Consider the following 55997-nt stretch of genomic DNA (forward strand, 5'->3'; position numbering starts at 1 on the left):
GTCGTCGGCGATCGTGAGGCTGACCGTGTAGTTGCCCACGACGGTCGCGGAGAAATCAACCGCGGTGCCACTCGCGGTTATGCTCACGGTGGAACCCTCGGAGCTCGACGGGGTCGTGGCCGAGGTGATGCGGTAGAGACCGGCGGCGCCCGAGATGTACTCGGCCGGGTTCACCGTGAGGCGCTCGTTCACCGACGCGAGCAGCGCGAACGGCTCAACGGTGAGCCGCGGGGTCGGCGTGACCGCGATGGTGAGCACCTTCTCGGTTGCTGCACCGTGAATGTCGGAGACGCTCACGAGAATCGTGGCCGACTGCGCCGCCTGTTCGGCCGCGTTGGGGTGCTTGTAGACGAGCACGCCCGCCGGCGTCACACTGACCGAGCCGATGTCGGTGGTGTTCAGAGCGGATGCGACGAAAATGGGATCGCCGTCGGGATCGACCCAGCCGGGCAGCACCGGAACGGTCACCGTGCCGCCGGGTTGCACTTCCGGGCTCGGCCAGTCCTGCAGGCAGCCCTCGGTGCCGCACCAGACCGGCGCAGAATTCACGTCGTCACCGTGCACCGTGAGCGTGACGGTGGCTGCGGGCGAATTGAGGCCGTCGGCGCGTGAGCCGTCGGTGATGGCGTAGCTGAAGGTGGCCGAGCCGCGTGCGCCGGGCGCCACCTGCACGGCGAGTGCCTGGTTGTCGTCGGTGACGGTGACAGTGCCGAAATCGGGGTCGAGCCCGGTGATCGAGGCCGGCACGACGCTCAACACGTCATCGTTGGCGTCGTGGTCGTTGAGCAGCACCGGCAGGCTGACCAGCTGGTCGACGCGTACGCCGAAGGAATCCGGCACGGCAACGGGGGCTTTCGGCTCGACGACCTCGGAGGCTTCCTCCACGTTGTCCTGGCGCTGCGGTTCCTCGGCCGCGGCGAGGGTCCAGTCCTGGGAACTGGCGACCAGGGCGCCCTCCGGAACGGTCCACACCCATCCGCTCTGGGTGTCGTTGAGAATCATGAGTGATTCGTTGGCGCGGAACGCGGGGGCAGCATCGCCGGTGGGAGTGGCCGTGCCGTAGCTGAGGGCGGATTCACCGGCGCTCTCGCTGAACAGGGTGCCGCCGGTGCCGGAGGCGGGCAGCCAGGCCGCGTAGCGCTGCCCTTTAAAGGGAGTGGGTGCGGCGGGTGCCCCGAGCACCGCCTCGGAGTCGCCGACCAGCTCGGTGCGGGCACCGTCGGAGAGCGCGAACGAGACAAGTCCGGTCTGGTCGGCGATAAGCACGTCGTTGGCGGTCACACTCGGCCGTTGCAGCAGGGCCAGTTCGCTCAGGTTCGTCTCGACCGGTGCGTTGTGGCCGGCCAGCCACAGTTCGTCGCCGGCCGCGCCGAGCAGCGCCCAGGTGTCGCCGACAACGCTCAGCTGGCTTCCGGGCTCGGCCGGTCCGTCGGTGACGGCGTCGTCTCCCACGATTCGGTCGTCGGCAATTGAGTAGCGCAGAACGGTTTGCGCTTCACTGGAGTAGCTGTAGAGCACGCCGCCCGGTGTGATCGCGATGGCGTCGGAGCGGTACACCTGCGGGGTGTCGCCCTCGGCTACCTCTTCGTCGGCGTAGGGGTTGACCGGACGGGGAGCGGCGGACTCCCCCACCGCGCCGGCGAAAACGGCTCCCGAGCTCGTGAGGTACCCGACCCAGGAGGTCGATGAGACGATGGTTCGCGTGCCGGCCGGGGTGCTGTCGTAGTCGCCAGCGTCGTCGCCAAGATCGATTGGTGCCGCGAGGCTCACGTCGACGACTTTTTCGTTGTTCTGCGCGTAAAGCAGCACGGTCGAATCCGTCTGCACCAGCTCGCTCGGCGCCGGCACGGTCTTCACGGTGTCGAGTTCGCCGAGGTCGGTGTTGATGCGGGCATACCGGTTGCCGTCGCCACTCTGTAGCGCCCAGATCGAACTCGCGTTGACCGGGGTCTGCTTCACGTCGAAACCGTCGGCAACGATGGCTACCGTGGCCAGCAGCGCGCCGATCGCGGCGACCGCCATGATGCGAACAATGCCGCGACGTTTCGGAGAGAGGGCTGGGAGGCGACCGCGAGCGCGTTTGCCGGCCACTAGATGAGCCCGACCAGAAACAGGGTGCCGACCGTGGCGCCTCCGCCGACGACGACCGCCCCGACCAGGAGCAGCGTGAGCGCCAGCGGCGAGAGTCGTGCCCGGCCAGGGTCGGTTGCCTCGGTCAGGGTTCCCTCCCGGGTTTGTGAAGCCGGGCGCCGGGTGACCCGGCCGGGGCGCAGCGTGGGAATGACCACGTCGGAGATGACGGCTCCGCGTGCCTCCAGGTTGTTGAAGTCCACCGGGGCTCCCGCCTCGGCCCAGGCAGCGTCGGCCACCTCGAGCGCGGTGATCGGCAGTCCCAGGTCACGCTGCACCCGCTGCAGGTCGTGCGCGCATTCGAGCAGGCTCGGCTGGCGTGCGCCCGGGTCGCGACTCATCATGCGGGCGAGGATCGTCTCGAGGCCCGGGGCAACATCCGCTCGCCCGATGCTGGTGTATTTGGCGCGGCTGATGCGCTGTTTCAGCTGCGTGCGCGACCCGTTCGAGCCGGCGGGCAGTTCGAAGGGTGCACGATCGGCCAGCAGGGAGTAGAGGGTGGCGCCGAAGGACCAAACCTCGGTGGCGATGGTGCCGGTGGTGCGTTCGTCGACGACTTCGGGGGCGCTCCACGGCAGCGACATGGCGAACAGTTCGTCGCGGGCACCCCCGGCGAGCGAGGCGGCGATGCCGAAGTCGCCGAGCACCGGTCCGCCGAAGGTCGTGGTGAGAATGTTCGAGGGTTTGATGTCGCGGTGCAGCACCTTGGAGCGGTGTGCCGTCTCGAGGGCGCAGGCAATCTTGACCGCGACGCCCAGTACCGTCGCCACCGGCAGCGGTTCGGCGCGCTCGCGCGACGAGTACGAACCGGGGCAGAACTCCATCACCAGATAGGGGCGGCCGTCGGCCGAGATGCTCGCGTTGTAGACGGTGAGAATGGAGGGATGCGAGCTGAGCCGCGCCATGACATCCGCTTCGGCGTTGAAAGAGCGCAGCACGTGGTCGTCGACGATGTCTTGCAGCAGCACTTTGACGGCCACGGAACGGCGCGGCATGTTCTGTTCGAACAGAAATACGTCGGCGAATCCGCCGGTGCCGAGCGGGCGTACGTAGCTGTAGCCCGACAAAACGGGCGGAGCAGAAGGAAGCCGTCTGCCCATTGCTCCCCCGACCTGCATTGTTTCTGTGGTGCGTCTTTGTGTTCACTCGCAAAGACTCAGCTGGTCTCAGGATCAAGCTTAACTACGACACACGACCCCGATACACTCTGGGGCATATGGTACACCCCCAAAATGGGGGTATTGAGGTCGGGGACCCAGGGTGGGCCCGAGCGCGCGGGTCAGCCTGCAGCGGCGCCACGCCGAGCATTCCTGTTGCTTCGGGCTGCTCGTCGACATACCCTTAATGCATCGTTCGGCACCCCCGCCCTTCGCCACTGGAGGGCTCCCATGCGACACGTAACACGATTGGCTGTCGCCTTCGTCGGCGCAACCGCCGTGGTCGTGATCATCGGCTGGTATAGCGGCCTCACGGCACTCACCAAACTGCCCGGCTTCGCCTCCATGAAGCCGACGACCGCTCTGCTCTTACTCCTCATCGCCATAGGGCTGCTCCTGATCGAGCATCGTTGGGCGGCCGTCACGATCGGTGCCGTAGTGGCGATTCTTGGCGCGCTGACCCTCGGGGAAGCCCTGTCGGGCACGTCGATCGGTGTTGATACTCTGCTGGTCGGCATTATGCCCGGCGCTGGTTCCCTGCTTATGGCCCCCGCCACCGCACTCGTTGGGCTTCTCCTGGGCTGTGCGCTGCTGGCGAGCGTTTGGGCACGACCTGGGCTTTCGCACGGCCTGACTCTGTTGGCGCTGTGTGGAAGCCAGGTCGCCTTTCTGGGTTTCCTTTACGGTGCGTCGTCGTTGTACGCCTTCGGCAGTTTTGCGGCCATGGCCCCACAGACCTTCGTCTGCACGATCATTCTGGAACTCTTTCTGCTGCACCATCGATATGGGGACAGCCCCGTCGGCCTGCTAACGGATCGCGGCAGCGCCGGAACGCTGCTGCGCTGGGCCATTCCGTTCTTCATCATCGGGCCGCTGGTACTCGGGCTAGTGCGCCTCTGGGGCCAGCAAGCCAATCTGTACGACACCAAGTTCGGGGTGGTGCTGCTCGTCATCACCATGACGGTGCTGGGCTGCGCCGTCAGTTGGGTAGCCGCAGTGCGGCTGCGCGACCTCGATCACCTGCGAGACCACGCCGCCGCCGAACTCGCACAATCGAACGCCGGTCTCGAATCGGCGGTGACGGAACGAACCGCCGAGCTAGCTAATACCGCCCTGCAATTGAACGCGCTCGTTCGGCTCGCCCCCGTTGGCATTGTGGAGCTCGACGCGACCGGTGGCTTGCTGACGGCGAACGACCAGTGGCTAGCGCTCAGCGGCCTGCGACTCGACCAGTCCGTGGGGTCGGGCTGGGCCGCCGCCATCCACCCCGCTGACGTCGAGCGGGTGACTTCCGAATGGGCGGAGCATATCGCCGCCGGCACCGGATACCAAACTTCGGTGCGTTTTCGCACGCCCCAGGGTCAAATCAATTGGGTGCAGGTGCACACCTCGCCGGCCTATTCGGATGGGGTGGTAGTCGGGCATGTGGCGGCCGTCACGGACGTGACCGCCCTCCGCGTGGCCGAGCACGAAGCATCCGCTGCCCGAGCCCGTTTCGAAGCGGCCTTCGAGTCTTCTCCCCTCGGGACGGCCATTGTGACCCTCGACGGTTATGTCATGGAGGGCAACCGACGACTATTCGAGCTTGCCGGGCCGGCCGACAGGGTGCTCAGCCGGCCCATCGAGAACATATTCCAGCCAATAAATCCAGCGGATGAGACTGCAGCAGTCATCCCGTCGGCTGGCCGTCAGGTACATCAGCTGTCCGAGCGACAGCTGCGCGGCAGCCGCGCACATGAGATCAACGTCAACGTCAGCGTCGCTGAGATTCACGAGGGCGCGCGGGTGACCGGGCTGCTCTACCTGCTCGAAGACATCACGGCCCGACGAGTGGCCGAGGCACGGGTGGAACACCAGGCCTTCCACGATTCCCTGACTGATCTGCCCAACCGGCTGTTGCTGCTGGGCCGTCTCGACGACGCCCTGCGCGCGGCCGCGCAGAACGGTCGCGGCGTCGGGGTGCTCTTTCTCGATCTGGATGGCTTCAAGGCCGTGAACGACACCTTCGGTCACCAGGCCGGCGATGCCGTTCTCATTGAAGTCGCCGCCCGATTGGTGAGCGGTGCCCGCACCGACGACACCGTGGCCCGCATCGGTGGCGATGAATTCGTCGTGCTCTGCCCCGACATCGGCACGACCGCTGACGTCGCCATCATCGCCGAACGCCTGCAGCACTCGCTCGTGCAACCGATTGTTTTCGGCGCGGCGACGGCATCGATAGATGCCAGTATCGGCGTAGCGTTCGGAAGAGGTACCGCAGAAGCCGAATCGCTGCTGCACGAGGCGGACCAGGCCATGTACCTGGCTAAGAAGCAGGGTCGTGGTCATTTCCGAATCTTCGATGAGCGCGATAGAGACGTCACCCTGCAACGGTTTGAAACCGAGACCGCACTCCGCGAGGCCGTGGCCCGTGGTGAGATCGAAACGTGGTACCAGCCCATCGTCGACCTGCAGGAGGACGGCGCGGCAACCGTCGTCGCAACCGAGGCCCTGGCCCGCTGGCGACGGCCCAACACCGGCATCGTCATGCCCGGCGATTTCATCGCCCTAGCCGAGGAAGCCGGACTCATCGGCGACATCGGTCAGACAGTGCTCAACCAGGCCTGTCTCGCTGCAACGGCCCTCGATCAGGTGGTCGTGAGCGTTAACGTTTCAGCCAGACAGTTCGCCCGCGCGGACTTCGGCGCCATCGTGCGCCACGCCCTGCAGGTCTCGGGGCTTCCCCCCCACCGGCTCTGCCTTGAGCTGACGGAAAGCGAGGTGGTGGAGGCCATCGACTCCGCCGCGGCAACGCTGCAGGAACTCCGCGCGCTTGGTGTGCGCTGGGCTATCGATGATTTCGGTACCGGGTATTCCTCATTCACCCAATTGCGCACGTTTACCTTCGACCTTCTCAAGATAGATATGACGTTCATCCGCGGCATCGAGGAGTCCAGCCGTGATCGCGGCATGGTGGAAGGAATTCTGCGCTTGGCGGACGCGCTACACCTCGATGTCATCGCGGAGGGAATCGAGACGGCCGGTCAGCGCGACCTGCTGCGCGAGATGGGGTGCCGCTTCGGCCAGGGCTACTTCTTCTCCCGGCCAGCCCCTTCGGTGCAACCCACCCTGGTCACCCACCACTGACACCGGCAAAACCAGGGTCACGTCTCAGCCGGCGTCGTGCAGCGCGTAAAGAATGACCGACACCGTGCCCGCCGTTCCGCCGGGCACGTTCGGGTCGGCCACCCAGCTGAAGTTGGTTACTGACACGAGCCGTGCGCCCTGCTGCAGCCCACCAACAAAGGCAACCAGACCGTCACTATTACCAGCCAGTGAAACGGTCACCACGAGCGTTGCGAAGTTTGTAGCGGTCAGGCGAGCGGATGCCGCGACAGGCACTGGTTGCGCCGCATCAGCAGCATCAGCAGCAGTCGCAGCATCCGCTGTGGTGCCGGCGACCGCGCCGGGTGCGGCTGCGTCGGCCACGACCGGCGCATACGCCTCAACGTCCCCAACCGAGATCGCACTCACCTCCACAGCGTTGGCGTCGGCCAGGGTGCCGAGTTGGGCAATGAACGCCGGCAGACCTGCATCCGCCGGAACCGCTCTTTGCAGCGCGGCAAGGGAACGTTCGAGGCCCGCTATGCCATCAAGTTGGGTCTGCAAGTCGACGAGCTCTGCGCTATGCGCCTCATTTGTAGCGTCGACCGCGACGGCATCCGACAAGGCGCGCTGCGTCGCGCGCAGATTCGGGGCGATGCCGAAGATTCCGTCCATGATCACGACCAGCGCAATGAGTGCACCGGCCACGATCGACCAAAATCGAGTTCTCTCCATGCCTAGCCTCCCCACTCGGTGGGACCGTTGACGTACACACTCGCGTCGATGTGAACGGTGAGACCGACCTGATAGCTACCGGTGGCGGTGCGCGCCACGAGCCCGGGTTGCGCATCGGTGTACCCCGGCACACTTCGCACAGCAGTGAGCACCTGAGAGACCTCAGGAATGGTTGCGCTCGTCAGCGACAGCACCACCGTCGCCACCCGCTCCGGCTGCAACGGCAACGGCGACTGGCTGTAGGCAGATAGCGGCGAGGAGGCATCGATGGTGAGCGTTTCGATCGTGACCGACTCTGGCAGGATAACCCGCAGCGCGCGCAACCAGGCTGGCCAGTCAATTTCGGTCGACTCACCGAATTGCACGGCCGCTTGGGTGTCGTCGATCGAGCCGGTCACCCGGCGTAGTTCGCCGAATTTCGCCTGTTTCACCAACAGTTCCGTTGTCAACGACTGCGCGTTCGCGAGTACACGCTCGGCCTGCCCTGCCTGCCAGGCCGACGCGAAATGAGCGGCTCCCATCAACAGGGTCACCACGACACCGATGATCATTAGACGACCGCGCGCCCGACGACCCCGCCGGTTCGCCCGCACCTCGGGCGGAAGCAGCGACACCCTCGCTTCCCCACCGATAACAATCTTGACCGTCTTCGACGGTGCTGGACGGCGGGCAAAACTTTGAAGCGGCCGGCCAGCAGACGGCGACTCCCCGCTCATCACCTCGTTCCCGGTCATGCGTTGTTCCCGAGGGCGAGCCCGCAGGCAATCAGATAATCCCCGCCGGCGCGCTCGAGCTCACCGGCGATACCGGCTGACCCGATCAATATCCCTGCCGGGGTGACGGTCGGCGCGGTGACGGGCAAGCGGGTGAGATCGGTCAGCTGGTGCGCCATCTCGCCGAGCCTGGATCCACCGCCGGTTAGCACGATGCGCGCCACGGCAAGATCGGGCCGGGTATTGCTGAAGTAGGTTACGGTATTGCGCAGGCTCAGCAACAGTTCGTGGGTAACGTCACGCGCAATCGAGGCGGCCATCGGGTTTGCAGCAGCCACAGAGCCATCGACCAACGATCGTTTCAGCGTCTCGGACGCCGTATCGCCAAGGCCCAGCTGCAGTTTCACAGCTTTGCTGACGTCGTCGCCGCCGGCCGGGATTAAGCGCACGAATTGTGGCACTCGCCCGGCCGAGATGAGAACGCTCGTGGTCGCGGCCCCCACGTCGATCTGCGCGACAACGTCATCAGCTTCGCTGCCGCGGCAAATCACCCGACTCAACGCGAATGGAATGAGGTCAACGTCTACCGCGGTCAGGCCGGCGAGTTTGATGGCCTGCACGTTGGCCAGCACCGCCTCCTTCACCGCTGCGATCAAAAGCCCCTGAATTCGGGGTCCGTCATCGGTGGTCGCATCGGCGGCGAGATCGGCGATCGGATAAAAATCGAGCAGAGCATCACTGACCGGGAAGGAAAGTAGATCCTGAACCTGAAACGGTAACGACTCGCGGATGCGCCGCAGTGACATTCGAGGCACTGTCAGGTTGCGCACGATTACGCGATGGTTGCCCATACCGAGGATCACCTTCTTACTGGTGAATCCCCCCCTCGCCCACAGCCGTTTCAGTACGGCGCCGACAGCCTGTGGGTCGACCACCTCGCCGCGGCTAGCCGCGCCGGCCGGAAGCGGCTCTTCACCCAGGTGAACGATGACCGGTGAGGCGGTTGCGGCGCCGCGCACCTCGACCGCCCGCACCATGGTGCTGCCGATGTCAACCCCGACGATGCGAGTGCTAGCCATTGTCGGTGACATCCCGAATCGATACCCGGTCACCCAGCCGCGTGCCGACGCCAGTGGCTGGCGTTCCCGCCAGGCTGACACCGGGCACGGTTGCCGGTGCGAACCGAAAAATCGACGAGCCAGCCAGGCTCGACCTGCCCGAATACAGCTGGCCGTGCCAGATGGCCGACCCTTCAATCTTGACCTCGCACGGGCTGTAGATGAGTGCCGCGATGGTGCTGCCCGAGATGAACGAGCCGGCAACTCTCGACCCCGCGGCCATCGGGCAGCTAGGCACCCCATCGGCGACATCGTCGGGGGTGATGAGCCACAACTTCGCCGGGTTCACCGAGCTGAACTGGGCACTGCCCCCGAGATGAAAACTCTTCGCGATGATGGCCAGGTCGTTTTTTAGCGTGAGGATTTCCGCGCCGACGGTCGCAATGCCGCCGGGACAGCCGCGGGCATCAATAACGGTCGGAGAAGACGCGTGACTGTTCACGATGGGCTGCAGGGTGAGAAAGTTGCACGCGCCCGGCGCGGTAACCGTCGCGAATCCGGTCCAATCACTCGGCACGTAGTCAACGTCGACCCACCCGGGCACGGTCGGGGTATCGCTCGGTGCCGGGCCCACACCGGGCCCGGCCGGAACGATGGTCTTCTGCCCGAACACCCGGTCGGTGTTGCCGACGACCGACTGCGCGGTGAGGTTGCCCTTAATCTGAGCCGTCTGTTGCAGTGATGTCTGACCAGACGACCAGGCGTTTTTACCGACAATCGTGCTGCCGCGGAGGTCGATGGTGGCCGCGGTCACCGACCCGAGCACCTGCGAGGAATCCACGAGCGACAGGTTCTGGGTGAGCCAGGCATCACCGCCGACAATGGAGCTGAAGCTCGATTCGAGCGTCGGCGCCGTCACGCTTCCGTGCAGAATGGACGACTCCGAGAGCGTCACCTTCTGCTTGGCCCAGGCGCTGCCAAAGATCTGGCACGACTCCGCCAACCTGAGCACGCCCGCCGACACGACCACGTCAGCTTGCATCACCCCCGACCCCACACAGCTGGCGTTACCGTTCACTACCTGCACGACCGGCTTGGAGCCATTGAGGGCTTGGATTTGACTGGAGCCGAAGAATCCGACGGTGGAATAGGAATAGATGGCGGCTGCGCTCGCCTCGGACGTGGCCGCCGCTGGCACCGCCCGGTAGATGGCAGCCACGGTGCGAGTGGCTCTGGACAGCCCGGCGCCGGCAGCCGTTTCGGCCCGGCCGGTGGAGATAATGCGCACCTCGTTGAACGATCCGGTGGGGCATCCGCTGATAAAGGCACCAGCGGCCGAGGTGGTGTAGCTGACCGCGACCGAAAATACCGGCGAGCCCACTGGCGGTGTTAGAGCAGGGCAGACCGCGTGGCCGATGCTCGCGACGGTATAGTCGATGCCGGCCTCAGCGGCTGCCTGCGCCTGCACGGTGGCGCGGATGGTCCCGCTGACCCGCAGCGATCCGAGGGTGACACCGATCACCGTTGTGGCGACCACGGCCATGACCGCCATGATGCCGATGACGGCCAGCAAGGCGCTGCCACGCTCGCGGGCAGCGGATGCGGGGCGTTTCAGGGCGCGAAGCATGTGTTCGCCTCCGCTTCATTGCCACGGCTGGTCGAGGTTGTCGCGATTCGCACCGGCGCGCTGTCCGTACCGGAGTTCACGGCGAAGGTCAGGTGCAGGGTCGTTGATGTCGGCAGAGCGAAAACCGGGCTCGCCTGGTCGGGCTGAATGCCGGTGCCCAGCAGCGCCCAGCCGCCGCTCCCCGCCGCCAGGTCTGCCGCACTAGGAGCAACGATTCGAGCGGATGTCGGTGCCGCGCGAGTCGCGTACATGGCCCCGCCGTTGACCGGTGTGTAGTACCAGCCCTCGCACACGGTTACGATCTCAGTCGACGTACCGAGGCTGGTCAGCACGAGCAGCTGACCAGTCGACGCCGAGGTGAGCTTGAGTTCGGTGGCCGCCCGAACCCCCGCGTGCACCGATTGGGCAATGATCTGGCCGACGCTCGAGGCCTGCGAGCGCTCGCTGACCCGGCGTTGCGCGGTGAGTGAATTGACGAGCATGCCGCCAACGAGGGCGAGCACGAGTACGGAGAGTCCCGAATAAATGAGCAATTCAACCAGGGTGATGCCTCGCTCCCCGGAGCGGCGTCGGACCGGCGGAGAATGCGGCATTCTCACCCCGTCACCAGAATGAGCGTGGTGGCCTCGGCGACGACGCGACCGGCTCGCAGGTCGGTCACCGATACGTGCACGGAGACCGTAGTCGGCAGAGCCGCCGCGGCGGGGCACACGATCGGTTCGATCCGCGGCTTGAGCGGCTGGCCGTTCGGGTCGAAGACCGGCCGGCTCGTTGCGGCGAACGCGGAAAGCGTGGCGCATTCGGCGCCGATGGAGCGCATGTCTTCCATTTCTCGTACGACCAGTTGCGTCGCCGTGGCCAGGGTCGAATTGGCGATCGAAGCCTGCAACGCCTGCGTGAACAGGGGCAGCAGTCCGAGCGCCATAACGGTGAGCAGAAACATCGACACGATGATCTCGACCATTCCAAACCCGTGCTCGCTTGCCGCGGCCGGCGCGGAGTACGGATTCATTCCGTTGGCTCGTTGTTCTCGCCGGCCCGGCGAAGGAGCCCTGAGCCCTCGCATCCGCTGGGTTATTCGATCTTGGTGGCGGCTTCGGAATCGGTGGTCGTGTAGCCGTGGTTGGTGGCCGAAGCAACCGTGTCGGAGGTGCCCTTCTTCCAGAAGCCGGTGATGATGAAGCCGTCGGATCCCACCGCGGCGATGAGAATATCGACATCGGCGCTCTCGTTGTAGGCGCTGAGCCCGGTACCGTCGGTGCCGGCGGTCGTCAGCGCTTCGGCGACGGTGTCGCCACCCGACAGCTCAACGGCGAGGGCCGTTCGGGCCTGGGTGACCTGTGCGGCGACCGCGCTGTCTTTGGCGCCGTCTTGTTGACCAATGTAGAGCGGGATGGCGACGGCGGCGAGAATGCCGATAATCAGCACAACGACGAGAAGCTCAATGAGCGTGAACCCGTGCTCACGGTTCTGAAGCGACTGGCGCTTGCGCCACAATCTGTTTATGAATCGAGGCGACATGTTTAATTCCCTTGTTCCACGTTGTGCACTGCGAAAGCGCAGTGCTCCCTCGTTGAGCATAGGCTCTTTCTACCCCCTTAAGGGGGGTATTTTATATTCGTGTGGATAACGATTCGAACAACTATTTGACGACCTCGAAGATGCTGAACATGGGCAGGTACAGCGCCACGACCATCCCCCCAATGACGACCCCAATGAAAGCGATCATGAGCGGTTCGATGAGGGCAGTGAGTTGCTCGGTCATGGCACGTACCTCCTGGTCATAGAAGTCAGCGACCTTGCCCAGCATCTGTTCGAGCGCTCCGGCATCTTCACCGACGGCGATCATCTGCGTGACCATCGCCGGGAACAACGGCTCCTCGGCGAGCGGTTCGGCTATGGAGCGCCCCTCCCGCACCGATTCGTGCACCTTCACGAGGGCCTGCTGCAACACCCAGTTGCCTGAGGTCTCCCCGACGATACCGAGCGAACTCAAAATCGGAACACCGGATCCGATCATGGTGGCCAGGTTGCGGCTGAACCGGGCGATGGCGAGTTTAGCCAGCAGCGGGCCGAACACCGGCAGTTTGAGCTTGAGCGGGTCAACGACCCGACGCACCCGGTCAGTGTTCTTGTGGCGCCGCCACCAGACGGCCGCGAAGATACCCCCGACGACAAGCACCGGGCCGAGCCAGATCAGCGTGCGCGACAGCACGACGAGAACCTGGGTGGCCAGCGGCAGCTCACCGCCAAGGTCTTTGAACATCTTCTCGAAGATCGGCACGATAAAGATCAGCATTCCTATTACGGCAACGACGGCCATCAGCAGCACGATCACGGGATAGGCCAGCGCCGACTTGATCGTGTCGCGCAGTTTGCCCTCCGACTCAAAATTCTCGGCGATGCTCGTGAGGGCCTGCTCGAGAAAACCGCCGGTCTCCCCCGCCCGCACCAGATTCACCATGATCGGGGGAAAAATAGACACATGCTTCGCCATGGCGTCCGACAGGGCGACGCCGGTCTCAACCTCGGTGCGAATACGCCCGAGACTCTGCGCGAGCACTTTATTCTCCGTCTGCTCAGCCAGAATGTTCAGGGTACGCAGCAGCGAGAGCCCGGCCGAGGTCATCGTGGCGAGCTGACGGCTCATGATGGCCAGGTCTTTAAGACCGACTCTCTTTTGGAGGCCGGGAATGTGGATCTCCCGGCGGAGGCCACCGGCATCCTCGACGGGCGAAATCGAAATAGGTGACAAACCCATCCCCTTCAGCCGCGCCAGAGCTGCCTCCTCCGAGGCGGCAAGCAGGCGCCCCTTCACCACCCGGTCGGCGGCGTTCCGACAGGCGTAGGCGAAGGCGACCTGGGCAGACACTTAGGGTTCCCGCGGCGAGAATGAGTCGTCAAAGTCGATCTCGGAGCGAGCGCGCGGGTGTGCAAGCTCGGCCTCCGGCAGGCCCCGGCGCAGCAGTTGCTCCAGCGAGGCCGGGTCCTGAGCTTTGGCCTGGGCGGCTTCCCGGCTGATCACACCGCTGATCACGAGGTCGGCCAGGCTCTGATCCATCGTGTTCATGCCGAGCGCCCGCCCCGCCTGCATCGACGAGGGAATCTGGTAGGTTTTGCCCTCACGAATGAGGTTCGCGACGGCGGGGGTCGCCACGAGCACCTCGATGGCAACGGCACGCCCGCCCCCGATCTTCTTGACCAAGGCCTGGCTAACGACGCCCTGCAGGGTCGCGGCGAGCTGTGCGCGCACCTGTTCCTGCTGGTAGGGGGGAAACACGTCGATGATGCGGTCGATGGTCTGGGCGGCATTCTGCGTGTGCAGGGTGGCAAACACGAGGTGGCCAGTCTCGGCCGCAGTCAAGGCGACCGAGATGGTCTCGAGGTCGCGCAGTTCGCCGATCAGAATCACGTCGGGATCCTGCCGCAGTACGTGCTTGAGAGCGGATGCGAAACTGTGCGTGTCGTGGCCCACCTCGCGTTGGTTGACGAGCGATTTCTGATGCTTGTGCAGAAATTCGATCGGATCTTCAACCGTGACGATGTGGTCGGCCCTGGTGCGATTGACCAGATCGATGAGGGCCGCGAGGGTCGTGGACTTTCCCGATCCGGTCGGTCCGGTCACCAGCACGAGGCCGCGGGGCAGTTGGGCGAAGTGACCCACCGATTGCGGAACACCGAGCTCGGCGAGCTGCTTGATCTCGCGAGGTATCAACCTGAACGCGCCACCAACGGAGCTGCGCTGTACAAAGTAATTCACCCGAAACCGCGCCCCGCCGGCCGTGTATGCGAAGTCGAGTTCAAGTTCCCTCTCGAACTGCTCGAGCTGCACCGGGGTCAGCAGGCTGTGCAGGGCGGACGTGACCTTGTCGCGCATCCACTTGCTGGAATTGTCGAGCGGGCGTAAGTTGCCGTCCATCCGTATGCACGGTGGGGCACCCACGGTGACGTGCAGGTCTGAGGCGCCGAGGTCGAGCACCTCAAGCAGGGCGGCGATCAGGTCGGGATCAGGGCCTTCGTCGAACGGGGAACGCTGGTGGCGTCGGGTCGGCTCGACGAACTCGTCGACAGTTTCGTCCTCGGCTCTTGCCGCCGTTCGACGCCCGGCCGGTGCGTTTGCGTCGAGGGCGGGGTCGTCGAGCGGCCATGCCGTGCCGGATGATCCCGGGGGCGTCACCGGAATCTCGTAAATGGGGTGGGTCATGATACTGGTCCTTTCGACCTAAGAGACCACGCGCAGGATTTCTTCGATGGAGGTGAGGCCCAGGCGCACCTTGGCCCAGCCGTCGTCGCGCAGGGCGATCATGCCCTGCTCCCTTGCCGCGAGGGCAATGGCCGCACTCGATGCCCGAGCCACACAGAGACGTTCGATTTCTTCGGTGACCGTCATCACCTCGTGAATGGCGAGCCGTCCGCGATAGCCGGTATGGGAACAGTTCATGCAGCCGGCCGCCTTGTAGATCACGGTCGCAACCCCGCTCGATGCCAGACCTTTGGGTTCGGAGGGAAAGTTCATTTGGGCTAGTTCGCCGTCACCGCGCGCATCGGGCAGCTTGCACCGGTCGCACAGGCGTCGGGCCAGCCGTTGGGCAACCACGCAGTCAAGTGCGCTGCCGACCAGAAACGGTTCGATGCCCATTTCGGTGAGACGGGTGATCGCACTCGGCGCGTCGTTGGTGTGCAGGGTGGTGAGCACGAGGTGTCCGGTGAGCGCCGCTTCAATGGCGATCTGCGCGGTCTCGTGGTCGCGAACCTCGCCGAGCAACACCACATCGGGGTCGCTTCGCAAAATGGCGCGTAGGGCGCTCGCGAACGTGAGTCCCGCTTTCGGGTTTACCTGCACCTGGTTGATTCCCGCCATGCGGTACTCGACCGGATCCTCCACGGTGATGACATTAATCTCGGGACGCGCGACGGAGTTGAGGGTCGTGTAGAGGGTGGTTGACTTGCCCGACCCGGTCGGGCCCGTGACGAGGATCATGCCGTAAGGCTTGGAATATGCCGCGCGGTAGGCCGCGAAGTTGTGCTCAAGCAGGTTGAGGTCGAGCAGGTTCATGCTCGTCGTGGAGTTGTCGAGAATTCGCATGACGACCTTCTCGCCCCACACGGTCGGCAGGGTCGCGACGCGCAAGTCGATGGTACGACCACCGTGACTGACCGACATGCGGCCGTCCTGCGGCTTGCGCCGTTCGGCAATATCGATGTCGGCCATGATTTTGAGACGGCTGATCACACCGTTTTGTATGCTCTTGGGCGCGCTTGGCATCTCGTGCAGTACGCCGTCAATGCGGTACCGCACCCGCAGGCTTTGCTCCCCCGGCTCGATGTGAATGTCAGAGGCTTTGTCCTGGATCGCCTGGCTGACCAGCAGATTCACGAAACGTACGATCGGTGCCGTATCGACGTTCGACTCGGCAGCACCGATCGTGGCAGTACGGGTCGGAGCGTTCTCCTCTTCAAGGGTCGTCGTGAGGTTACTGAGTTCGCTGTCGGCACGGTGCACGCGGGCCAGCGCCGCGAGCAGGTCGCTGCGTTCAGCGACGACCGCTGCGACCCGCATCTTTGCGCTTTCACGAACGTCATCGAGGGCAACAACGTTGCCGGGATTAACCATGGCCAGCACGAGTTCTCCACCAGCGATGGCGATCGGCAGCACCTCGTGGCGACGGCAAAGACCCGGTGAGACGAGCGCGAGGGCGATGGGATCAATCGTGTAGTCGAACAGCTCCACAAAGGGAAGGTTGGCCTGCGCGGCCCGGGCCCTGGCGAAGTCAATTTCAGAAATTGCCCCGCTGTCTACCAGCCGGCGCACGGCGCCCTCGTCGGCCGGGTCCCCCGCCATCAGGGTGTCGAGAACCTCGATGGGAAGAAGACCGTGCAGAATGAGAATCTCGGTCAGGGTTGCCACACGAGCCTCCCCCGAACTGGTCACATTTACTCTAGACCCTGAGTATACGTCCCCGCTCCCGTTTCCGCGTTCCCGCCTCCCCGTTTCCCCCTTTTCTGCCCGGCCCCGAGAACTGGGCGGCGGGGCGCAAAGCATCCGGCGGCATCCGCGGGCCGGCCCGTACTTAAACGACGGATGGCCCCTGCCGAAGCAGGGGCCATCCGTTGAGGGCTACGAGTTACTAGTTGTACGTACCCGGAGTCAGGTCGTCCGACGAGAAGCTGTCGAAGTCAACGAAGCTCAGGTCACCCTCGGTGAACGTTGCATCTTCGGTGAAGATACGGTTCGGGTAACGCTCAGCCTTGGCCTCATCCGTTGCCTCGACGGTGACGTCGCGGTAACGGGGAAGGCCGGTGCCGGCGGGGATCAACTTACCGATAATGACGTTCTCCTTGAGGCCCATCAGCGGGTCGCTCTTGCCTTCCATGGCCGCCTGGGTCAGAACCCGGGTGGTTTCCTGGAAGGAAGCGGCCGAAAGCCAGGACTCTGTCGCGAGGGACGCCTTGGTGATACCCATGACCTCCTGGCGAGCGGATGCCGTCTTCTTGCCCTCGGTAAGCGCGGTGCGGTTGAGGTCGTTGTACTTCAACCGGTCAACGAGCTCGCCCGGAAGCAGCCCGGTGTCGCCGTGCTCAACGACGGTCACCTTACGAAGCATCTGGCGAACGATGACCTCGATGTGCTTGTCGTGAATTGGTACACCCTGCGAACGGTAGACCTCCTGTACACCGGAGACGAGGTGCTTCTGCACCGCGCGAACACCCTTGACGCGAAGAACTTCCTTCGGGTCGACGGCGCCGATGATGATCTGGGTACCGAGTTCAACGTGCTGGCCGTCCTCAACGAGCAGGGTCGAACGCTTGAGCACCGGGTAGGCGATAGCTTCGTCGCCACTGTCGGGGGTCAGGATGACCTTGCGGCCCTTGTCCGAATCCTCAATAGTGATGCGTCCGGCGGAGTCAACGATGGGAGACGCACCCTTGGGGGTACGCGCCTCGAAGAGTTCCTGAACACGCGGCAGACCCTGGGTGATGTCGTCAGCGGATGCCGACCCACCCGTGTGGAAGGTACGCATGGTCAGCTGGGTGCCGGGCTCACCGATGGACTGCGCGGCGATGATACCGACGGCCTCACCGATGTCGACGAGCTGGCCCGTGGCGAGCGACCGGCCGTAGCAGACCGCACACACACCGACGGCCGACTCGCAGGTGAGCACGGAACGCACCTTGATGGTTTCGACACCACCGGCGATGAGCTTGGCGATGAGCACGTCTCCGACGTCGGCTCCGGCGTCGGCGATGACCTCACCGGCAGCGTTGGTCGCGGCTGCGGCCAGGCTGCGAGCGTAGACCGCGTTCTCAACGTTGAAGTCGACCAGAAGGCCGCCATCTTCGTCGCGAAGGAGGGCGCCAGTGGCGTCGGTTCCGGCGATGGGCAGTTCCAGACCCTTCGTCGTTCCGCAGTCGTCTTCGCGAATGATGACATCCTGCGACACGTCCACGAGACGACGGGTGAGGTATCCCGAGTCAGCGGTACGCAGAGCCGTGTCGGCCAGACCCTTACGAGCACCGTGAGTAGCAATGAAGTACTCGGCCACTGACAGGCCTTCGCGGTAGCTCGAGATGATCGGGCGAGGGATGATCTCACCCTTCGGGTTGTTCACGAGGCCTCGCATGCCGGCGATGTTTCGCACCTGCAGCCAGTTACCACGTGCACCAGAGGTGACCATGCGGTTGATGGTGTTGTCGGCCGGGAAGTTGGACTGCATGGCTGCAGCAACATCTTCCGTGGCGCGGGTCCAGATCTGGATGAGCTCCTGGCGACGCTCAAGGTCGGTGGTCAGACCCTTGTCGAACTGTCCCTGAACCTTCGCGGCCTGCTTCTCGTAACCGGCGACGATCTCCTTCTTATTCGGAGGCGTCAGGATGTCGCTGAGAGCCACGGTCACGCCGCTTCGGGTTGCCCAGTAGAAACCGGCATCCTTGATGCGGTCGAGCGTTGCAGCAACCTCCACCTTGACGTACCGCTCCGCGAGGTCGTTGACAATGGTCGACATGGTGACCTTGTTGGCAACGTCTTCGAAGTACGGGTAGTCGGCCGGAAGCGCCTCGTTGAAAATGGCGCGACCAAGGCTCGTGGTGACGAGAACGGTTCCGACGGCCTGGCCCTTGACCAGTTCAACGCCCTCGGGCTGGGTGCCCTCGGTGAAGAACTTGTCGGTCAAGCGGATGCGAACCTTGGCATTCAGGTCGAGCGACTTCTGGTCGAACGCAAGAATGGCCTCTGACACGGTGGAGAATGCGCGGCCTTCTCCGACCACACCGTCCTTCAACGTGGTGAGGTGGTGCAGACCGATGATCATGTCCTGGGTGGGCAGGGTCACCGGACGGCCGTCAGAGGGCTTGAGGATGTTGTTCGAGGCGAGCATCAGGATGCGTGCCTCGGCCTGGGCCTCAACCGAGAGCGGAAGGTGGACGGCCATCTGGTCACCGTCGAAGTCGGCGTTGAACGCCGCGCAGACGAGGGGGTGCAGCTGGATTGCCTTACCTTCAACGAGCTGAGGTTCGAAGGCCTGGATGCCCAGACGGTGCAGGGTGGGTGCACGGTTGAGCATGACCGGGCGCTCGCGGATGATCTCCTCAAGCACGTCCCAGACCTGCGGGCGCGAGCGCTCCACCATCCGCTTGGCTGCCTTGATGTTCTGAGCGTGGCTCAGGTCAATCAGGCGCTTGATCACGAACGGCTTGAACAGCTCCAGAGCCATCTGCTTGGGCAGACCACACTGGTGCAGTTTGAGCTGCGGGCCGACGACAATGACCGAACGGCCAGAGTAGTCCACGCGCTTACCGAGCAGGTTCTGACGGAAACGACCCTGCTTACCCTTGAGCATGTCGCTCAGGGACTTGAGGGCACGGTTACCGGTACCCGTCACCGGACGACCACGACGACCGTTGTCGAACAGTGCGTCGACGGCTTCCTGCAGCATCCGCTTCTCGTTGTTCACGATGATCTCGGGGGCACCGAGGTCAAGCAGACGACGCAGGCGGTTGTTGCGGTTGATCACACGACGGTAGAGGTCGTTCAGGTCGCTGGTCGCGAAACGGCCACCGTCGAGCTGCACCATCGGGCGGAGTTCCGGCGGCAGCACGGGAACGACGTCGAGCACCATTCCGGCCGGCGAGTTGCCGGTCATGATGAACGCGTTGACCACGCGCAGGCGCTTGATGGCGCGGATCTTCTTCTGACCCTTGCCCTCGGCGATCTGCAGATGCAGGTTTTCGCTCTCGGTGACGAGGTCGAAAGCCTCGAGGCGCTTCTTGATGGCTTCGGCGCCCATGTAGGCCTCGAAGTACATGCCGAAACGGTCCTGAAGCTCGTGAAAAACGGAGTCTTCCGGCTTCAGGTCGCCGACCTTGAGGGTGCGGAAGTCTTCCCACACGCGCTCAAGGTGCGCGATCTGCTCGTCCAGGGACTTGCGAACCTGGCCCATTTCCTTTTCAGCGGCGTCCTTCGTGCGCTTCTTCTGGTCACTCTTGGCGCCCTCGGCCTCCAGCGCTGCGAGGTCGGTTTCGAGGCGCTGCAGGCGATCAGCGATGCGTGAATCACGGCTGGACTCGATGGTCTTGAGTTCGAGGCGCAGCTCGTTCTCCAGGCCAGGCATGTCCTGGTGGCGACCGTCTTCGTCCACCGTGATGACCATGTAGGCGGCGAAGTAGATGACCTTTTCGAGGTCCTTCGGGGCCATGTCCAGCAGGTAACCCAGACGCGAGGGCACACCCTTGAAGTACCAGATGTGTGTGACCGGGGCAGCCAGTTCGATGTGGCCCATGCGCTCACGGCGCACCGACGACTTCGTTACCTCTACACCGCAACGCTCGCAGACGATGCCTTTGAAGCGAACACGCTTGTACTTGCCGCACGAGCATTCCCAGTCCCGTGAGGGTCCGAAGATCTGTTCGCCGAACAGGCCGTCTTTTTCCGGCTTGAGCGTGCGGTAGTTGATGGTTTCGGGCTTCTTGACCTCACCGTGCGACCAACGACGGATGTCGTCTGCGGTAGCCAGGCCAATACGAAGCTCGTCAAATGTTGTTACGTCGAGCAATTTCTCTCCTTGGAAAGTTTTCGAAGTTTCTTTGGACCGGGCTTAGATGTCGTCGATAGACGACGACTCAAACCGGGTGGAAATGTTGATGCCGAGCTCTTCCGCAGCACGGAACACCTCGTCATCCGTGTCGCGCAGGCTGACTGCGGTGCCGTCGGCCGAGAGCACCTCGACGTTCAAGCACAGCGACTGCATTTCCTTGATCAGAACCTTGAAGCTCTCGGGAATGCCGGGTTCCTGAATGTTCTCACCCTTGACGATGGCTTCGTACACCTTGACGCGGCCGAGGATATCGTCGGATTTGATGGTCAGGAGTTCCTGCAGGGCGTAAGCGGCTCCGTATGCTTCGAGCGCCCACACCTCCATCTCACCGAAACGCTGTCCACCGAACTGCGCCTTACCACCCAGCGGCTGCTGCGTGATCATGGAGTACGGACCGGTTGAACGCGCGTGGATCTTGTCGTCAACGAGGTGGTGCAGCTTCAGGATGTACATGTAGCCAACGGACACCGGCATCGGGAACGGCTCGCCGGAGCGGCCGTCGAAGAGCTGGGTCTTTCCGGTGGAACCGATGAGGCGTTCGCCGTCGCGGGTCAAGGTCGTGGAGTCCAGAAGACCCTCGATCTCGATCTCGAGCGCACCGTCGAACACCGGGGTGGCGACCTTCGTGCCGGGGGCGGCGCTGAAGGCCTGCTCCGGAAGACGAGCAGCCCATTTCGGCTTACCCTCGACGTTCCAGCCCTGCTTCGCGATCCAGCCGAGGTGCGTTTCAAGCACCTGGCCGAAGTTCATGCGACCGGGGATACCGAGCGGGTTGAGGATGATGTCGACCGGGGTCCCATCGGCGAGGAACGGCATATCCTCGATCGGCAGGATCCGGGAGATAACACCCTTGTTGCCGTGACGGCCGGCGAGCTTGTCGCCCTCGGTGATCTTTCGCTTCTGGGCGATGAACACGACCACGCGCTGGTTGACGCCAGAGCCGAGCTCGTCGTCGCCGTCTTGCGAGTCGAACACCTTGACACCGATGATGGTGCCGCGCTCACCGTGGGGAACCTTGAGGCTCGTGTCGCGAACTTCGCGGCTCTTCTCGTTGAAGATGGCGCGCAGCAGGCGTTCCTCGGCAGAAAGCTCGGTCTCGCCCTTGGGCGTGACCTTGCCGACGAGGATGTCGCCGGGGCGAACCTCGGCTCCGATGCGAATGATGCCACGCTCGTCGAGGTCGGCGAGGAAGTCCGGCGACACATTGGGAAGGTCGCGAGTGATCTCTTCCTTACCCAACTTGGTGTCGCGGGCATCCACTTCGTACTCTTCGATGTGAATCGACGAGAGGGTGTCATCTTTCACCAGGTTCTGGCTCAGAATGATCGCGTCCTCGAAGTTGTAGCCTTCCCACGGCATGAATGCCACGAGCAGGTTCTTTCCGAGGGCAAGTTCGCCCTGGTCCGTTGCCGGGCCGTCGGCGATAACCTCGCCGGCTTCGATGCGCTCACCGGCGTTGACGATCACGCGGTGGTTGAAGCTCGTGCCCTGGTTGGAGCGGCTGAACTTGCGCAGGTAGTAGTCCTGCGTGCCGCCCTCATCGAGCTGAATGGTGACGACGTCAGCCGACACCTCGGAGACCACACCGGGCTTCAAGGCGGTGAGCACGTCACCGGCGTCGATGGCCGTGTAGACCTCCATGCCGGTTCCGACCAGCGGGCTGTCGCTGAGCAGCAGCGGCACCGCCTGACGCTGCATGTTGGCACCCATGAGTGCGCGGTTGGCATCGTCGTGCTCAAGGAACGGGATGAGGCTGGTCGCGACCGACACCATCTGGCGCGGCGAGACGTCCATGTAGCCGATGTCTTCAGCGGGAACGAGGTCGACCTCGCCACCCTTCTTACGAGCGAGCACGCGGGCCTCGGCAAAGTGCGAGTCCTTGGTGAGCGGCGCGTTGGCCTGGGCGACGATGAAGTCGTCCTCTTCGCTCGCGGTGAGGTAGTCGATGGTCTCGGTGACCTTGTTGTTGAGAACACGACGGTACGGCGTCTCGATGAAACCGAACGCATTGATCTGCGCGAACGAGGCGAGCGAGCCGATCAGGCCAATGTTCGGGCCTTCCGGGGTCTCAATGGGGCACATGCGGCCGTAGTGCGAGGGGTGAACGTCTCGCACCTCGACGCCGGCGCGGTCACGGGAGAGACCACCCGGGCCGAGCGCAGACAAACGGCGCTTGTGCGTGAGGCCAGCGAGCGGGTTGTTCTGGTCCATGAACTGCGACAGCTGGCTCGTTCCGAAGAATTCCTTGATCGCGGCAACGACGGGGCGCACGTTGATCAGGGTCTGCGGGGTGATCGCTTCGATGTCCTGCGTGGTCATGCGCTCGCGAACGACGCGCTCCATGCGGGACAGGCCGGTGCGCACCTGGTTCTGGATGAGCTCGCCAACGGCACGGATACGACGGTTACCGAAGTGGTCGATGTCGTCGATGTCGATGTTGATGTCGGTCATCTTGCCGTCGCGCAGGCCCTTGAGGGTGGTCTGGTTGTCGTGCAGGGCGACGAGGTACTTGATGGTGGCCAGGATGTCCTGGAGCGTCAGTACGGAGTCACTCAGCGGAGCCTCAAGGCCGAGCTTGCGGTTGATCTTGTAGCGACCAACCTTGGCCAGGTCGTAGCGCTTGGAGTTGAAGAAGAAGTTGTCCAGGAGTGCGCGGGCAGCCTCAGCGGCAACCTGCTCTCCGGGGCGAAGCTTGCGATAGATGTCTTTAAGGGCTTCTTCCTTGGTGAGGATGTTGTCCTTCTCAAGGGTGAGCTCAATCGAGGCGTAGCCCTTGAACTCTTCGAGAATCTGCTCGCTGGTCAGTCCGAGTGCCTTCAGGAAGACGGTGACGGACTGCTTGCGCTTGCGGTCGATGCGCACGCCAACCTGGTCGCGCTTGTCGATCTCGAATTCAAGCCAGGCACCACGGCTGGGAATGACGCGGGCGGAGTAGATGTCCTTGTCAGACGTTTTCTCCTGCTCGCGGTTGAAGTACACGCCCGGGGAGCGCACCAGCTGCGAAACGACGACACGCTCGGTGCCGTTGATCACGAAGGTGCCCTTGGGGGTCATCAACGGAAAGTCACCCATGAACACGGTCTGAGTCTTGATCTCACCGGTGAGGTGGTTCATGAACTCGGCGTTCACGTAGAGCGGTGCGGAGTAGGTCTTACCCTTTTCCTTGCACTCGTCAATGGTGTACTTCTCCGGCTCGAGCTCCGGATTGGTGAAGGACAGCTGCATCGTTTCGCCGAGGTCTTCGATGGGCGAGATCTCCTCGAAGATCTCATCGAGTCCGGTGCGATTGGGCAGGTCCTGGCGTCCGGCTTTCTGGGCCTCGGCGACGCGAGCCTTCCAGATGTCGTTGCCGACGAGCCAGTCGAAGCTCTCGGTCTGCAAAGCAAGCAGATCCGGAACGTTCAAGTGGTCGCTGATCTTTGCGAACGACAGACGCTCGTGGGAGCGGCCGTTCTTGGGTGAGTTGGTGGTTGCGTTGCGCGCAGCAGCCAAGGAAATAACCTCCGTGGACCCCGTCAGGTCTAGTTACTGTTATTGGTGATGACTCCGCAGACCCTCATAAGAGGTGTGCCTCAAGGTGGCTTGAACACGCAAAGCCGACCGCAATATGAAGGCATAGTTTGTCTGGGAGCGCAAGGATCAACTATATGCCCGAATGAATGGTATGTCCACCTAATTCTTGCGATTACGTAAAGTCTCAGGTATAACACCCTCCGTCGAAACGGATGGTGAAGCGCAGCCGCACGGGTGGCTCGTTCGAAGGGCGCACACTGGAACTATGAGTACTGGGCGTAAGGGTGAGGCGACCAACGGGCATCCGTCTGTCGTGTTGAAGTTGAGCGGGCACACGGCGGTGATCGAACCTGACCGGTTCACGCCTGGCAGCTTTCAGCTCGTCGTTGATGGCACCCCGCAGTCGCACGTGAATATCGATCACCCTGATGAGCTGTTCTTCGAGTACATCCAGCGCATCGGGCACGTGATCGACCTGCTCGGTGACCCGCACGAGCCGATCACGGCCGTGCACCTCGGTGCCGGGGCGCTCACATTACCCCGCTACGTTGAAGCGACCCGGCCCGGGTCTCGCCAGCAGGTCGTCGAGATTGAAAGCGACCTGATCGACCTCGTGCGCGAGGTTTTGCCGTGGGATAAACGTGCCCAGCTGCGGGTGCGCCACGGCGATGCCCGGGAGGTGCTCGGCAAATTGCCCGCCGGGCTGCACGGTGCGGTCGACCTCGTTGTGGTCGATATTTTTTCGGGAGCGCGTACCCCGAAGCACGTGACGAGCCGCGAATTCTTCGCTCTCACCGCCCCGCTGCTCTCGCCCCGCGGTGTGCTCGCCGTCAACGTGGCGGATGGCCCCGGGCTCGCGTTCGCGCGTGGCCAGGCCGCAACCCTCTCGGCGGTGTTCGAACACGTGATCGGTTTCGCCGAAACGCAGGTGCTCAAGGGCCGCCGCTTCGGCAACATCGTGTTCGTGGCAGCGCACACGCCGATCGACCTGAATTGGATCCCGCGGCTGCTGGCGAACGGACCGCACCCGGCCAAGGTCATCGAGGGTACCGAACTCAAAGCATTCATGGCCGGATCGCTCGTGGCGACCGACGAGACCTCGACGCAGTCGCCGCTGCCGGGCCGCACGGTCTTTCAGATCGGGCACTAGCGGAGCATCCGTTCCGAACTGCGGAGATTTTGCCCAATTCGGCTCACCCGACTCCTATCTTGGCGAACAACCGTAAATCTCCGCAGTTTTGAACGGCACCCTGGATAACTTCCCCCGAATTAGACCGCGCACCGCGCGACACTGCTCGAACGAAGGCCGGATCTGCACCGGCGGCGGTATTCTGGAGGCACCCTTCCTTCCCCCTGCGGCCCCGGCCGCCCTCGTCATTACAGGAACACACCCTGAGTTTCATCATCGGTTACGACCCCATCACCCTGCGCGAAAAAGTCGACCTGCTGGCCGCCGGCGAACGCCTTGAAGAACTCGGCAACCTGCGCAGCCTGGCCGCGCTCAACGAGAAGGTCGCCCTGCTGCGCCTGGTCGGTCGGCTCGACGAGGCCTGGGAGATCGCGAACGAGGCGCTGCGCCAGTCCCGGTTCACCGGCAACCGGGAGCAGGCCGTGGCCAGTCGCATCCGTCGTGCCCAGGTTCTGCAGTTCCAGGGCAAGCTCGACGAGGCTGCGAGCGAGCTGACCCACTGCATCCTCGACTCCGAGGTGCACGAATGGACCCGCCTCGCCGCCTACGCAAGGCAGCACCGCGGCAAGGTGTACTTCGACCAGGGCAACTTCGATGGCGCACTGGCGGACTTCACCGCGGCCGTGTTTCTGCGCGAGAAAGACGGCGCCGACGCCGACGAACTCGACAGCTCGCTGCTCGCGGTGGCCGTCGTGGAATCGCACATCGCGGCGCGCGGCTTGCCGGCCTGACCTACGCTCGCGCATAACTCCTGCAATTTCGCGCAGACCATCGAAACTGGCGCGGAATCATGCGGGACCCGATGTGTTCGACCAGAAATTGCAGGAGTTATGCCCCCATTCCAGCCGGAAAGTAGCCGGCGAACGAGTTCTCGGGCATGCTGTGTTCACCACGAAGGCGAGGTGAACGGTGACTGATCCTGTGCGGCGTCACGCGGTTTTCACCGCGTCTGCTGCGCTGCTGGTTCTCACGTTGAGCGGATGCAGCGCCGAAGCGCCGCGCGCCACACCGACGACGTTCACACCGGCCCAATCCATGCCCAGCGACAGTGCAGCTGCGGGACTGACGCCGGTGCATCCGCTCGGCGAACCGGTGGTGATCGCCTCGGGCCTTGCGGCTCCGTGGTCGATTCTGCGACTGCCGGACGGCGCCACGCTCATCAGCGAACGCGACACGACGCTGGTGCGCGAGTTGCTGCCCGACGGAAGCCTGCGGGAGACCGGCACGGTCGAGGCTGCAGAACCCAACGGGGAGGGTGGGCTGCTGGGCCTGGCCTTTCTGGCCGACGAAGCGGCTCCCGGCGGTGACGGCTGGGTCTACGCCTATTTCTCCACGGCGACCGACAACCGCATCGAGCGGATGCCGCTGGCCGGCTCCCCCGGCAGCCACACCCTCGGGGCGCCCACCGTCATTCTCAGCGGCATTCCGCGGGCTGGCAATCACAACGGCGGACGCATCGCGTTCGGCCCGGACGGACTGCTCTACGCGAGCATCGGGGACGCCGGGAACACCGCCAACGCCCAGGACCTTGACGCTCTCGGGGGCAAGATTCTGCGCCTGACCGCGACCGGTCAGGTACCAGCAGAAAACCCGTTCAACACGCTCGTGTACTCGTTCGGGCATCGGAACCCGCAGGGCCTGGCCTGGGATTCGCGCGGCCAGCTTTGGGCGAGCGAGTTCGGCCAAAACACCTGGGACGAGCTCAACCGCATCGTTCCCGGCGGCAACTACGGCTGGCCGCTCGTCGAAGGCCAGGCTGGGGACCCGGCATATCTCGACCCGGAACAGCAGTGGTCGACCGACCAGGCCAGCCCAAGCGGCATCGCCATCGTGAACGACACCATCTTCATGGCGAGTCTGCGCGGGGAACGATTGTGGAGCATCCCGATCACGGATGCCTCCTCCACCGACACCCCCACCGAGTGGTTTGTACACAGTTTCGGGCGGTTGCGCGACGTGGTGTCGGGGCCGGCTGGCACACTGTGGTTTGTGAGTAATAACACCGATGGCCGGGGCTCTCCGGCGGCCGGCGATGATCGGCTCTATCAAGTGAAGGTGGCGCCCTGATGATGCATGCCCCCGATCTGGCCCTGGTGGCCGACGGCGACGCAGGAACGGCGACTCCCTGATGGCCGACCTCGCCCAGGTGCGCCGGTGGGCTGACGCGCTCATCGTGCTCCACCTCGATCCCAGCTGGTCCTTCGGCTTCGACAACGCCAAGAAGCGGGCGGGCCTGTGCAATTTCAGCAAGAAGCACATCACCGTGTCGCGCTACCTCGCCTCGCGGTATTCCGACGACGACGTGCACCAGATTCTGCTGCACGAGCTGGCTCACGCTCTGGCCGGTCCGCGCGCCGGACACGGTCCGCGGTGGAAGAAAATGGCGCACGACCTCGGCTACGACGGCAAGCGCACCCACGACGGTGAGATCGCCAACGAGCTCGCCCCCTGGGTCGGCACCTGCCCCGCCGGGCACACGCACTTTCGATATCGCCAGCCCATCCGCCCCCTGGCCTGCGGCCTGTGCGCCCGCCGCTTCGACCAGGCGCACGCCATCACCTGGTTGCGTCGCGAGATCACCCCGGCGATCCGACGCCGGGCCGCGGCATCCGCTGGCCCCTAGCGCAGAGCGCGTTCGTACGCACCTGCGTGACTGCGCACCTGCGTGACTGCGCACAGGGCTTAGGCAGACACGCTTTGCTGAACGGTCCCGCTGGTCATGGCGAGTCGCCCATCGATCATGTGCACGACCGCGTGCATTCGCGGCAGGTGAACCAGCTCGTGGGTCACGAGAAGCGTAGGGGTGTGGAGGTCGATGGTGAGCTGGAGGATGAGCTCGATGATGCTGGCGCCGCGCTTCTGATCGAGGGCACTCGTCGGCTCGTCAACGAGCAACACGCTGGGGTTGTTCATGAGGGCGCGAGCGATATTGATTCGTTGACATTGGCCGCCCGATAGCTGATGCCGACGCTTGTGGCCGTGATCGGCCAATCCAACGGCCGCGAGCATCCGGTCGTGCGCGCGGGCCTGCGCGCCCTCCTCGATCTCGAACAGTGGATACCTCCTGAAGGACGCGCCTCCGCACGAACTCATTGCGGCCGTGCGGGCTGCTGCTGCCGGCGAGAGCGCCCTCGCTCCCGTCATCGCGAGTCGGCTGCTCAATCGCATGCGCGCACCCCAGATCAGTCTGAGCAAGCGAGAAATTCAAGTCCTCGAACTCGTCGCGATGGGCCTGCCCAATACCCAGATCTCGGCCGCACTCTTCGTGACCGAAACCACCGTGAAGTCGCACCTCGTGCACATTTTTTCCAAGCTTGACGTGTCGTCTCGTACCGCAGCGGTGTCCGCTGCGCGCCGCCTGGGCATCGTTCGCTAGCCGGCAACGGCCTCTCGCGAACGGCCTCGTTCCGCTCAGTGCGTGTCGTAGCGGGCGAGGGCGTCGGCATCCGTTGCATGGGTCATCGCACGGCGGGCGGTGTCGAGGGCGGTCACCGGGTCGGCCTCAGCCACGGCGAGCGCCAACTGGCGTTCGGCCTCGGCCAAGCGCGTGCGGGCTGCGGCCTGCACCCGACTGCGATGGGCGGCGACAAAGTCGTGGGTGACGGTGATCTGGCTGCGCGCGGTGAGCAGCGCGCCGGCCAGGGCGGTGCGGGCATTGTCAAGGCGCAGCTGGCGGTTGCGCGCCTCAGAGCGCATGCTGTCCAGCCCGTTCATCGCCGCTTCCAAAGCCGCAAGATCCGCAGCCGGGTCGCTCGTGCGTCCGGGCTCCCGCAAAGACGCCTGCACCGAAGCGGCTTCGGTGATGACCTGGTTGAGCGACGCGCTCGCGCCGGATTCCTCGTGACCATCGCGCAGGGCGCGAGCTTCGGCGAGTTCGGCGCCGGCAGCGTCCAGTGCCTGCTGCAGGTTGGCAAAGCCGCGATGCAGCTGATCTTCGCCAGTTTCGATCGCATCGAGCAGCTGCGTGGCCTGGAACAGGGCGTGCTCTGCGGCCTGCAACTGTTCGCCGACCGGCTCAGCGGATGCCGCGTCGAGGCGCGCCGCCGCAGCATCGGCACTCGCCCGGGCCGCGTCCAGAGCCGTGCGGGCCCGGCCGACGTTGCCACTGATCGGCGCGAGCGCTGCCGAAGAATAGCTCAGGCCCAGCCGGGTGAGGGTGCTCGCACCGCCCGCGACCCGGTCAACCACCCGATCGAGTCGGCGGCGCAGTTCGTCGAGCTGCTGCGGGGCGTTGCGCTCCACGCCGCGCTTGGCCGTGAAATCGCGTGCCTGGCTGGTCAGGCGGCTGGTCGCCTCGTCGGCGAGCTGCACAATTTGCTGGTTCCAGCGGGTGCGTTCGGCAGCGCTGTCTGGCACGGCATCGTCAAGTTTCTGCTGCAGTGCGAAGGCGTCGCTGAGCTGCCGCCTGGAGGTAGCGAGCGCCGCCGCAAACTCCCGCGTCGACGATTCTCCGAACTGCGCGATCGCGAAACTGAGTTCGTCGGTCGCGTCCTGCACGAGGTCGTCGGCGCGAACCAAGCTGCTCGCCGCGCTGCGCTCCAGTTCGGTGGCCGCCGCGCTCACCTGCCCGAGCCTGGCCCTGGTACGCCGCCGCGAGGCAGTCACCAGCGCCCAGACTCCGGCCACAACGAGGCCGATAACGATGACCGAGGGTACCCACCAGAGATCGCCATTCATGGGCTTGAGTCTAATAAGGGATTGCTGACCGAACGCTCTACCGGTCGTCAGCGGAGGGCCGGCGCATCTGCTGCCGGATCATCTCGAAGTCGTGCCGCGAGATCTCCAGCACACCGCGGCGCAGTTGAAAACCCCAGTCCGGGTTGCCGCGGGTCAGTTGCAGTACCGACAACAGCGGGCGGATGCTGGTGGGCCAGGCATCCAGGTCGTAGTCGGCCCGGCGCCGCCACGGCCGCCACGCGCTTCCGGGGTCGCCCACCTGATAGGCGTAGGCATCCGCTATGCGACCGATTGCGGTGAATTCCTTGAGCGGATCACCCTCGATCGCGGTCTTCGGCGAGTAGTAGACGATGCCGTCGGCCTCACCCATCTGCGCGATCACGTCGCCGGCACCGCGATTGGCGCGGGCGATGCCCAGATCGACCCCGCGCAGCACGTGCTCGCGGTGCACAACGCCGAGCCAGAACCGAATTGCCACCCTTCATTTGTACTGCATCCAGTTGTACTGCAGACCACCGTCAACCAGACTGGGCAGATGCGCGTACTGCTCAAAGAGATTCTCGACTGCACACCCGATGCCGCCTGGCATGCCATTCACAGCCCCGCAGTCTTTCGGGAGGTGATGAGCCCGTTCATGGTGGCCGAATCGCTCGAAGCCGACGGGTTTCCCACCCGGTGGGAGCCCGGCGAACACCCCGCCGTGTTCAGCGCCCTCGGCCTCGTACCGATGGGAACCCAGATCATTCGGCTCGCCAACTCGACCCACCGGCCCGACGGTGTGCGCATCGTGCGTGATACCGGCCGCGGTGTGTCCGGGGCGCTCGGAGCCGTCACCCTGTGGGACCACCGCATGGCCATCGCGCCCGATCCGGCCGGAACGGGCAAAACGCTCTACCGCGACCAGCTCATCTTTCGCGGCCGCCCGGCGAGCCTCGCGCTTTGGCCGACCTTCTGGGCGTTTTGGCAGTGGCGCATGCTGCGCCTCAAACGCCTCGCGCCCACCTGGCAGCACGACACTGGCATCGACGACCCCAGTTTTGTGCCGCCCGCGGCGGTAGCGTAGCCCGTATGAGTTCTTCCCTCGGAGCCTTGCAGATCGCCGACTGGCGTCGTCGAGTCACCGGACTGTACGCGGGGGTGCGTCAGCTGAGCGCGAGCAGTCCGCAGAGCGGGCACGAATTGTGGCGGTCGGGGCGAGATGAACTGTTCGCCGGGCATCCGTCGTCGCCGTTGCTGCCCGACGACCGTTCGGCGTTTACCGGGCTGTCGGTCGCCGCCTACGACCCCGACTGGCGGTTCGAGGCCGAGGTGCACCGGGCCGAACAGCCCTATCGGCTGAACGTGGAGACCGGAACCGACGGCACCGTAACGTTCGATCTGGTGGGAACCGTGCGACTGCCCTACCTGGGCTCTCTCGACGTGTGGCGCCTCGCGAGCTACGGCGGCGGACTGTTCCTTCCACTGAAAGACGCTCTGGCCGGCAAAAACGATGGAACCTACGGCGGCGGACGCTACCTGCTCGACACTATTAAAGGCGCCGACCTCGGCCCTGGTGTCGGCGACGACAGTGTCATTCTCGATTTCAACTTCGCCTACAACCCCTCCTGCGCCTACGACCCGATGTGGGCCTGCCCGCTGCCGCAGAGCGGCAATATCATCAACGTCGAGGTGCCCGTCGGCGAGCTGTACCACGGCGACCACTCCTAACTAGCGGGGTGGCCGTTCATAACTGCGGACATTCTTCCAGATTCACCCGTTTCAAGCCCACGGCGCCCCAAATATCCAATAATTTCCGCGGTTCGGTACGGGCCTCCAGGTAGCACGCGTGAAGACGGGGCAGATGCCGCCGAACCCAGCCGATTTGACAGCATCCGCTAGAGTGAGAGTACTTGTGAGTGCGTAGTTGCGCTCGCTGCGTCGTAGAACGCCCTCTTCTCTATCCGGCGGCCCACCAGGGCTAGCCTGATTTTTCGAATGAATCATTCTTACGGCGAACGGATGTGCCCCTCGGCACCTTCGCCATGTGAATCCTCCTGGTTTGATTGCCGCAGCGCGGTAAACCGAACGGGCGAGGAGACTGATGCCCGAAAGGCACCACTTTGTCTACAACTTTCAGCGCGCTCGGCGTGCCGACACCCCTCGTTAAGGTTCTCTCGTCCCAGGGAATCGATAGCGCCTTCCCCATTCAGGTCGATACCCTTCCTGACACCCTGAACGGTCGGGACGTGCTCGGCCGCGGCAAGACCGGCTCGGGTAAGACGCTCGCGTTCGCGATTCCGATGGTGTCGCGTCTTGGCGGCAACCTGGCCGGCGGCAAGCGTCGCCCTGGGCGCCCGCTCGGCCTCATCCTCGCGCCGACCCGCGAGCTCGCCACGCAGATCACCAACGCCATCACCCCGCTCGCCGAGGCCTACGGCCTCAATACGACCACCATCTTCGGCGGTGTGTCGCAGGGACGTCAGGTCGCCGCCCTCAAGGCCGGCGTCGATATCGTCGTGGCCTGCCCCGGCCGCCTCGAGGACCTCATGAAGCAGGGCTTCGTGAACCTCGACACCGTCGAGATCACCGTTCTCGACGAGGCCGACCACATGGCCGACCTCGGCTTTCTGCCCGTTGTCACCCGCATCCTCGACAAGACGCCGGGCAACGGCCAGCGCATGCTGTTCTCCGCCACGCTCGACAACGGCGTTGACAAGATCGTCAAGCGCTTTCTGCACGACCCGGTGATGCACTCGGTCGACGAGGCCAACAGCCACGTCTCGGCCATGACCCACCACGTGTTCGAAGTTTCTGGCGTCGACGCGAAGAAGGAACTCGTGCAGAAGCTCGCGAGCGGCTCCGGCCGTCGCATCCTCTTCATGCGCACCAAGCACCAGGCCAAGAAGCTCGCCAAGAGCCTCACCGACGCCGGCATCCCCTCCGTCGACCTGCACGGAAACCTGTCGCAGGTAGCCCGTGACCGCAACCTCGCTGCCTTCAGCGCCGGCACCGTCAAGGTTCTCGTCGCAACGGATGTCGCCGCTCGCGGCGTGCACGTGGACGACATCGAACTCGTCATCCACGTCGACCCGCCGGCCGAGCACAAGGCCTACCTGCACCGATCGGGCCGAACCGCCCGGGCTGGCAGCGCCGGTGACGTCGTCACCGTGGTATTGCCAGAGCAGAAGCGCGACACCGATGCCCTGTTGCGCAAGGCCGCCATCAAGGTGACCCCGCAGCGCGTGGATTCTTCCTCCCCCGCCGTCGACGCGCTCGTCGGCGATATCGCCGCCTATGTCAAGCCGGCTCCCCGGGTCGAGGCGCCGCAGCAGCAGCGCCAGTCGCAGGGCGGTCGCTCGCAGGGTGGCCGTTCGCAGGGTGGCCGTTCGCAGGGTGAGCGCAGTGGTCGCCCCAGCCGTGACGGTGATTCCAGCCGTGGCGGTCGCGATGCCGGCGCAAGCCGTGACGGAGCCCGCCAGGGTGCCCGCACGGAGCGCACCGACGGCGGCCGCGGCCGTAGCAGCGACTCGGCTTCGGCCGGTGGCGTCCGTCGCGAGCGGTCCGGTCGTCCGGCCGGCGCCGCCAGCGCGCCCCGCACGGGTTCGGCCGCCGGCCGTTCCGGCGGACCCCGCGTGGGCAGCCTCCAGGTCGGCGGACTCGTTCGCGGTCCACGCGAGGGTGGAGCCGGCCGTTCGGCTCCGCGCCGCTCGCAGGGCTGAGCCACCAGCATCCGCTTGAACCAGCCGTGAAATGGGTCGGTCTCCCCTGAGGCCGGCCCATTGCTGTGTTCGGGACCACCCGCAAACACGGTTAGTGTGAAATCATGAACACCAAAGTTGTCGTTCGACCCGTCAGCGAAGCCGATGCCGAAAGCCTGGGCCGCGTACACGCCGCCTGCTGGCATGAAACCTACGATCACCTGCTCAGCGAGGCGGCCCTGAGCCAGTTGCGGCCGCAGCGCCTCGCAGCCATGTGGCGTCGGTTCACCACCCAGGGATCCGAGTACCGCCAAAGCGTCGTGCTCGTTGACGACGAGATCGTCGGCTTCGCCGGCAGCGGACCGAGCCGCGACGACGATCAGCCCACCGCGCACGAGCTGTTCTTCATGTATTTGCTCGACGCCCAGCACGGCACCGGCATCGGCCAGAAGCTGTTCGATTCCGTCGTCGACCCCGGCCCGTCGTCGCTCTGGGTCGCTGCCGATAACCCTCGCGCACACGCCTTCTATGCCCGCAACGGTTACCTCGCCGACGGTCACGAACGCACCGAAGAGGTACTCGGCGAGAAGCTGCACGAGGTGCGATTAGCGCGCTAGCGGCATGCTCACAAGTGCAAATTTCGCCATTCAGCGCGTTTCCGGCCCGAATTGCCCGCAATGGGAATTCTGGGCGGATTCATAGCAATACAGTGAACGCATGACTCCTTCTACGACCCCCGAGGCCATCCCGGTCATCCTCGACGTTGACACCGGCGTCGATGACGCGATGGCTATCCTGTTCGCGCTCGCGCACCCCGGCATCAACGTGCTCGGCATCAGTTGTGTGGCCGGCAATGCCTCGCTGGAACGCGTCGTCGATAACACCCTGCGCATTCTCGACGTCGCGGAAGCGCCGCAGATTCCGGTCGCCGCCGGTGCCCGGCGTCCCCTGCTCGAACCGGCCAGGTCGGCCGCGCACGTGCACGGCGAGAGCGGCCTCGGCACGCTGCAGCTTCCGCCAACCAACCGAAAGGCGGAGCCGATCAGCTCGATCGAGCTCATGCACCGGCTGATTCGGGCCAGCCCGCACCGGGTCACCCTGGTCGGCCTCGCGCCGCAAACCAACCTGGCACTGCTGCTGCGCCAATACCCCGACGTGGTCGACAACATTCAGCGCATCGTCTTCATGGGTGGTTCCACCACGGTCGGCAACGCCACGGCCGTCGCCGAATTCAACGTCTGGCACGATCCGGAGGCCGCCGCAATCGTTCTCGACTCCGGCGTGCCGACCTTCATGTACGGACTCGACGTGTTCAACCAGGTCTCCGTTCCGGAGCAGGTCGCCGTCGCGCTCGCGCACAGCGATTCCGGCCTCGCCCACGTTGTCGGTCGACTCCTGAGCAACCGGGTCGCGCTGGGGTCGGGTCGCAACGCCGAATATACGGGTCTCATCGGCGACGCCGGCGCCCTGTGCGCGCTCGTCGACCCCGACGCACTACAAACGGCGATGCTGCCGCTGCGTGTGCAGCTCTCCGGCTACGGCCGCGGCCAGACGCTCGTCGACAAGCGCACGCATCCCGGCGAAGACATCATGCACGGTCTCGCCAGCCAATGGGAAGCCGCCGAGGTAGCCCTCGACGTCGACGTCGATCGGTACGTGCAGCTCTTCCTCGAAACGCTCGGCCTCGGCTCGGCGCTGCCGGCTTAGGCCCCCACAACGGATGCCGTGCGCCAACCTGCCGCACGGCATCCGTTTGCGCCCGAGCGCGTCAGTACAGCTGGCCCACCGAGGCAAGCGCGGCACGGAGCAGGGTGCCGCGGCCGCCTTCCATTTCGGCCGAGACGCCAGGGGATGCGGCTTCGGCGGGGGTCATCCAGGTGATCTCGAGCGCGTCCTGGCGGGGATCGCAGGTGCCGGAGACGGGAACGACGTAGGCCAGCGAGACGGCATGCTGGCGGTCATCCGTGTAGGCGGTGATTCCGGGCATGGGAAAGTATTCGGCGACGGTGAACGGCACCGGGCTGGCCGGCAGCTGCGGAAAAGCCATCGGTCCGAGGTCCTTCTCGAGGTGACGAAACAGCGCGTCGCGCAGAGTCTCGCCGTAGAGCACCCGGCCGGAGACCAGCGTGCGGGTCATCTCGCCCGTCGGACGGGCGCGCAGGAGCACTCCGACTTCGACCACCTGGCCGAGGCCGTCGACCCGCACGGGCACGGCCTCGATGTAAAGAATCGGCAACCGGCGGCGAATCTCGGCGAGCTCGACGTCTTTCAGCCAGCCCGGGTTCGTGTTTTGGGCTCCCGCGGGGGGCTTCGGCGTCCAGTCCGGGTCTGGGTCAGGGGTTCGCACGCTCATAGTGCCATTCTGTCCTACGCCGGCCCGCCGCGCGCACCCGTACGGGATCGGTACCGTGTTCCCGCCGTGGCGTATTCAGCAAATGGGCCAGTGGGAACCGACCGAAACCCCATCAAACCGCGCTACGACGTTGGGCCCCTCGGCGGGTTTCCTGAATTCGCCCCCGACACCGGGCGGTGCAAGTATGGAGATGCGCGGCGCCGACACGTCACGAACCCCGGGAGGATCCCCATGACCACCAGCACCCCCATCGACAACGCCGCCGTACTCTGGTCGGCGACCGGCACCGACCGGGATGACCGCCCGTTGTTGATCATCATGCACGGCTACGGCTCGCACGAAGGCGACCTGTTCTCGCTTGCCCCGCACCTGCCGCTCGAGCCGGTGATCGCGGCACTGCGGGCGCCGCTGCCGGCTCCGGCGCCCGTCACCGACGGCTGGGCCTGGTTTCCAATCAGCGAACCTGGCAGCCCCGATCCGGCCACCGTCGCCGTCGCCGTTGCCGCGGTGCTCGCCTGGCTCGATGCCCTGCCGCAGCAGCCAACATCCGTCGGTCTGCTCGGCTTCTCGCAGGGCGGCGCCATGGCGCTCGAGCTGCTGCGCGCCGCGCCCGACCGGTTCAGCTTCGCGGTAAACCTCTCAGGCTTCATCGCGCGCGGCCCGCAGACCGGCGATGCCGTACTTGCCGAGCAGCCACTGCCCGTGTTCTGGGGTCGAGGCACGGCCGACGGTGTCATTCCGGCGAGCGCGATCGAACGAACCCAAGCCTGGCTGCCCGGCCACAGCACCATGACCGAGCGCATCTACGAGGGGCTGCCCCACTCGATCTCGCCGGCCGAACTCGGTGACGTGGTCAACTTTCTGCGCGTGCAGTACGTAGACGTCGCGGTGGAACCGACAACCTAGACGCAGCCAGCCAAGCGGATGCCGCAGCCCGGCATCCGCTGCCCGGTCGCGACGCGACTAGCGGTCGCGCTTGGCCTGCTCTTGGGCGGCCTGGCGTTCGACGTGCGCCTTCTTGGCCGCACGGTGAGCGTCGCGGTCTTTCACCGCAATCTGGTCGGCGCGCACGCCGGCCTGGGTGGAACGTTCGAGCACGAGCCAGGCCGGCGGCTGCTGCAGAAGGGCGGCGATCTCGGCGGTGGTCAGCGGGTCGACGATCTCGCTGCGGGCCAGGCCTGAGATCGAGACGCCGAGCTTGGCGGCAACGACCTGACGGGGGTGCGGACCGTTGGCGCGCAACTCGACCAGCCATTCCGGCGGGTTCGCCATAAGCTCGGCAAGCTCGGTGCGGCTGACAAATTCGGTCTGAAACGTAGCCGGTGCCGCGTCGAGCAGAATCCCGAGTTTCTGGGCCGCCGTGGCGGGCTTCATGGTCTGGGGCTTCTTCTCGGAACTCATTGTTCCAGCGTATAGCCTGAGAGAGCCCTCGTTTGGGCGAAACGCACGCTCAACTACCCGAGAAAGGACGCCGGTGAGCTTTTCCATCGCCTTCGTCGCCGGTGTGACCCCTACCAAGTGGACTCGCATCTGGAATGACCGCCGCCCCGACGTTCCGCTCACCGTGTTTCGCACCGAGACCGCCGAGCAGATTGCGGTACTGCACGACGGCCGAGCCGAGGTGAGCCTCGTGCGCCTGCCCATCGACGACATCAACCTGAGCGTCATCAACCTGTACAACGAAATTGCGGTGGTCGTCGGCTCCAAGGATCACGAGATCCTGCAGTCCGAGACCGTGCTGCTGGCCGACCTCGCCGGCGAACATCTCTTGCAGAACCCCGACGACGTTCCAGAGTGGCGCGACCTCGCCGACGAAGTGCGTGACGGCAACCGACGTGCCCTCCCGCCGATGCGCGACCTCGCCGAAACCATGGAGCAGGTCGCCGCCGGCGTCGGCATCATCATCGTGCCGCACTCGATAGCCCGGCTGTACGGTCGTAAGGACGTCGTGTCCCGCCCGGTGACCGGTGTCGCCCCGACCCAGATCGCTCTGGCCTGGATCGCCCGGGAGACCACCGACGACATCGAGGACTTCATCGGCATCGTGCGCGGACGGTCGAAAGCGAGCTCCCGCACCGATACCGGAGCGGCGGCGGCCGACGCTGCGGCATCCGCTGAAGCCGATGAGGCGCCATCGCGCAACGATGGGCGGCCGCCGAAGCCCCCGCGCAAGCCCAAGAAGACCGATAAGGCCAAGGCCGCCGCGAAAGCCATTCGGGTCGCGGCGGCTAAGGCCAAACCCGCCGTGCGCAAGAAGGTCGAGAACTCCCCGGGCCGCACCCGGCCGACGAAGAACCCCAACAAGGGAAAGAGCCGCGGCCGCTAACGCCCCGGCTTACGGGTTCTTCAAAACCGACAGAATATTGCCCGACGGATCGGTGAACCAGGCGATGTCAGGTCCCTGCCCGCCGCCGGCGGCTATGCCCTTGTCGTTTTGTTCGAATCCGTCGTAACGCAGAAAATCCACGCCACGCTCGGTGAGCTCGTCGACGGTGGCGTCGAGGTCGGTGACCGCAAAGTTGAGAATCGTATAGGTGGCCGGCACGAACTCCGGTTTTGGGTAGACGATGACGGTGGCACCACCGGGAAGCGCGATGCGTAACATGCCCATCTCCCCGACCGTCACCTCGAGACCGAGTGTTTCGGCGTAGAAGGTGCGCGCGGCGTCGAGATCGGAAACGGCGAATCCGCTGAAGCCGGCGACGATGCCGACGGCGTGCTCGGACTGGTGCTGGACCATGAGGGTGACTCCTTCGTCGAGAAAATCGGTCAGCGGGAGCTGATCGAGGCGAACTTACGGATGCACAGCGGTACGAACACCAGCAGCATCACCGCGATGCCGATGAGAACGGTCAGAATCGGGTTCTGCATGGTCCAGATATCGGGAACCGGCGCGGTACCGAGATTCCCGAACAGCTGCCGCACGGCCTGCACGAGCGAGGACACCGGGTTCCACTCGGCGAAAACCCGCAGCACGGTGGGCAGGGTCTCGCTCGGCACGAAGGCGTTCGAGACGAAGGTTAGCGGAAAGAGGATGAGGAACGACGCGTTGTTGATGACCTCCGGGCTCTTCACGCTCATGCCGAGCAGCGCCATCACCCAGCTGAACGCGTAGCCGAACAGCAGGAGCAGTCCGACTCCGGCCAGAAATTCGGGCGGCGAGGTCGTGACCCGCCAACCGACCGCCAAGCCGGTGGCCATCATGATGACCATGGAGATGGTGTTCAACACGAGGTCGCCATTCGTTCGACCAATCAGCACAGCGGATGCGTTCATCGGCAGGCTCCGAAAGCGGTCGATGATGCCTTCCTTGAGGTCGAGCGCCATAGCCGCACCCGAGAATGTGGCCCCGAACACGACCGTTTGCGCGAAAATGCCGGCCATTAGAAACTGGGTGTAATCGCTGCCCTGCACCGCGATAGCTCCGCCGTATACCTGGCTGAACAGCAGCACGAACATGATGGGCTGGATCACAGCGAAGACAAGCATGTCGGGTGAGCGCTTGATCTTAATGAGGTTGCGCTTGGTGACGGTCCAACCGTCGGAATACCACAGAGACAGTGGGTTCCAGCTGGGCAACGGGGGCAGTATGCTCACGCGGGATCCCGTCCCGGTCGGACCGGTCTCAGCCATCAGGGTCTCAGCCGTCGGGGTCTCGCCAGGGTCCGTGAGGGTCCGGGCAGATCCGATCGTCGCCGAACCGGTGGCCGCAGGCTTGGCCGTGGCGTCGTTGGCCGGAAGGCTGGCGTGCCGGGGGCTCATTTGACGCTTTCCAAATCTGCCGCGTCGGCATCCGCTGCACTCGCCGCTCGTGTCTGGTCCCGTTTGGCTTGCGCCCGTTTGGTGAGCTTGGGACCGCCGGCATCCGAGTCGTCGTCGGTCGCGTTGGGATCGGCTTTGTGGCCGGTGAGCTTGAGAAAGACATCGTCGAGGGTGGGGCGGCGCATGCCGGCGTCGTGCAGGTTGATCTGGGCGGCGCGCAGGTCGGCGAGCATGTTCTGCAGCGCGGTCGGGCCGTCGGTGACGGCCACTTCGACTCCGCGACCGTCCGTCGACACCGACGGCTTTCCCGAGCCGTACCGGGCCAGTATGTCGCGGGCAGCCGCGCCGTCGGCCGCATCGACGAGCGCGACAACCACGCGGTGTCCGCCGATCTGCGCCTTGAGCTGATCGGAGGTGCCCTCAGCGATGACCCGGCCGTCGTCGACAACGACGATGTCGTCAGCGAGCTGATCGGCCTCTTCGAGGTATTGCGTGGTCAGCAGCACGGTCGTGCCGTCGGCGACGAGCCGTTTGATGACGTCCCACAGCGCGATGCGGCTGCGCGGGTCGAGCCCGGTCGTCGGCTCGTCGAGAAAGAGCACCTTAGGGTTGATTACGAGCGCGCCGGCAAGGTCGATGCGCCGCCGCATGCCACCGGAAAACCCCTTCACCGGCCGGTTGCCGGCAGCGGTGAGCTCGAACAGGTCGATCAGCTCCTGCGCCCTCTGGCGGGCGGCCGCGCCGCCCAGATGGTACAGGCGGCCGACCATTTCCAGATTTTCAAAACCGGTGAGGTTCTCGTCGACGGCGGCATACTGGCCAGATACCCCGATGATGCGGCGCACCGATTTGGGGTGGCGCACGACGTCGATTCCGTCGATGACGGCGGTGCCGGCATCCGGTCGAATCAGGGTCGTGAGCATTTTCACGACGGTGGTTTTGCCGGCGCCGTTCGGGCCGAGCAACGCCTTGACCGTTCCGCGCGGAACCTGCAGATCGAGCCCGGCGAGAGCGTGCACCGGCCCGCTCTTGGACTGGTAGGTCTTGGTCAGGCCCTGGGCCTCAATGATCACGAAGATTCCTTGCTGGGGGGGGTATCGAGAGGAGAAGTGCAAGCTGCCTGCAATGCTAGTAACGCTCCCCAATTTCGACAACCGCGGATGTCGATTCGGACGGGGCCCGGGCCCGGAACGCGGGCCCATGATACAAACTGGGCCCGGGGCCACAAGGTGGGCCGGGCATCCGCTTCGCTAGAGCCGCGCGAGCCGCTCGATGTCTTCGAGGAACTCGGCCGCGACCTCGTCGGACACGGTTCGGCGGGTTTCGGAGATCGCCAGGGCGTAGTCCTCGGTGCTCGGGCCGTTGATGACCGGCCCGTCACCGGTCTGGTACAGAGCCTTCTCGAGGGCGTGCTGGGAGGCCCGGTGGGCGGCATACTCCACGTCGGCCGGAGAGAATCCGTCGCTCTGTTCCACCAGAATGGCGAGATCAACCTCGTGCGACACCGTCTCGGGAATGTAACGCTCCCAGATGGCCTGGCGGGCGGCGACATCCGGCAGCCCGATCGGCACGACATAGTCGAAGCGGCCGTGCCGGAGAAAGGCGGAGTCGAGCGCGCGAATGAAGTTGGTCGCGCAAACCAGCAGGCGTCCGGGCTGTTCGCGGAAAGCCGGGATGATCTTGAGCAGCTCGTTGGTCACACCCTGCATCGCCGACGGCGGTTCGCCAGAGCGTTGAGCGGCGATCTCCTCGACCTCGTCGATGAAGACGACCGCGTGTTCGAGTTCGGAGATCTTCAGAAACGTCTCGCGCAGCGCCCCGGCGAGGCCCTGCGGGTCGGCCGCAAGGCGCGACGGGAAGACCTCGATGAATGACCATTCCAGGCGGGAGGCGATCGCCTTGGCGAAGGTCGTCTTTCCGGTGCCGGGAGGGCCGAACAGCACGACGGCCTTGGGCGGCGAGACTCCGTATTGCTCGGCCAGTTCGGGCTTGGCCAGGGGCATGACCAGGCGGCGCTCGAGCAGTTCCTTCTCACGGGCCATGCCGCCGACCTTCTGCCACAGGTCTCGCGGCAGCACCCGCCCACCGAGCTCACCGAGAAGCTTGAGCTCCTCGCGCTGCACGGGAATGTGCCGCTCAAAGTAGCGCAGGTTCTTCTTCACCTCGAAACCACGGTTGAGGAAGGCATCAATCTTGGCTTCGGATTCGGGCATGAGCGCCGAAAGTTTGGTCATTCCGTGCGGGGCCATGCGCGCTTCGAGTGCGGCGAGCATGGCCGTGCCGATGCCCTGGCTCTGCCATTTCGCGGCGGTCGCCAGAAAGACGATCCAGCCCTGCGCGTGGGCGGCGCGGCCGACAGCCGCACCAACCACCTCGTCACCGTGCACGGCAACGACGGCGTGGTCCTTCTGGCAGGAGGCGAGCACCTCGGACAGGCCGTACACCGGCTCGGTGTCGGAGGCCTTGATCTCTTCCCACAGCCGCAGGATGCCGTCCAGATCGTCGGAGTGAAAATCGCGCAGTCGCCAGCCAGTCATCGTGAACCTCGCATCTTTGGGTGTACTGCCAATCTATTGCACCAGCTGTTGCGCCCCCGCCGGCCACCTCTGCACCGCCCACCGCGCATAACTCCTGCAATTCGGCCGGCAAATTCTAACGAGTCCCGAAAACACGCTCAACTATTCGAGGCCCCGGGTAATTTGCAGGAGTTATGCGGGGGCGGGCCCATGCACGGGGGAAAATTCAGGCGCGAAAGGCGGCAGCGAGGATGCGCGGCAGCCTGCGCGCCAACGGGTGCGCCGCGAATTCGGTCAGCAGGCGGGCGGTGCGCGTGCCGCTGCGGGACGACACGAACCACGGCGGTTTCGGCAGCAGCGCCCAGTTGCCGTGAAGCAGCGAGCGCGGAAATGGCCGGAACGGTCCCCGAACGACGGTGCGTTCGACCCCATCGAGCAGAAGCGCGTTGTGCACCACCCCGATACCGCTGCCCACATTCTTTAGGGTGTGACCCGGAAACGCGCCCCACGGCGCCGCCGAGGACAGAAAGCCCACGCCGGTCCAGGCGTTGATCGCGACGGTTCCGTAGCGCAGACGTTCCACGGCCAGCTCGAATCCCGGCCCGAGCCGCCGAATAGTGCCGGGAAGTCCGAGAATATTGGCACCGAGAGTGCCGAGAAAGTCGCGGTTCACCGTTTCGACGGCCGTGTCGAGAAAGGCCTGCCCGATTCCAGGTAACTCCAGTACGCCGAGCACCGGTGCGAAGTATTCCGTGACGAGCATATTTTCACTTGAAGCGGATGCTGCCCCCACCGCGGCATCCGCGGTCTCCACGAGCAGACGCCCGCCGACCAGAGATCGGGAGGCAGGATAGGCGGCGCGGGCAGCGCGCATCCGTTCGTCGCTGCCGGGGTACCAGGACGCGCGCGCGGGGGCGGCCGTGAGGGCGGCCTCCACCGCGTCGAGGAACGCGGCTTTCTGCGGCCAGGCGGCGCTGAGCACGAGCACCTGGCCTGCGATGCAGTTGTAGCCGCCGTTGTGCAGCCGCATGGTGGCGATGTGTTGGGCCTGGTAGCGCAGGTCGCGGGCGCTCCACCGGCCCGGCAGCACAATGATCGGCGAGACACCGCCGAGCTCGCTGCTGATCGGCTTATCGAGGCGGGGCGAATCGGCACCTCCGAACACGATTGCATCATGGGTGGCCGCGCTGCCGGTGATATGTACGTGGCTGATGCCGGCGTGGTGGGCGAGGTAGCCGCCCACCTCGGCACCCCCGGTCACGATGCGCAGCAGTCCGGCGTCGATGAGTGGGGCGAGAGCCGCCTGATAGACCGGCAGCAGACCGTTGAAGGTGGGGTTGAGCTTGAGGATCGAGACCCGATTGTGCGCCACCAGCTCGTAGAGCACGTCGAGCGGCGCGATGGAAGAGATATTTCCGGCGCCGAGCACGAGCCCGACCGCGCCGGGCGCCGACGGGGTGAGCTGGCCAAGTCCGACGTGCGCGCGGGCCTCTGCCGTCGTGATGCCCGGTTTGAGCCAGGCGCGGGCGGTGAATCCGTGCAGGAGCAGACCGTCATAGGGGTTGTGCGGAAGCACGGCCACCGTCACGCGACCGCCCGGCGCCCGCCCGAACCGCTTGCCGTCGAGCGGGTTGCGCCCCGAATTGATCGTTCGCAGCGTGCGCCTGAGCGTGGTCAGTGCGGTGAGCACGCCGTAGGGACCGGTCAGCCATTCCTCGCCGATCAGCGGCGAGGACGGCTCGAGGCCCTTGGCGCGCGCTGCGGCGGCCACCCACCGCTCGGCCTCGACGGCAACGGATGCCGCCGTGCGGGCCAGCAGGTCGGCGCGCGCCGCAAGGGCGGTCGCCGCCCACCGCTCACTGCCGGCATTCAGCTCGGCGATAGCACGGTCGAGCCCAGCGGTGTTCATTGCGCCTAGTGTGCCACAACCGGGCAGTGCAGCTGGGTACGCTCGCCGGTGCGGTCGATGTCGTGCTGGTCCATCGGTTGGGCGCAGACCGGGCAGGCTCGCACCGGCGCGGGCGCCGCTGGCAGCAGATCGGAGCCGCTCGGACCGACCGGCGGTGGCCCAAGAATGGGAAACAGTCGACCGTTGAGCCAGGCCGTGAAGCCGCCGGGTCCCTTGCTGCGCGGGTGGGATTCCTTACCGTGTGTCATAACTGTTAGTGTACTAACTAAACGCACGAAGACGAAACGGAACGCCCCATGACATCATCAACGCTCGAGAACCCCCTCGCTCTCGACAACCAGGTCTGCTTCGCGCTGGCGATCGCCTCCCGCAATGTCATCGCCCTCTATCGCCCGATTCTCGAGCCGCTCGGCCTCACGCATCCCCAATACCTGGTGATGCTCGCCCTCTGGGATGAAAGCCCGCGCACGCTTAAGGGCCTCGGCCAGACGCTCTGCCTTGAGCCGGCCACCCTCTCGCCCCTGTTAAAACGGCTGGAAACGACCGGCTACGTCAGCCGCCAGCGCCGTGCCGCCGACGAACGCACGCTCGACATCACCCTGACACCCGAGGGCACGGCCCTGCGCGCGGTAGCCGAGACCATTCCGCCGCGGGTCGTCGCCGCCCTCAACCTTCCCCTGGCGGAGCTCGCCTCCCTGCGCGACGCACTGCACCGAGTGATGGCCGCAACCGCCTGATCGCGCGCACTGGACGCCGAACCAGCCATACTCCGTGGCGAATTCAGAAATCCAAGCCCGCCGGCAGGCTCGGGCCTCGCCAATCCGGGCATGGTCGGCCCGAACCCGGCGATTTCCCGAATTTGCCACGGGAGGCACCGGCGCGGGAACGGCGCCCCCCGACACCCGCTGGTGGGGTGCCGAGCCGGGTACAGCCTTAGGCGACGGCGTCGGCGACGCTCAGCAGCTCGGCGTGGAACGCCCATGCCACGTGCGGGTTGGTAATGCGTCCATCGTGGGTGTTCAGGCCCAGAGCGAGGGCGGCGTCTTCTTTGATCGCTTTCTTCCAGCCCTTCTGGGCCAGTGCCACAACGTAGGGCAGGGTCGCGTTGGTCAGCGCGCGGGTGGACGTGGCCGGCACGGCACCGGGCATGTTGGCGACGCAGTAGTAGATGCTGTCGTGCACGGCGAAGGTGGGGTTGTCGTGCGTCGTGGCGTGCGAGCCCTCGAAGCAGCCGCCCTGGTCGATCGCGATGTCCACGAGCACTGAGCCGGGCTTCATCGACGCGACCATGGCGTCGGTGACGAGCTTGGGGGCCTGCGCGCCCGGAATGAGCACGGAGCCGATCACGAGGTCGGCCTCCCGCACCTGCTCCGCGATCTCGTACTGGGTCGACGCGCGTGTCTGGATCTCGCCGTTGAAGCGAGCCTCGAGCTGGCGCAGACGAGCCAGCGACAGGTCGATGACGGTCACGTCGGCGCCCATGCCGAGCGCATTGGCCGCAGCGTGCTCGCCGGCGACGCCGCCGCCGATCACGACGACTTTGGCCTTGGGGGTTCCGGGCACACCGCCGAGCAGAATTCCGCTTCCGCCGTTGGCGCTGAGCAGGTGGTAGGCGCCGACCTGCACCGAGAGCCGGCCCGCGACCTCGCTCATCGGGGAGAGCAGCGGCAGGCTGCGGTCGGGCAGCTGTACTGTTTCGTAGGCGATCGCGGTCGTGCCCGACTTGAGCAGTGCCTCGGTGCACTCAGCGGATGCCGCGAGGTGCAAATAGGTGAACAGCACCTGGCCAGGGCGCATCAGCGGGTATTCACTGGCAATGGGCTCCTTGACCTTCAGGAGCAGTTCGGCCGCGGCCCAGACTTCGGCGGCGGTGTCGACGATGGATGCTCCGGCGAGGCGAAAGGCATCATCGGTGATGCTCGAGCCGAGGCCGGCGCCCTTTTCAACGATAACCTCGTGGCCGCGGCGGGTGAGCTCGTTGACGCCGGCCGGGGTGATCGCGACCCGGTTCTCGTTGTTCTTGATCTCTGTGGGAATGCCGACCAACATAAGGGCTCCGTCTCGAAGGTTGCTGCCGAACGACTCGGCGGTAATAGACGTAAGACTGCTATTGATTCGTTTCGACTAGGTAAAATCCGTAGAATCTGCCAGACTTTAGGAATATTCCACGCAATATGCGGCCACAAGGAGACAAGAGATGGCAGAAACGAAGAGGATTCGGGTCGTTGAGACCCTCGACGAGATCGACCGCATTCTGGTCACGGCGCTGCAGGCAGATTCCCGCACCACCAACAGCCGGCTGGCCAGCGTGGCCGGCATCGCCGAGTCCACCTGCGTCTCCCGGGTGCGTTCGCTGGTCAGCCGCGGAATCCTCACGCGCTTCACGGCCATGGTCGACCCCAAATCGATCGGACTCGGCCTGCAGGCGCTGATCAGTGTGAGCATTCGCGCCGGTGCTCGCACGCACATCCCGGCCTTTCGCGATTCAATCCGGGTGATGCCGAGGGTCGTGCAGCTGTTCTTTCTGGGCGGGTCAGAGGACTTCATCATTCACCTCTCGGCCCGCGACACCGACGACGTGCGCGATTTTGTGCTGGAGAACCTCTCGGCCAACCCGGCGGTGGCGTCGACCCGCACGAGCATGGTGTTCGAGCATTTCTACAACGGCGTCGCTCCCGAGTAGTGCAGCCAGCGCGTGTTATTCGCGCCAGTATCCGGCCTTGCCGAGCAGCTGAACCTCGCGATTCGCGGTCTCCGGCACCGGCACCTCGGGCGGAAACACGCCGAAACCCCGCCACATTTCAATGTCGGGAGCGATCTGCTCCCACAGGCTCTCGACCAGCGGGTCGGGAAGAGAATACTCGAGGCCCACGTGTTTGGCGATACTCCAGGCCTGGAACGCCCGGTAGAGGGCGGTGTGCTGCAGCGCTTCCTTCAGCGGATAGTCGCCGTAGCTGAGATGCACGATCTTGTCGGGGTCTAGTTCGCCTATGACCACGGCCGTCGTAGCCTCGTTGATGCGGTCGTAATTGCCGATCGGATCGTCCTGGAGCAGATCGCCCTTGTAGGTATCGCCCACCTCCTCGATCGTTTTTCCGTCGAGAACCGCGGGCAGCCAGGCTTCGTCTTCAGCGTGCGCCGCGAGAATGTCGCGTACGGTCGGGTTCTTTTTGCGCGACCACTCGGCCGGGGCTGGCAGGTCGAGCTGGGCGGTAGTGATCTGGTCGACGACAAAGCGTAACGCGGCATCCGCTTGAAGGAACATCTCTCTCTGCTTCATTGGGGAAAATTAGCACCCGTTTCTAGAATCGGCTAGTCACTCGGCCTGACGCTGGCCACAATCACGGCGATCTGCACGACGGTCGGGTTGCCGCTGTGCCGAAGATGCTCGGCGATGGCATCGTGCACGCGCCCGCTGACATCGGCCGACGACTCGGCGGCACCGATGCCGATTTTGGCCGTGACCCGCAGCCCATCGGCCTGGTGCGCGATGTGCACCAGAGGCGCTATGGGTGCGCGATGCGCCACCGCACCAAGAGTGGCGGCGAGCACGGCGGTCACGATCGACCCGGCCGGGTACAGCGCGTCGACACCGACAACCTGGCGCACCAGCGCGTCGAGCTTTTCTATGGAAGGAAGAACCGTGGTCATCAGTGCTCCTTTTCTTGAGCGGATGAATCGGGCAGGGCCTGTAGGTCGCTCACCGTGATGTCGATGGCCGCCACAACAAGTTCGGTGTATTTGTGCAGGGCGACGTACATCGCGTGTCGCAACTGCTCCGCCAGCAACGGTATATTCTGCCCGGGGAATACGGTCACGTCGACCATGATAGAGATCGGCGTGCCGGGCACGCTGACGTCGCCGACCAGCACACACCGGCCGACGAACAGGTTCTGCATCCGGTCGCCGACTTCCCGAAGAACACCGCGAACGGCGCCCTCCGTCACCACCAGCCGGGCGGTCGGCGAGGGATGGCTCAACGGAATCTCGCGGCCGGCGTGCGCCTCCAGGGTGATGTTGTCGAGAATTGAGGCCACCCAGCTGTCGTCGCGCAGCGATTCCCGTTTTAGGTCCTTGTCGAGCAGCGTCTGCTGGGCTCGGCGCAGCCGTTCGAGACCGCGCAGGGCAATCTCACACTCCGGCGAATCGTCAATGCTCGGGTCGGCGGGAACCCGTCCGCGGTCCAGATAGTCGCTGAGCTGCTCGATGGTGTGGCCGTGCAGGCCGGCCTGCTCCCGCTCGGTGTCGTTGAGGTCGAATGCGAGGAATCGCCGGTTTGTCGGTGTCAGTTCGGTCATCGCCATTCCTCCATCTCACGAAGCAGGGTCTTGCGGGCCCGGGCCAGCAGTCCACGCACGGTGGAGAGCGGAAGATTTAGCTCGTCGGCAATGTCACCGTAGCTGTACTCGGCGAGTTCCCGCAGGGTCCAGCAACGGCGTTGGTCCTCCGGAAGGGTCGCTAGCACCCGCGCGAGAGCCTCAGTCTGCGACTCAGCCTCGGCCAGAGCGTGCGGTGCGTGGCTTTCCGGCGCCGGGGCATCCGTGTCCTCGATGTTCACGTGAAGACGGCGAGCCCGCAGGCGATCGATGCTTTTGCGGCTAACAATGCGCATGAGCCAGCTCTTCACCGCGCTGCCGTCGTCGAGGGTGCCGAGTTGCTGCCAGGCCGTGATGAACGACTCCTGCACGACATCGTCGGTCTCGTCGTTGGAACCGAGAACCCGGGTGGCGTAGATCCGCATCAGCGGGCCGTACCGCCGCACGAGCACTTCAAAGGCTCGGAGGTCACCGTCGGCGGCGCGGTCGGAGAGCATCTGATCGGTCGCCCCAGCGAGCGGCGATGCGACCTGCTCACGCAGAGTGCTGGGCATTGCCCTCCTTCCAAAGTACCAAACAAAAGTTTTTCTCATCTTGGCGTGACGAATATGCCACAGGTTTCGTCTTACAGGTAATAATCCGCTGTCGGAGTGACAGCCGCCCAGACCCTAAGGAGTTCTTCAGATGGACCTCATCGACACCAACGGCACCGCATCCTCGAGCAAGTCCCCCCGCAACCGCGCCCCGATCGGCACGGCGCTGGCCGGAGAACCGCTGCCCGGTGCCGGCAAGACGGTCATCAATGACGGCGTCGTGGCCAAGGTAGCTGGTCTCGCCGCCCGCGATGTCAACGGAGTGCACGCGCTCGGTGGCGGCGCTGCTCGGGCCCTCGGAGCGATTCGTGAGGCCATGAACAACACCGATGTGAGCCAGGGCGTTTCGGTGGAGGTCGGCGAGACCCAGGTGGCGGTAGACGTGACTATTGTCGCCGAGTACCCGGTGTCGCTGCAGCAGGTGGCCAGCGACATCCGCTCCAATGTCATTGCCGCCGTGGAAGATCTCGTCGGCCTGGAAGTCACCGAGGTGAACGTGACGATCATCGACATTCATCTGCCGAGCGACGAAGCCCCTGACGCTGAACCGACCAAGGCCGCGCTCCGATGACCACCGCGACCCGCACCGGAATGCTGGTCGGAGCGGTTCTGGCGCTGACTTGGATGATTCTGGGCTTCTGGGCGTTCCTGTTCGTCGGCTTGGCCATGCTGGTCGGCGCTCTGGTGGGCCGAGTGATCGACGGCCGTCTCGACCTGACCAGCTTGATCGGAGCATTCCAGGGAAAGCGTTCCTCGTCGTGAGCGTCACGACCAACTCTGCGGACTGGTTTCTCGAAGCGCAAACGGCCGCGAACACGAGAGCGGAAGCGCCGGCGATCGACACCCCGGAGGCGAGCCGCGGACGAACCCGCATCGTGCCGCGGGCACTGCGCCAGATCGTCGGGATGGTCACCGCGGAATCACTCGGCGTCAGGCCGAACCAGGTCAGCGTGGAGCTCGGCGACGACCATGGAATGCTTGCGCTCACGATCAGCACGTCGATTCGCGTCGTTTCCCTGAAGCGCGTCACGCTCGAACCGGCCCTCATTGCGCGCACCGGAGGAACTATCCTGGCTCGCTCAGCCACCTCTCAGACGGAGATTCGTCGCCGCGTCGGTGAACTGACCGGCGCTGATATCGGCCGGGTCACCGTGTGCCTGACCGGCGTGGATGTCACCGCGGAACGGCGTGTGCGATGAATACCGCGGTGTCAGCGACCTACGCGCGCATCAGCCGACGGGAACTGCATTCGCCGCGGTCGGTCGCGGCGATCGCGGTGGCCGTCGTGATCATGCTGTTGTGCGGCTGGCTGGGCGCCGAAATCGTGCTGCACCTGCTCGGCCAGCCTGCCCTGCTGGCGACGCCCGGCGCTCTCGCGGACGGTGTCGCATCCGCTTCGACCGCGCCCACTTCCTTGCTCATCGGCCTGGCCTCCGGCTGCGCCCTGATCGGCCTCGTGCTCCTGGTGGTCGCCGTGACACCGGGGCGCCGCGCACGACACCTGATCGATTCCGAGCGCATGGTGACCGTTGTCGATGACGAGGTCATCGCATCCGCTCTCGCCGGGCGCGCCGCGCGGGTGGGCGGGATCGACCCCGACAACACCCGGGTGAGCGTCTCGCGCCGCCTCGCCACGGTGCACCTCGTGCCAACATCGGGGCGACCGGTGCACCGTGACACCGTGCTGGATGCCGTGCGCGGCCAGCTCGACGGGCTGAACCTGCGGCCACCCCTGCAGTCCCGGGTGGTTGTGGCTCTCGGCGGAAAGGTCGGCGCGTGAACAACACCAATCGTGCGCTCAACCGCAGCCTGGTTCTCGGGGCGGGCCTGCTGCTGCTCGCCGCAGCCGCCGTGCTCGGGCTTCTCGCGACGCAGTCCGCGATGGCGGATGCCTGGGGTTCGGTTGCCGACAGCGCACGCGCGTCGGTCGCGCCCTGGTTCCAGGCCACTCCCCTGGCGGCAACAGGAAACAGCTGGCTCTGGATCGTCGTCGTTGCCGTGCTGACGGTGATCGTGGGTCTGCTGCTGGGTTTCATTCTGCGGCAGGGCCGCGGCCACTCCGGCCGGCTGATCAGCGAGCAGACCACGGACTGGGGCAGCACCCAGGTTGATTCGGCCGTCGCCGAGCAAGCGTTGCAGCACGCGCTCACGGAACATCCGGAGTTTCTATCAACCCGCGTCTCGACCTACCGCGTCGCGCGCCAGGCCGTACTGAAAGTCTCGGTGACCTGCCGTCGCGGCACTTCCCCGATCGACGTCGTGCGCATCGTCGAAGCGGCACTCACCGCCCTCGACGAGCTCCTCGGCCTGCGAATCCCCGCCCTGCTGCAGATCAGCGGTGGCTTTCGGGTGCGCACCAGCCGAACCACACGAATCCGCTAGAGCACCCGAAAAGCCCCACTACTCACGTTCGGCGCGCCCGCGCCGAACAGCCCCCCGAAAAAACACCACCCGAAAGAGAGAACACGATGAGTGCATCGGACAAGATCAAGAACGCCGCGCAGGACCTCAAGGGCAAGGCCACCGAGGCGGTCGGTAAGGCCACCAACGACGACTCCAAGGTCGCCGAAGGCCGTGCCGACCAGACCAAGGCGAGCGCCAAGAAGGTCGGCGAAGACGTCAAGGACGTCTTCAAGGACTAGTCCCACCCGGGTGCGCGGCGGGCGCTGAGACCTGCCGCGCACCATCACCCCCTGGCCCAGTGGCCGAATATCACGCCATGAAAGGAAGCACAATGTCCAACCTCTATGCAACCTCGCCGGCCTCGAGCGCCGAAGATTCCGAGTTCGACGGTTCGTCGCCCGCAAAGACCGCCGCGACCCACACCGCGAACGTTGCCGCCGACCAGGCCGCGAATGTGGGCGACACCGCAGCGCACGCGGCCGGTCAGGTCGCCGACGTCACCAAGGATGAAGTGGGCAAGGTCGCCGCCGAGACCAAGAAGCAGGCGAAAGATCTGCTCACGGATGCCCGCAGCCAGCTCACCGAACAGGCCGGCGAACAGCAGGCCCGAGTCGCCGGGGGCCTCCGCTCGATCAGCGACGAACTGACCCAGATGGCCGGCGCATCCGACGCTGACGGGGTCGCGACCGACCTCGTGCGTCAGGCCGCGTCGCGTGCCGGCACCGTCGCCAACTGGCTCGACGACCGCGACCCCGGGTCGCTGCTCGACGAGGTGCGCTCCTATGCCCGGCGCAAGCCCGGCACATTCATAGCCCTGGCCGCCGCCGCGGGCATCCTGGCGGGCCGGTTGACCCGCTCGGTCGCCGCGGATTCTGCCAACGAGGCAAAGACCCCGGCCAACGACCTCGGTGTTACCACCCCGCGGTACACCGGCACAGCAGATGCTCGCACCGGCTTGGCCAGCACCGGCAGCGCAGTCGGCAACACAGAAATCGTCGGGCTCGCCGATACGAGCGACCGCACGGGCGTCGCCGAGCAGCCCGGCCTGCTTGGCGATGACCCCAACCTGGCGGTTCCAAAACGATGACCGATCTGCACACTCCATCGGAGCAGAAGGCCGCGCAAACCTCCCTGGGAGATCTGCTGGGAGAAGTCACCCGTGACCTCTCCACGCTCATGCGCCAGGAACTCGAGCTGGCCAAGGCCGAGCTGCGCCAATCGGCTACCCGGGCCGGAAAGGGTGCCGGCATGTTGGGCGGTGCCGGATATGCCGCGATCATGGCCGTGCTGTTCCTGTCGATCGCCCTCTGGTGGGGCCTGGGCTACCTGGTTGGAAACGGCTGGTCCGGCCTGATCGTGGCCGGAATCTGGGCAATCATCGGCCTCGTGCTCTTCGTGCTGGGCCGCAATGAAATGAAAGCCGTCAGGGGTGCGCCGCGCACCGTTGATTCCCTGAAGAAGATCCCCGACACACTGAAACGAAATGAGGAAAACCGATGACCGACACCGACCGCACCCCCGACCAGATCCGGGCCGACATCGAGCGCACCCGGCGCGAGCTCGGCGGCGACGTCGATGCGCTCGCCGACAAGGTCACGCCGTCCAAGATCATGCAGCGCCAGAGCGACAAGGTAAAGTCTGCCTTCGGTTCGGTATCGGAGCGGGTCATGGGCGCGGCCTCGCACACCGGAGACACTGTGGCCTCGGTAACCGACACCATGGGTGAGCTGCCGCACCAGGCGGCCGATAAGGCTAAGGGCAATCCCCTCGCCGTTGGTCTCATCGCCTTCGGCATTGGCTGGTTGGCCGCATCCCTGGTGCCGGCCAGCGACAAGGAAAAGCAGCTCGCGGGTTCCCTGAAGGAAGCCGCCCAGCCGCTCATCTCGGAGGCGACGGACGCCGTCAAGCAGCTGGCCGACAACCTGCGCGAACCCGCAGAAGAGGCCGTCGCCGCGGTAAAGAGCAGCGCTACCGGCGCCGTAGACGAGGTCAAATCGGCAGCGCAAAACGCTGCGACCGACGTCAAGGACGAGGCGCAGTCGGCGAAGGACACCGTCGCCGACACCGCTCGTGACGAGGCCTCAGCCGCCAAGCACAAAACGGACAACGACCGGTACTGATTCACCGAGCATCCGCTTCACCTGAGAAGTCTGGCGAAACCGAGAACTCGACCCCGCCAGATTTATGAGAACGCAGTAGATTTCACCGCCGGGGATCGCGGTCGCCCTAGTCGATCGCGACCCCCGGCCTCATTCGACCCGAGCAGGAGACCCCATGGTTGATCACGGCCAGAGCCAGAAACTCTCCGACGCCCCCGCGCCCGACGACGACCGCAAACCCGACTCCCCGACCGAAGTCACCAGAACATCGTGGAAGTACGTCTTCAAGCGCACGCTGGCCGAATTTGGAACCGATCAGTGCACCGACATTGCGGCGTCGCTCACCTACTACGCCGTGCTGTCGCTGTTTCCGGCGCTCATCGCCCTGGTCTCCCTGCTCGGCGTGTTCGGGCAGGGAAAGCAGTCAGCCGACACCCTGCTGACGGTTCTCGCCTCGGTCGCTCCCGGGGACGCCCTCGCGGTCATTCGCGGACCGATCGAACAGTTCAGCACCGCGCCGTCGGCCGGGTTCGCACTGGTGGCTGGCATCGCGGTGGCGATCTGGTCGGCATCCGGTTATGTCGGCGCCTTCAGCCGGGCCATGAACCGCATCTATGAGATCGACGAGGGCCGCACGTTTCTCAAGCTCAAGCCGACCCAATTGTTCGTGACCGTCATCGGCATCGCCTTGCTGCTCGTGGTCGTGCTCATTTTGGTCGTTTCCGGCCCCGTGACGGATGCCGTGGGCGCAGCCCTAGGGCTCGGCCAGACCGTGCAGGTGGTCTGGTCCATCGCCAAGTGGCCGGTGCTCGCGGCCGCCGTCGTGCTGCTGATCGCGGTGCTGTACTACTTCACGCCGAACGTGCGGCAGCCGAAGTTTCGCTGGATGAGCCTCGGGGCGCTCGTCGCGCTCGTGGCGATCGTCGTCGCCTCGCTCGGCTTCGGCTTCTATGTCACGACGTTCTCGAACTATGCCAAAACCTACGGCTCGCTGGCCGGGATCGTGATTTTTCTGCTCTGGCTGTGGCTGACCAACCTCGCCCTGCTGTTCGGAGCAGAATTCGACGCCGAACTCGAACGCGCACGCCAGCTGCAGGCCGGTATCGCCGCCGAGCAGAACATTCAGCTGCCGCCGCGCGGAACCAAGAAGAGCCAGAAGGCCGCCCTGAAGGAGATGCAGACCGTCGCCGACGGCCGTCGCATTCGCAAAGCCAACGCCACCCCGCGCAAGTAAGAGTTGCGCGACGCCCCGTCCTTATTGGACGGGGCCCGGGCCCCGTCCCCGGGCCCAGGTTAGATCATGGGCCCGCGTTCCGGGCCCGGGCCCCGTCCGCGATACCCGCACGTGCTGGTTGAATAGGGGTACCCGGCGACACGGGCGACACCGAATGGGGACACGCGTGCGATTGCTCTACGCGCTGCTCCTGAGCGGCATAATCCTGTGCGTGGGGCTATCGGTGCTGCTTCCCGACGTGACACTGGCCGCCGGCGGCTTCACCATTGCCGCCGCCGCGGTCGGTCTGGCACTGGTGACCCGCACGCAGCGCGTTATTGCGATGGTGCTGATCGGCGTGGGGCTGGCATCCGTTGTGCTGGCGCTTCAGTTCGGCGGCAAGATCGAGACCCGCGATCTGCTCTCGGTCAACCAGGACCTCATCGGCATGCTCACGGCGGTGTCATTTCTGCGGCTCATCACACCGACCGCGCTGACCACGCGCACCCGGCTGCACGGCCGGCTCGCCGTGGTGCGAACCGCGCTGGCAACGCACGCGCTCGGCGCCATCATCAATATCGGTGCGGTCAGCATCGTCGGCGACCACCTGCGCGGCCGGTCAACGCTCCGGCTCGCCGATGCCGCGCTGTTGGCCCGGGCGTTCTCGGCGGCGGCGTTCTGGTCGCCGTTCTGGGCGGCCGCAGCGGCCGCCACCACGCTCGTACCGGGAGCGAACTCCCTCGTTCTGCTCCTGGTGGGCTTGGCGCTCGCGCTGGTGGCGATCGGCCTGAGCGTCTGGGACATCTTTCACCAATGGGGCCGCGAACTGCCCGCGTACACTGGCTACTCCCTCAGCTGGGCGCTGGTGCGTATACCACTAGCCCTCGTGGCCCTCGTGATCAGCGCCCACCAGCTGTTGCCCTCGGTTGCCGTGCCGCGCATCGTGCTGCTCGCCGGCCTCGGCGTGACCCTGATCGGCCTGCTCATCATCAACGGTCGCGGGGCTCTGCGCGCACTCGCCCGGCACGCCCGGCACGACCTGCCCCAGCTGCGCGGCGAGGTCACACTCTTCGCCTCAGCCGGCGTGCTCGCCGTTGGCCTGCGCATGCTGCTTCCTCTGTTCGACCTGCCGCTGCCCGTGTCCGAATTCACCGTTCCGGTCGCCTGGGCCATGATGCTCGC

General features: G+C 65.2%; 56 protein-coding genes and 1 pseudogene (2 of these 57 cut by a window edge). 26 read left to right on the forward strand and 31 right to left on the reverse strand.

Annotation, left to right across the window (positions count from 1 at the left end; all coding sequences use genetic code 11):
- Window positions 1-2091 carry the start of an Ig-like domain-containing protein gene (locus tag QMK31_RS06130; RefSeq protein WP_283500051.1) on the reverse strand. It extends 3903 nt beyond the left edge of the window, so 2091 of the gene's 5994 nt are visible here — the first part of the coding sequence; it begins with the start codon at window positions 2089-2091; its stop codon lies off the left edge, out of view.
- A complete protein-coding gene (locus tag QMK31_RS06135; RefSeq protein WP_283500052.1) occupies window positions 2091-3230 on the reverse strand; it encodes a serine/threonine-protein kinase in 1140 nt (379 codons plus the stop codon). Before QMK31_RS06135 ends, QMK31_RS06130 begins: the two co-directional genes overlap by 1 nt.
- 288 nt (window positions 3231-3518) lie before the next feature.
- Between QMK31_RS06135 and QMK31_RS06140 the strand changes: the two genes are divergently transcribed.
- Window positions 3519-6413 (forward strand): putative bifunctional diguanylate cyclase/phosphodiesterase, encoded by a 2895-nt coding sequence (locus tag QMK31_RS06140; RefSeq protein WP_283500053.1) that lies wholly within the window; start codon window positions 3519-3521, stop codon window positions 6411-6413.
- A 24-nt stretch (window positions 6414-6437) separates the two neighbouring features.
- On the opposite strand, the gene QMK31_RS06145 is transcribed toward QMK31_RS06140, so the two are convergent.
- The 12 genes from QMK31_RS06145 to rpoB all read right to left on the reverse strand — a co-directional run bounded on the left by QMK31_RS06145 (window position 6438) and on the right by rpoB (window position 24087).
- Complete coding sequence (locus QMK31_RS06145) at window positions 6438-7106, reverse strand: hypothetical protein (RefSeq protein ID WP_283500054.1); 669 nt, start codon at window positions 7104-7106, stop codon at window positions 6438-6440.
- Window positions 7107-7108: 2 nt separating this feature from the next.
- Window positions 7109-7840, reverse strand: coding sequence for a hypothetical protein (locus QMK31_RS06150; RefSeq protein WP_283500055.1), 732 nt, complete (start codon window positions 7838-7840; stop codon window positions 7109-7111).
- A complete protein-coding gene (pilM, locus tag QMK31_RS06155; RefSeq protein ID WP_283500056.1) occupies window positions 7837-8898 on the reverse strand; it encodes a type IV pilus assembly protein PilM in 1062 nt (353 codons plus the stop codon). The genes QMK31_RS06150 and pilM overlap by 4 nt, the downstream gene beginning before the upstream one ends.
- On the reverse strand, window positions 8891-10504 hold the full coding sequence (locus tag QMK31_RS06160) for a hypothetical protein (RefSeq protein WP_283500057.1): 1614 nt from the start codon (window positions 10502-10504) through the stop codon (window positions 8891-8893). The genes pilM and QMK31_RS06160 overlap by 8 nt, the downstream gene beginning before the upstream one ends.
- The gene (locus tag QMK31_RS06165; protein ID WP_283500058.1) at window positions 10489-11097 is read right to left on the reverse strand and encodes a hypothetical protein; all 609 of its coding nucleotides are present in this window, start codon (window positions 11095-11097) and stop codon (window positions 10489-10491) included. The genes QMK31_RS06160 and QMK31_RS06165 overlap by 16 nt, the downstream gene beginning before the upstream one ends.
- A 2-nt stretch (window positions 11098-11099) precedes the next feature.
- Window positions 11100-11516 carry a type IV pilus modification PilV family protein gene (locus QMK31_RS06170; RefSeq protein WP_283500059.1) on the reverse strand — a complete coding sequence of 139 codons (417 nt, stop codon included), beginning with the start codon at window positions 11514-11516 and terminating at the stop codon, window positions 11100-11102.
- Window positions 11517-11578: 62 nt separating this feature from the next.
- On the reverse strand, window positions 11579-12025 hold the full coding sequence (locus QMK31_RS06175; protein WP_283500060.1) for a type IV pilin protein: 447 nt from the start codon (window positions 12023-12025) through the stop codon (window positions 11579-11581).
- Window positions 12026-12146: 121 nt separating this feature from the next.
- Window positions 12147-13376 carry a type II secretion system F family protein gene (locus tag QMK31_RS06180; RefSeq protein ID WP_283500061.1) on the reverse strand — a complete coding sequence of 410 codons (1230 nt, stop codon included), beginning with the start codon at window positions 13374-13376 and terminating at the stop codon, window positions 12147-12149.
- Window positions 13377-14708 carry a type IV pilus twitching motility protein PilT gene (locus QMK31_RS06185; protein ID WP_283500062.1) on the reverse strand — a complete coding sequence of 444 codons (1332 nt, stop codon included), beginning with the start codon at window positions 14706-14708 and terminating at the stop codon, window positions 13377-13379. It lies immediately after the preceding gene.
- Between the two features lie 18 nt (window positions 14709-14726).
- On the reverse strand, window positions 14727-16412 hold the full coding sequence (locus tag QMK31_RS06190; protein WP_283500063.1) for a GspE/PulE family protein: 1686 nt from the start codon (window positions 16410-16412) through the stop codon (window positions 14727-14729).
- 220 nt (window positions 16413-16632) lie between these two features.
- Window positions 16633-20553 carry a DNA-directed RNA polymerase subunit beta' gene (locus tag QMK31_RS06195; protein ID WP_283500064.1) on the reverse strand — a complete coding sequence of 1307 codons (3921 nt, stop codon included), beginning with the start codon at window positions 20551-20553 and terminating at the stop codon, window positions 16633-16635.
- 42 nt (window positions 20554-20595) lie between these two features.
- A complete protein-coding gene (rpoB, locus tag QMK31_RS06200) occupies window positions 20596-24087 on the reverse strand; it encodes a DNA-directed RNA polymerase subunit beta (RefSeq protein ID WP_283500065.1) in 3492 nt (1163 codons plus the stop codon).
- A 286-nt stretch (window positions 24088-24373) separates the two neighbouring features.
- On the opposite strand from rpoB, the gene QMK31_RS06205 reads away from it, so the two are divergent.
- Complete coding sequence (locus QMK31_RS06205) at window positions 24374-25258, forward strand: spermidine synthase (RefSeq protein ID WP_283500066.1); 885 nt, start codon at window positions 24374-24376, stop codon at window positions 25256-25258.
- A 227-nt stretch (window positions 25259-25485) separates the two neighbouring features.
- Here the strand turns inward: QMK31_RS06205 and QMK31_RS06210 are convergent, their stop codons facing one another.
- Entirely contained in the window at window positions 25486-25821 is a 336-nt protein-coding gene (locus QMK31_RS06210; RefSeq protein WP_283500067.1) for a hypothetical protein, read from the reverse strand.
- On the opposite strand from QMK31_RS06210, the gene QMK31_RS06215 reads away from it, so the two are divergent.
- From QMK31_RS06215 to QMK31_RS06225, 3 genes are all read left to right on the forward strand, one after another.
- On the forward strand, window positions 25816-26028 hold the full coding sequence (locus tag QMK31_RS06215; protein WP_283500068.1) for a tetratricopeptide repeat protein: 213 nt from the start codon (window positions 25816-25818) through the stop codon (window positions 26026-26028). The genes QMK31_RS06210 and QMK31_RS06215 overlap by 6 nt on opposite strands.
- A gap of 178 nt (window positions 26029-26206) precedes the next feature.
- Window positions 26207-27364: a PQQ-dependent sugar dehydrogenase gene (locus QMK31_RS06220; protein ID WP_283500069.1), complete on the forward strand. Its 1158-nt coding sequence runs from the start codon at window positions 26207-26209 to the stop codon at window positions 27362-27364.
- Between the two features lie 61 nt (window positions 27365-27425).
- Window positions 27426-27920 (forward strand): SprT-like domain-containing protein, encoded by a 495-nt coding sequence (locus QMK31_RS06225; RefSeq protein WP_283500070.1) that lies wholly within the window; start codon window positions 27426-27428, stop codon window positions 27918-27920.
- Window positions 27921-27979: 59 nt separating this feature from the next.
- Here QMK31_RS06225 and QMK31_RS06230 read toward each other — a convergent pair whose 3' ends face one another.
- Entirely contained in the window at window positions 27980-28465 is a 486-nt protein-coding gene (locus QMK31_RS06230) for an ATP-binding cassette domain-containing protein (RefSeq protein ID WP_349361547.1), read from the reverse strand.
- On the opposite strand from QMK31_RS06230, the pseudogene QMK31_RS06235 reads away from it, so the two are divergent.
- A pseudogene (locus tag QMK31_RS06235) lies at window positions 28350-28673 on the forward strand (response regulator transcription factor); the annotation flags it as partial. The gene QMK31_RS06230 and the pseudogene QMK31_RS06235 sit on opposite strands and share 116 nt — an antisense overlap.
- 35 nt (window positions 28674-28708) lie before the next feature.
- Here the strand turns inward: QMK31_RS06235 and QMK31_RS06240 are convergent.
- Window positions 28709-29974, reverse strand: coding sequence for a hypothetical protein (locus tag QMK31_RS06240; protein WP_283500071.1), 1266 nt, complete (start codon window positions 29972-29974; stop codon window positions 28709-28711).
- Window positions 29975-30011: 37 nt separating this feature from the next.
- Window positions 30012-30452, reverse strand: a complete 441-nt coding sequence (locus QMK31_RS06245; RefSeq protein WP_283500072.1) for an EVE domain-containing protein — start codon at window positions 30450-30452, stop codon at window positions 30012-30014.
- Between the two features lie 57 nt (window positions 30453-30509).
- Between QMK31_RS06245 and QMK31_RS06250 the strand changes: the two genes are divergently transcribed.
- From QMK31_RS06250 to QMK31_RS06270, 5 genes are all read left to right on the forward strand, one after another.
- A complete protein-coding gene (locus QMK31_RS06250) occupies window positions 30510-31037 on the forward strand; it encodes a hypothetical protein (protein WP_283500073.1) in 528 nt (175 codons plus the stop codon).
- 5 nt (window positions 31038-31042) lie between these two features.
- Window positions 31043-31681, forward strand: a complete 639-nt coding sequence (locus tag QMK31_RS06255; RefSeq protein ID WP_283500074.1) for a DUF1684 domain-containing protein — start codon at window positions 31043-31045, stop codon at window positions 31679-31681.
- Between the two features lie 392 nt (window positions 31682-32073).
- Window positions 32074-33672 carry a DEAD/DEAH box helicase gene (locus tag QMK31_RS06260; RefSeq protein ID WP_283500075.1) on the forward strand — a complete coding sequence of 533 codons (1599 nt, stop codon included), beginning with the start codon at window positions 32074-32076 and terminating at the stop codon, window positions 33670-33672.
- A gap of 104 nt (window positions 33673-33776) precedes the next feature.
- On the forward strand, window positions 33777-34268 hold the full coding sequence (locus QMK31_RS06265) for a GNAT family N-acetyltransferase (RefSeq protein WP_283500076.1): 492 nt from the start codon (window positions 33777-33779) through the stop codon (window positions 34266-34268).
- Between the two features lie 100 nt (window positions 34269-34368).
- Window positions 34369-35358: a nucleoside hydrolase gene (locus QMK31_RS06270; RefSeq protein WP_283500077.1), complete on the forward strand. Its 990-nt coding sequence runs from the start codon at window positions 34369-34371 to the stop codon at window positions 35356-35358.
- A 61-nt stretch (window positions 35359-35419) separates the two neighbouring features.
- Here QMK31_RS06270 and QMK31_RS06275 read toward each other — a convergent pair whose 3' ends face one another.
- Window positions 35420-36004 (reverse strand): NUDIX hydrolase family protein, encoded by a 585-nt coding sequence (locus QMK31_RS06275; RefSeq protein ID WP_283500078.1) that lies wholly within the window; start codon window positions 36002-36004, stop codon window positions 35420-35422.
- Between the two features lie 231 nt (window positions 36005-36235).
- Here QMK31_RS06275 and QMK31_RS06280 point away from each other — a divergent pair, with 231 nt between their 5' ends.
- A complete protein-coding gene (locus tag QMK31_RS06280) occupies window positions 36236-36910 on the forward strand; it encodes an alpha/beta hydrolase (RefSeq protein WP_283500079.1) in 675 nt (224 codons plus the stop codon).
- A 57-nt stretch (window positions 36911-36967) separates the two neighbouring features.
- On the opposite strand, the gene QMK31_RS06285 is transcribed toward QMK31_RS06280, so the two are convergent.
- Window positions 36968-37405 (reverse strand): DUF5997 family protein, encoded by a 438-nt coding sequence (locus QMK31_RS06285; protein ID WP_283500080.1) that lies wholly within the window; start codon window positions 37403-37405, stop codon window positions 36968-36970.
- Between the two features lie 73 nt (window positions 37406-37478).
- On the opposite strand from QMK31_RS06285, the gene QMK31_RS06290 reads away from it, so the two are divergent.
- On the forward strand, window positions 37479-38330 hold the full coding sequence (locus QMK31_RS06290) for a LysR family substrate-binding domain-containing protein (protein ID WP_283500081.1): 852 nt from the start codon (window positions 37479-37481) through the stop codon (window positions 38328-38330).
- A gap of 9 nt (window positions 38331-38339) precedes the next feature.
- On the opposite strand, the gene QMK31_RS06295 is transcribed toward QMK31_RS06290, so the two are convergent.
- The 6 genes from QMK31_RS06295 to QMK31_RS06320 form a co-directional block, all read right to left on the reverse strand.
- Window positions 38340-38744, reverse strand: coding sequence for a VOC family protein (locus QMK31_RS06295; RefSeq protein WP_283500082.1), 405 nt, complete (start codon window positions 38742-38744; stop codon window positions 38340-38342).
- Between the two features lie 29 nt (window positions 38745-38773).
- Window positions 38774-39766, reverse strand: a complete 993-nt coding sequence (locus tag QMK31_RS06300; RefSeq protein WP_283500083.1) for an ABC transporter permease — start codon at window positions 39764-39766, stop codon at window positions 38774-38776.
- Window positions 39763-40845 carry an ATP-binding cassette domain-containing protein gene (locus QMK31_RS06305; protein WP_502852677.1) on the reverse strand — a complete coding sequence of 361 codons (1083 nt, stop codon included), beginning with the start codon at window positions 40843-40845 and terminating at the stop codon, window positions 39763-39765. Before QMK31_RS06305 ends, QMK31_RS06300 begins: the two co-directional genes overlap by 4 nt.
- 171 nt (window positions 40846-41016) lie before the next feature.
- Window positions 41017-42303, reverse strand: coding sequence for an ATP-binding protein (locus QMK31_RS06310; RefSeq protein ID WP_283500085.1), 1287 nt, complete (start codon window positions 42301-42303; stop codon window positions 41017-41019).
- 205 nt (window positions 42304-42508) lie between these two features.
- Window positions 42509-44191 (reverse strand): aldehyde dehydrogenase family protein, encoded by a 1683-nt coding sequence (locus QMK31_RS06315; RefSeq protein WP_283500086.1) that lies wholly within the window; start codon window positions 44189-44191, stop codon window positions 42509-42511.
- A 5-nt stretch (window positions 44192-44196) separates the two neighbouring features.
- Window positions 44197-44439: a hypothetical protein gene (locus tag QMK31_RS06320; RefSeq protein ID WP_283500087.1), complete on the reverse strand. Its 243-nt coding sequence runs from the start codon at window positions 44437-44439 to the stop codon at window positions 44197-44199.
- Window positions 44440-44487: 48 nt separating this feature from the next.
- On the opposite strand from QMK31_RS06320, the gene QMK31_RS06325 reads away from it, so the two are divergent.
- Window positions 44488-44928, forward strand: a complete 441-nt coding sequence (locus tag QMK31_RS06325; protein WP_283500088.1) for a MarR family winged helix-turn-helix transcriptional regulator — start codon at window positions 44488-44490, stop codon at window positions 44926-44928.
- Between the two features lie 196 nt (window positions 44929-45124).
- Here the strand turns inward: QMK31_RS06325 and ald are convergent, their stop codons facing one another.
- Window positions 45125-46240 (reverse strand): alanine dehydrogenase, encoded by a 1116-nt coding sequence (gene ald / locus QMK31_RS06330; RefSeq protein ID WP_283500089.1) that lies wholly within the window; start codon window positions 46238-46240, stop codon window positions 45125-45127.
- 148 nt (window positions 46241-46388) lie between these two features.
- Here ald and QMK31_RS06335 point away from each other — a divergent pair, with 148 nt between their 5' ends.
- Window positions 46389-46874: an Lrp/AsnC family transcriptional regulator gene (locus QMK31_RS06335; RefSeq protein WP_283500090.1), complete on the forward strand. Its 486-nt coding sequence runs from the start codon at window positions 46389-46391 to the stop codon at window positions 46872-46874.
- Between the two features lie 15 nt (window positions 46875-46889).
- Here the strand turns inward: QMK31_RS06335 and QMK31_RS06340 are convergent, their stop codons facing one another.
- Genes QMK31_RS06340 through QMK31_RS06355 form a run of 4 tightly spaced genes read right to left on the reverse strand, consistent with a single transcriptional unit; the run spans window position 46890 to window position 49061 of the window.
- Window positions 46890-47471, reverse strand: a complete 582-nt coding sequence (locus QMK31_RS06340; RefSeq protein ID WP_283500091.1) for a DinB family protein — start codon at window positions 47469-47471, stop codon at window positions 46890-46892.
- A 32-nt stretch (window positions 47472-47503) separates the two neighbouring features.
- Window positions 47504-47842, reverse strand: a complete 339-nt coding sequence (locus QMK31_RS06345; RefSeq protein WP_283500092.1) for a hypothetical protein — start codon at window positions 47840-47842, stop codon at window positions 47504-47506.
- The gene (locus QMK31_RS06350) at window positions 47842-48489 is read right to left on the reverse strand and encodes an Asp23/Gls24 family envelope stress response protein (RefSeq protein WP_283500093.1); all 648 of its coding nucleotides are present in this window, start codon (window positions 48487-48489) and stop codon (window positions 47842-47844) included. Before QMK31_RS06350 ends, QMK31_RS06345 begins: the two co-directional genes overlap by 1 nt.
- Window positions 48486-49061, reverse strand: coding sequence for an RNA polymerase sigma factor (locus tag QMK31_RS06355; protein ID WP_283500094.1), 576 nt, complete (start codon window positions 49059-49061; stop codon window positions 48486-48488). Before QMK31_RS06355 ends, QMK31_RS06350 begins: the two co-directional genes overlap by 4 nt.
- Window positions 49062-49191: 130 nt before the next feature.
- Here QMK31_RS06355 and QMK31_RS06360 point away from each other — a divergent pair, with 130 nt between their 5' ends.
- The 11 genes from QMK31_RS06360 to QMK31_RS06410 all read left to right on the forward strand — a co-directional run.
- Window positions 49192-49671 carry an Asp23/Gls24 family envelope stress response protein gene (locus tag QMK31_RS06360; protein WP_283500095.1) on the forward strand — a complete coding sequence of 160 codons (480 nt, stop codon included), beginning with the start codon at window positions 49192-49194 and terminating at the stop codon, window positions 49669-49671.
- Entirely contained in the window at window positions 49668-49862 is a 195-nt protein-coding gene (locus QMK31_RS06365; RefSeq protein ID WP_283500096.1) for a DUF2273 domain-containing protein, read from the forward strand. The genes QMK31_RS06360 and QMK31_RS06365 overlap by 4 nt, the downstream gene beginning before the upstream one ends.
- A complete protein-coding gene (locus QMK31_RS06370; protein ID WP_283500097.1) occupies window positions 49859-50299 on the forward strand; it encodes a hypothetical protein in 441 nt (146 codons plus the stop codon). Before QMK31_RS06365 ends, QMK31_RS06370 begins: the two co-directional genes overlap by 4 nt.
- Complete coding sequence (locus QMK31_RS06375; RefSeq protein WP_283500098.1) at window positions 50296-50880, forward strand: DUF6286 domain-containing protein; 585 nt, start codon at window positions 50296-50298, stop codon at window positions 50878-50880. Before QMK31_RS06370 ends, QMK31_RS06375 begins: the two co-directional genes overlap by 4 nt.
- A complete protein-coding gene (locus tag QMK31_RS06380) occupies window positions 50877-51482 on the forward strand; it encodes a hypothetical protein (RefSeq protein ID WP_283500099.1) in 606 nt (201 codons plus the stop codon). Before QMK31_RS06375 ends, QMK31_RS06380 begins: the two co-directional genes overlap by 4 nt.
- Before the next feature lie 86 nt (window positions 51483-51568).
- Window positions 51569-51742: a CsbD family protein gene (locus tag QMK31_RS06385; protein WP_283500100.1), complete on the forward strand. Its 174-nt coding sequence runs from the start codon at window positions 51569-51571 to the stop codon at window positions 51740-51742.
- A 92-nt stretch (window positions 51743-51834) separates the two neighbouring features.
- Window positions 51835-52590 carry a hypothetical protein gene (locus QMK31_RS06390; protein WP_283500101.1) on the forward strand — a complete coding sequence of 252 codons (756 nt, stop codon included), beginning with the start codon at window positions 51835-51837 and terminating at the stop codon, window positions 52588-52590.
- Window positions 52587-53003: a phage holin family protein gene (locus tag QMK31_RS06395; RefSeq protein WP_283500102.1), complete on the forward strand. Its 417-nt coding sequence runs from the start codon at window positions 52587-52589 to the stop codon at window positions 53001-53003. The genes QMK31_RS06390 and QMK31_RS06395 overlap by 4 nt, the downstream gene beginning before the upstream one ends.
- Window positions 53000-53623, forward strand: a complete 624-nt coding sequence (locus QMK31_RS06400) for a DUF3618 domain-containing protein (RefSeq protein WP_283500103.1) — start codon at window positions 53000-53002, stop codon at window positions 53621-53623. The genes QMK31_RS06395 and QMK31_RS06400 overlap by 4 nt, the downstream gene beginning before the upstream one ends.
- A gap of 154 nt (window positions 53624-53777) precedes the next feature.
- Window positions 53778-54836, forward strand: a complete 1059-nt coding sequence (locus tag QMK31_RS06405) for a YihY/virulence factor BrkB family protein (protein ID WP_283500104.1) — start codon at window positions 53778-53780, stop codon at window positions 54834-54836.
- Between the two features lie 154 nt (window positions 54837-54990).
- Window positions 54991-55997: the 5' portion of a hypothetical protein gene (locus QMK31_RS06410; RefSeq protein ID WP_283500105.1), read on the forward strand. 283 nt of this gene lie beyond the right edge of the window; 1007 of the gene's 1290 nt are visible here — the first part of the coding sequence; the start codon lies at window positions 54991-54993; its stop codon lies off the right edge, out of view.

The organism is Cryobacterium sp. PH31-O1 (assembly GCF_030063455.1).
In the GTDB taxonomy this organism is placed as follows: Bacteria; Actinomycetota; Actinomycetes; order Actinomycetales; family Microbacteriaceae; genus Cryobacterium.

What these genes read in the sequence shown, in the direction of transcription:
- QMK31_RS06135 (WP_283500052.1), bottom strand. Translation starts at nt 3,230, where the DNA reads ATGGGCAGACGGCTTCCTTCTGCTCCGCCCGTTTTGTCGGGCTACAGC.
- QMK31_RS06140 (WP_283500053.1), top strand. Translation starts at nt 3,519, where the DNA reads ATGCGACACGTAACACGATTGGCTGTCGCCTTCGTCGGCGCAACCGCC.
- QMK31_RS06145 (WP_283500054.1), bottom strand. Translation starts at nt 7,106, where the DNA reads ATGGAGAGAACTCGATTTTGGTCGATCGTGGCCGGTGCACTCATTGCG.
- QMK31_RS06150 (WP_283500055.1), bottom strand. Translation starts at nt 7,840, where the DNA reads ATGACCGGGAACGAGGTGATGAGCGGGGAGTCGCCGTCTGCTGGCCGG.
- pilM (WP_283500056.1), bottom strand. Translation starts at nt 8,898, where the DNA reads ATGGCTAGCACTCGCATCGTCGGGGTTGACATCGGCAGCACCATGGTG.
- QMK31_RS06160 (WP_283500057.1), bottom strand. Translation starts at nt 10,504, where the DNA reads ATGCTTCGCGCCCTGAAACGCCCCGCATCCGCTGCCCGCGAGCGTGGC.
- QMK31_RS06165 (WP_283500058.1), bottom strand. Translation starts at nt 11,097, where the DNA reads ATGCCGCATTCTCCGCCGGTCCGACGCCGCTCCGGGGAGCGAGGCATC.
- QMK31_RS06170 (WP_283500059.1), bottom strand. Translation starts at nt 11,516, where the DNA reads ATGAATCCGTACTCCGCGCCGGCCGCGGCAAGCGAGCACGGGTTTGGA.
- QMK31_RS06175 (WP_283500060.1), bottom strand. Translation starts at nt 12,025, where the DNA reads ATGTCGCCTCGATTCATAAACAGATTGTGGCGCAAGCGCCAGTCGCTT.
- QMK31_RS06185 (WP_283500062.1), bottom strand. Translation starts at nt 14,708, where the DNA reads ATGACCCACCCCATTTACGAGATTCCGGTGACGCCCCCGGGATCATCC.
- QMK31_RS06205 (WP_283500066.1), top strand. Translation starts at nt 24,374, where the DNA reads ATGAGTACTGGGCGTAAGGGTGAGGCGACCAACGGGCATCCGTCTGTC.
- QMK31_RS06225 (WP_283500070.1), top strand. Translation starts at nt 27,426, where the DNA reads ATGGCCGACCTCGCCCAGGTGCGCCGGTGGGCTGACGCGCTCATCGTG.
- QMK31_RS06230 (WP_349361547.1), bottom strand. Translation starts at nt 28,465, where the DNA reads ATGCGATTGAGCAGCCGACTCGCGATGACGGGAGCGAGGGCGCTCTCG.
- QMK31_RS06240 (WP_283500071.1), bottom strand. Translation starts at nt 29,974, where the DNA reads ATGAATGGCGATCTCTGGTGGGTACCCTCGGTCATCGTTATCGGCCTC.
- QMK31_RS06250 (WP_283500073.1), top strand. Translation starts at nt 30,510, where the DNA reads ATGCGCGTACTGCTCAAAGAGATTCTCGACTGCACACCCGATGCCGCC.
- QMK31_RS06255 (WP_283500074.1), top strand. Translation starts at nt 31,043, where the DNA reads ATGAGTTCTTCCCTCGGAGCCTTGCAGATCGCCGACTGGCGTCGTCGA.
- QMK31_RS06265 (WP_283500076.1), top strand. Translation starts at nt 33,777, where the DNA reads ATGAACACCAAAGTTGTCGTTCGACCCGTCAGCGAAGCCGATGCCGAA.
- QMK31_RS06270 (WP_283500077.1), top strand. Translation starts at nt 34,369, where the DNA reads ATGACTCCTTCTACGACCCCCGAGGCCATCCCGGTCATCCTCGACGTT.
- QMK31_RS06275 (WP_283500078.1), bottom strand. Translation starts at nt 36,004, where the DNA reads ATGAGCGTGCGAACCCCTGACCCAGACCCGGACTGGACGCCGAAGCCC.
- QMK31_RS06280 (WP_283500079.1), top strand. Translation starts at nt 36,236, where the DNA reads ATGACCACCAGCACCCCCATCGACAACGCCGCCGTACTCTGGTCGGCG.
- QMK31_RS06285 (WP_283500080.1), bottom strand. Translation starts at nt 37,405, where the DNA reads ATGAGTTCCGAGAAGAAGCCCCAGACCATGAAGCCCGCCACGGCGGCC.
- QMK31_RS06295 (WP_283500082.1), bottom strand. Translation starts at nt 38,744, where the DNA reads ATGGTCCAGCACCAGTCCGAGCACGCCGTCGGCATCGTCGCCGGCTTC.
- QMK31_RS06300 (WP_283500083.1), bottom strand. Translation starts at nt 39,766, where the DNA reads ATGAGCCCCCGGCACGCCAGCCTTCCGGCCAACGACGCCACGGCCAAG.
- QMK31_RS06310 (WP_283500085.1), bottom strand. Translation starts at nt 42,303, where the DNA reads ATGACTGGCTGGCGACTGCGCGATTTTCACTCCGACGATCTGGACGGC.
- QMK31_RS06315 (WP_283500086.1), bottom strand. Translation starts at nt 44,191, where the DNA reads ATGAACACCGCTGGGCTCGACCGTGCTATCGCCGAGCTGAATGCCGGC.
- QMK31_RS06320 (WP_283500087.1), bottom strand. Translation starts at nt 44,439, where the DNA reads ATGACACACGGTAAGGAATCCCACCCGCGCAGCAAGGGACCCGGCGGC.
- QMK31_RS06325 (WP_283500088.1), top strand. Translation starts at nt 44,488, where the DNA reads ATGACATCATCAACGCTCGAGAACCCCCTCGCTCTCGACAACCAGGTC.
- ald (WP_283500089.1), bottom strand. Translation starts at nt 46,240, where the DNA reads ATGTTGGTCGGCATTCCCACAGAGATCAAGAACAACGAGAACCGGGTC.
- QMK31_RS06335 (WP_283500090.1), top strand. Translation starts at nt 46,389, where the DNA reads ATGGCAGAAACGAAGAGGATTCGGGTCGTTGAGACCCTCGACGAGATC.
- QMK31_RS06340 (WP_283500091.1), bottom strand. Translation starts at nt 47,471, where the DNA reads ATGAAGCAGAGAGAGATGTTCCTTCAAGCGGATGCCGCGTTACGCTTT.
- QMK31_RS06345 (WP_283500092.1), bottom strand. Translation starts at nt 47,842, where the DNA reads ATGACCACGGTTCTTCCTTCCATAGAAAAGCTCGACGCGCTGGTGCGC.
- QMK31_RS06350 (WP_283500093.1), bottom strand. Translation starts at nt 48,489, where the DNA reads ATGACCGAACTGACACCGACAAACCGGCGATTCCTCGCATTCGACCTC.
- QMK31_RS06355 (WP_283500094.1), bottom strand. Translation starts at nt 49,061, where the DNA reads ATGCCCAGCACTCTGCGTGAGCAGGTCGCATCGCCGCTCGCTGGGGCG.
- QMK31_RS06360 (WP_283500095.1), top strand. Translation starts at nt 49,192, where the DNA reads ATGGACCTCATCGACACCAACGGCACCGCATCCTCGAGCAAGTCCCCC.
- QMK31_RS06365 (WP_283500096.1), top strand. Translation starts at nt 49,668, where the DNA reads ATGACCACCGCGACCCGCACCGGAATGCTGGTCGGAGCGGTTCTGGCG.
- QMK31_RS06375 (WP_283500098.1), top strand. Translation starts at nt 50,296, where the DNA reads ATGAATACCGCGGTGTCAGCGACCTACGCGCGCATCAGCCGACGGGAA.
- QMK31_RS06385 (WP_283500100.1), top strand. Translation starts at nt 51,569, where the DNA reads ATGAGTGCATCGGACAAGATCAAGAACGCCGCGCAGGACCTCAAGGGC.
- QMK31_RS06390 (WP_283500101.1), top strand. Translation starts at nt 51,835, where the DNA reads ATGTCCAACCTCTATGCAACCTCGCCGGCCTCGAGCGCCGAAGATTCC.
- QMK31_RS06395 (WP_283500102.1), top strand. Translation starts at nt 52,587, where the DNA reads ATGACCGATCTGCACACTCCATCGGAGCAGAAGGCCGCGCAAACCTCC.
- QMK31_RS06400 (WP_283500103.1), top strand. Translation starts at nt 53,000, where the DNA reads ATGACCGACACCGACCGCACCCCCGACCAGATCCGGGCCGACATCGAG.
- QMK31_RS06405 (WP_283500104.1), top strand. Translation starts at nt 53,778, where the DNA reads ATGGTTGATCACGGCCAGAGCCAGAAACTCTCCGACGCCCCCGCGCCC.